Below are 41,683 nucleotides of genomic sequence, written 5' to 3'. Positions count from 1 at the left end.
TGGTTTGACTCTTATCGTCAGGCTGCGTAATCAAAATCTCCCAAGTTTAAGTCTACGGGATTGACGGCAGGGGTCAAGATGAGTTTAAAGGGTTTCAGACTTATTTTATAGAGAGAAATCGTAGTAAAAAAGAAGGGAAATATTTATTTGCACTTGAGGGGATGTTGACTCCATTAGATCGAGGTAATGTGGATCGAGTATTTAAAAAGGTCATTGGCCCCCACTACCAACACTTGGTATTACATAGCTTTCGCCATAATGCTATTTCTAATATGGCAGTAATACTGAGATGTCGTCAAGAAATTTTAAATATCTTTACTGATTATACCGAAGATGAGGCCAAGCGTATCGGAGAGGATTTGTTAGGAAAAATGCGTATTAAATCTGGTCATCATTGGGATGCTTTAATGGAGTTTGCGGGACATGCTGACCTAGATACTACTTTTAGCTCATACGTACATACTGTAGATATCATCTCAGCACATTTACTTAACCAGGCGCTTACGAAACTGCCTGTTGATGTCGTTATGAAACTTACAAATAAAGCACGTCGAAGTTTTAATCAACATAATCCAAAAGCCTTAAATTTTGAACAGAATAGTATTGATCTGACAAAAATCCGCGAGTTTATCAATCGTGAGTTAAACATCAGAAAGCTTGATAACAATAAGCAATATTTTTCTACATCAAATATAGAAGAAGAGAGTATCGATATTTCACCTATTTTTGGTAGGTATGAGCGTTGGCAGATTGAAGAGTTTTTAAGTGAGATTGAGGCAGGTAAAACGGTGTCTGAAGCTGCCCAATATCATTTTGTATATGAAGATGCAGTTAGGCTATATGATCGAGCGCTATTTCTAGCAGCTGATGAGCATGGCAAGGCTCATTATAAATTAATATCTAAGTACAAACAGCCAAAGTCAGGGCATCTATTGATAGCACCAACGCTGCCAACCATTGCTAAAGAGCAGCAACTCGTGCAGGAAAGCTTTATTAAGTTAGAAAATCTATATCTCAAACAGCCGACGAAAGAGCATGTTCAACGTATGCTTTCAATTTTCTATAAAAAGGCTAACTCATCACATAGCGACCTTCGTTTTGCATTTAAGGAAAAGAAGGTTTTCTACGACTATTTGGATATCGCCATAAAAATACTACCTGCTAGATACTGGCGTATAAATATCAGTTCTTACCAGATGAAGCAAATAACAAAACCTAAAAAAGAGGAGTTAAGGTATCAGAAAATAATGAATGAAGAAAAAAAGCTAGAAATAACGACAGAGTTCAAAGCTGACTATCGTCAATTATCAAAAAATTTCACTAATGACGATTATTATAGTGGTTATTCATTGTCAGTAATCAATCCTAAAGAAGAAGAGATAATTCACGCTACGAACAATGAAGCTACCCGTGCATCGTCATCACTAATGAAGTATGTGATGCATTTACTGCTGATTGTGGATGTAAATTTTGAGCTAGTTAGATAACAAGAAACCAACTAAACAAGATAATTTTGATGAAAAGTGTCCAGATTGGAGTAATGGACCGTCTGGACTATATCGAAGGTTCAACTTTCTGAGAGAATACGAAAATATCGGGGCGGTTCAGTTTAGTAAGCGCACTATTAGAGAATACCTTGAGTATTAGAACTGACTTTTATCTATTGGCATAGTCTGTAAATTGCCATCAACTACCTGATATAGCGTAACCGTATATCCTGATATTTGATTGCCTGTATCGGTAAAGTTAAAAGTTTCATCAGCTTGAAAAAAGCTTTCTCTACCAAAGTACACATCGTTCTGTTCACCATACCATGTATCACCTGATGTGTATTTAATTAGGTAACCTCCCAAAGGTACTTCTACAGAGATTGTATCTCCGCCATGAATGTACATAGTCATTGTATGATCACGATTAGCTATACTTTCTAACTTAACATAATAATCTGACCCTGGCTAAGTTTTTATTTCTAGTGGAGCTATTGAATCCTGACCTCCAAGTCTTTCTTCATAAACACCGCTTGATGGTCTTGATGCAGGCTGAGCTTCTACGATCTTAGATTCTTGTTGGATGCTGTTTGAGCTGTTGTTACCTTCGCAACCAACAAGTAGTGAAACAACTAATAATGCAATTAAAATTTTCATCTTTTACCTATAAGAAAGGATAGTAATAAAACATATTAGAGATGCCTAACCGTCTCTTACCATCTAATTTTAAAGAAATGATCTAATATAGTTAAGTTCTTATAGAATCGATACAGCGCATATTATAGAGTAGCTTGATTAAGTTATTCTCCATCCATCCTTGGGGTAGAGACTTAGCTTGTGCCCACTTCTTTTCCTCCTAGGCTTCTAACCAACTTAGGATCTATACCTTTTTTTTGACTTTAAGATACAAGGGGCTCCTATTTAATACAATTGGTTATGTGTCATCTTTAAGTTTGAAGAGCAGAGTTATGATAGTCTAATCCCGTCATGCCTTGCTGCCTTTACCTGACTCAAATGAACGGCCTCCGATATAGTCGAGGTGGCTCAATTATATTCCACCATATTTTCTGTTAAATTCTGCGTCACTCATTAGTAGTAATATAACAAACTCAATGAATGCAATGATTGCAGGGATAAAAGTCCAACAGAATAGTAAATAAATAATACCCATTCCAATTTGACCCAGATAAAACTTGTGTATTCCAAGGCCACCAAGGAAAAAAGCTAATACAGCTGCTATTACTTTACTTTTACCATTCTGTGCTGATACAAATCCGTTTGACACTGCCATCTGCCTAACGCCACACTTAGGACAAATCTCAGCTTTCACGTTGATATTAGCTGCACAATCGCTACAAAACTTTTCGTTTTCATTTTTAAATCTTTGAGCAGCTACATTGTTCATAAATACATTCCCTAAATAAAAAGATAGTTCTTTATTGTCATAGATTATAAAAAAATTCAAAAACTATTTTTACGTCAATACACTCTAAAAACGAATGCGAAAAATTAAGTCATTGACCATTTTATACTGGTGTTTTTGTTAGTTATTCTTAAAAAATTCTTTCAAAAATATAAATATCCAATTAATGACTATCTCTTAGCTCAGCAATTTTAGGGCGCTGAAAATTACTGAGTCGAGTTTAAGTATCAGTTAAAGGATAAGAAATATTCTATTTTTATATAATGTTGACTTGTCAATACTTAACTTTAAGTTCCTGGAAAATTACATTTTGTTAATATTATGCACTTTTGTTGAAAAATAGCAACTAGTACTACTGAACTTATTAATTCAAATAATTATAAAACAAATATCGGGGAACTATAGTAAAAAATACTTTAATCAAGTAGAATTGCACGATATCTATGTACGGATCGAGTAATTTAAGGTCGCAAAATTGTTTCAAAAGTTACAGCTGCACAGGTCAACCGAAATAATAGGGTTTTTTTGCCCTTGAGATTGTAGTTCGATAATAGTTGTTATTACTCAACTTTTAATATGAATTTTTCGCACCAGATTGCAACATATAACTATTAGCAACTTTATCTACCAGCTGCCACGTAATCTCTACTCGTTTATTGCATAACTTACTATTTGACGATATTTATCGTCTCGAGGATTTCATGAATAAGTCAGTAATAAAAACCATTTTGATCACTGGTGTTATTGTCGCTATTGTAAGCGGCTTGATGATTTTAGAGATGAATGAGTTAGCGCCTGCATTTAAGCAGACTGGCCAATTAGCTTTTTATGTCGCTATTACTTTTATATCTATTTTTATCAGCGTAGTTTTTGCAGCGATACTGTTTCATCGCAATCGGCGTAATCCTCGCATTACAGTCAAGCGCGCCAAGCTGGTTTATGCCGGTTATGCCGCTGGTATTGCTGCGCTACTCTTTATATTGCCAAACTTTTTGCTTAAAAAGTCAGCTGCTTCATGTATCAAGCCAAATATCTATGCCGTGATATCAGATCCTTTGAATATAAAAGTCTGTATGAATATTAAGTCAGTGTTATTTACTAAGTTTTTACCTTTCACCACGCCGCTATTTTTGGGTAACCTGATAGTGAGTGCCTTAGTCGTTATGATGATGAGCATACTTATTTATCTACTGGTCACTGCTAAATTCTTATACGGCAATAATAGATAGCTATGATTGATAGGCTAGGCACATTATAAGTGAGCCACTGCTATCAATACGGCTTTTGCGCCAAAAAGCATCCGTATCATTCTTTTATCTGATAAAAATATTATATTGTCTAAATTTAGCAGGAGTTTGCCGTGTCAAATGTACTTATTGGGGTTGGTGGTTCAGGTCAGCATATTATTCACGCCTATTTGCGCGTGTTAGCATTAGGCAACGCCGGAGCGGTAGAGGTTCCTCACGTTTATATTATCGATGCTGATGCACAATCGCAACAGATTGCTAATCGCCGTAGCCAGCTAGTACCCGATATCCAAAGTCTGCATGAGTATCTACGCCATAGAGGCATCGATAATAAAACTCGAGAGGCTAATTTTGATATTATTCGCCCTTATAGCCAGAGTCTATCTTCTAGTAGTGAATTGACTGTCAAAAACGTACTATTGGCACAAAAGAGTAAGACGACGGAGGAGATTCAAGCCTTTTTTTATGAGAAGGACTTAAACATCAAAGTCTCAGAGGGTATGCATGCCAATCCAAAAGTAGGCTCAACTATTTTTGGTGAAAAGCTTGGACGAGTACTTGATGGTAGTGGCAAAGTAAATACGGCTAATAAGGCGCTTCTCCAGCAAGAGTTCTTATCGTTATTTGATGATGATGTGACAGGTATTAATACGGCAGGTTGTAATATTGTCATCGTCGGCTCAGTATTTGGCGGTACAGGTAGTGGTATTATTCCGACTTTGGCGCGAACCTTTAATGAGATTATTAATAGTTCAGGATCAGGCAGTACTGTCAATTTGGCTACGGTTGCCACGCTTCCTTGGTTCCAGCTAAAACCGGGTGAAGATGGCTCGACGGGAAGCGCGTTTGATACAGGTAAATTAAAACGTAATACTGCTTTTGCGCTGCGAAACTTCCAACATGAGTTGCAGTCTAATAGTAATAATGCCGTTAGCTCTATTTTTATTCAGTCAGGAAGTATGTGGCAAGGTATTCAGCGGCCAAGTGCCGGCGATTTTGACCAACCTGAACATACGCACGTGGTCAACTTATTAGCCGCAAATGCAGTACAGCATAGCTTTGCGCGTCACTTTGCGCCAAATGAGCTATATATGCCGATGACTCAGCTGTCTCATGAGATACGCCAAGGTCAGTTTCATCCGCATACTTCGGCAGCTCTACAATTTAAGGATTTCTCAAAAGACCAAGACGTTGCCAGTCTTTGGATGTTGTTGATTAAAAACGCTTTAAGCATCCTAGTGATGCAAGCCTTTATAGAAGTGCTTAATGGCTACTCTGAGGGTAGCATTAATCATACGGTATTAGGGGATTCAGCCGCGCAGTATGATACGGTTCATAAGCTGCTCGAAGAGATTAGCCAGCGCTTTGGTGTGAGCCATGAGAGCAAAAAAGCATGGTTCGGCCTGAAATCTGTGACTTTTGTACCCAAGGTCGTCGCAACAAATCTAAAAGATGCCTTAGCTTTTGAGCAAAAAGAATATCAGAGTAGCTTAACTTGGTTGTCTAAGCATGATTATGATAATAATAATGCCTCAGGTATTATTCCTGCATTTAGGGCATATAATAATATTAGTAGCGCTGACAATGCCAATTCATTATGGTCAAAACTGGTTGGCGCAAACGATCAGACAGGCTTTGAAAAAGATGAGCTGTGGCAATCGTGCGCGATGAAAGTCTTAGAAAAAACCATTCTTAATGACCAAGGTGGCATTGATACCACACTGCAAGCTAAGATTAATACTATTGTTGATCAAGGCGGCACGGATGCGAGTAAGTACGCTCAATTGGCTAGCAATATTGGCAGCTTAGTATTCAAAAACCTTAATAAATACGTTAGACCTTCAGAAGAGTTTGGTGAGACCTTTGCAGATTATCGTAATAATGATAATACCGCTCAATCCATCAGCCAAGTCCAATTACAGATGCAACAACAAAAAGGTAATATTGCTCATTACGGTGCGATGGATTGGGACTTGCAGTTAGCAGGGGATGTAGCTGCCTTGGATATTATGGATATAGAACATCCTAAGACACTGCGTTGGTTGGATGCCTTGTCGCCTACATCAACGACTGCCAATCTTATCAATACGATTCAGTTAGATGAGAGTATTGCGCAAGGTGTCCCTAATATCTTGGCGGCATTTTTATTACAGAAGTGGCGACTACAGATTCAAAGTGATATTACTGTCTCGCAGTTATTAGAGCAAAATCAAACCGACTATTACAAGATAGTGGCTAATAAATTCCAAAGTACCGATCAGGGTTTGTATTTATATGCTCAGCGTGTGATTGAAGCGGCGTTTTGGTTACTTATTAGCGGCTCGACAGAGGTGATTTATACTAGTATTGCACTAGACGATAATAATGCCTATCACCGTTGGCTCAAGCGTGAGCTTTTGACCCAAAATTGGTCAGACAGTGAGCTTGGTATGATAGTGACTAATGACTCAGAGCGCACACCATTATTTTTATGGAACGGCTATTACTGGTGCTTGGCGGCAAACAACACCGCTCAAGAGTACTTTGCTGGCTTGCTACAAAGCATGCAACTACCAAGTCTGCGTTACCGATATGCTGATCTGTTTTCACGCAAAACAAGCGGCGATAAAAATAAAATCAGCTCGTTAGATAAGTTCTTTGCCGGGCAGTTAAGTGTGCTAAAGACAAGACTAAAAAATAGCCCAAGCGCTAATAAAAATGCCCATGAAAACTTATTGTTAACGGCTTTGACAGGTATCTTGACTGACTTGCCGCCACCAGCGCCACCGAGTGTCGTTGAGCCTATGAATCCTGCGCTCAACTTAGGCTGTCGTAATGTTGTGACACTTAGCGAGATAGGTACTTCTAAGTCTGTAGTCAAAACCAGTAGCTATTTAATTAAAAATCCGCAAGTGGTCATGTTAGATAAACTGCCAGACAATAACGGTAACGTGGTCAATATTGAGCAATTTTTACCCGTCAAAAAAGAATATTGGTTGGACTCTGAAGTAATCGCTCATTTATCTGACAATAGTGAGGCTGTCCATACCCGAGTCAAATTCAATGGTGAAAGCAATAATGAGTGCTCAGTACAATATACTAAACTATATGTGCCAGATCTAGGCTGGATGGAATTTCCCTATGGAAATGATAGTAATCAAACCACTATTGCGATCACTCCTTATGATTTAGCATTTGGTGTTGGCGTTTGGCCGAATTTTAAAGTTGAAGGTTGGCGATACTACTTTATCACTGTGGATATCGAAAAGCGTAACGTCTATGAAGATTTAGCCAACAAGCTTCACACTACTTTAGGCTCAGATAAAATGACCGTCACGGTCTATTCTCAAGACTTAACAGAATCTAAAGTGTTTGGCTTTGATGCTATTCCCTTAAAAGTTGACTTTGTCCCTGCCATCATAGAGCTGTCTTGTGGCGATACTGTCATTGCGACCCAGCCAGTTATATTGAATGATAATCTAAAGTCAGGCAGTAGCCATATTAGATGTATTGGTTTGGATTTTGGTACGTCTAATACCTGTATGGCAAAAGCACATAAAGACCAAGGACAAGTGAAGCGCGAAAACCTGAATCTTGCCAATACTGCTGAGGAACCTAGAATGGAATGGTTGGTCTATTCAGAAGCCGATGATATCAAAGGTCAAGAAGAATGGCTAAAAAACCGCAGCGCATATTACTTACAGCGCCAAGCGAATGTAAGCAAGGGTGCCAGTTATACCATCCCTAGCGAGGTTTTATTAGGCTTAAGTAATCGTACCAACCCTGATGGTAGTAATCAGACTGACGTGCAGCTAAAGGCTATGAAGGAAGGTGCTGATAAAGGCAAAGTGCTTATCAACGGTCTTAACCTGAATGCACCTATTTTTACCCCTTTATGTAGTGACTTTTTAGGGGTTTCAAACTCAGATGATGAGCGTATTAGGTTCTTTAATAGCTTGCTTGAGACCAATGACATTCAGCGTATTTATGGCAATATTAAGTGGCCACAAGAGACGAGCGGCAGTGATTACCCTTTATCTAGTAGACTGCGCTCGATATATATCGAGCAGATGTTGATTGGGGTATTTGCCCGCTTAAGGTTCTCTGGGGTTACGGATATGGACTATGTATATGTCACGCGCCCTGATGCCTTTATGTTTGAAAATACTACCTTTGCCAATACTTACGCACGTGATATGAAAACCATATTGGCCAAGTTAGCAGATAGTACGGGAGTTGCTATTAAAGAGCCTGAGGTTATAGAAGTATCCGAGACCGAAGCAGCGCTACAGATGTCGATGATTAATCCCAATGAGTCTTATGTCATTATTGATATGGGCGGTGGCACGACAGACATTGATATTGAGCTGTCATATGAGGACTATGATAAGGCGATACAGCGCTTAAAATACTCAAGCAGTATTAAATGGGCAGGGAATGATTTATTAAATGCCATGCTTACGCCAACAAATAGCCCGATTCGCAAGTTCTTAGAGCATAAAATAGACATGAAGTCAGAAGGTGACAATGCAGCATATTATGAGACTTTGTTAGCGTCAGTTATGAAGCTCCAAATTCGTAATGGTATTCGTATCGTTGATGAGCTGCCAAGTGATCCAGGTGAGGTCGCAAAAGTCGCAGAGATGTTCTTTGAGAGTATTTATGAATACATATTTGTAAAAATAAAGCTATTGCTACAGCAGGCAGGCTTTAAATCTATCGATCAGTTAAAGAATCAAAGACTAAATATAGTGCTGCAAGGTAATGGCTTTAAGCTGAGTGACTACTTTAGCCATGACACTCACCCACATCCTACTATTAGCCAAGGTCATTATGCACCAAGAGTCTGGGAGACAGTCTTTGCTGACTTTATGGGTTGGGATGAGATAGAGCTTAATGTTAGCTATAGTGAAAACAGCAAAGAAAGTATGATTCGTGATGGTGCGGGTGGTATTGCAGATCAAATGTATGATAATGAAGACAGTAGTCCTTTAGAACATCCTAAAATGCTCTATCCGCCTAATATGTTTGATAAGAATACTACAGATAGCCCAATATTGGTTGATTACGATAAAGACGTGAGCGTTCCGCGTCTTAATGACAATCTACTCGATAAAGAAAACTTACTGCCAGTGTTAGAAACACTCTTTCCTTATACCGAAAGGTATTGGAATACTGATGTCGAAAAAGTAGCGTACCTGTTTATCAATAATAAATACGGCAATAAGAATTTTTATGATGTCAATGCCATGTATTTGAATGGGTCAGGTAGCGGTACGGATCGCTGGACTTTCAATTTAGCAATGATGCAGAAGTTACAGGGTAACTAGGAATAGTGTTATGAAAAACAATATTGGTAACTCTGAGGGTGTTATGCTAAAAAATTTGGTAAAAACTAAGGTTGTTATCTCGCTTAGCTTGGGCGCATTATTATTGCCTTTATCAGCTATAGCAGAAACAAATGAGCTGCCAACAGAAACTTATGCAGAAAATATTACTGATAGCTCTAAAAGTAAGGTTAATGAACTTACTAATGAAAATCTGAGCTTAAAAAAGGGAGAGTTATCGAATAGCGCTACCTCAGACCCTGTAATGACTGATTTGAATTCTAATAGTAATGAAAGCACACAAAACAATGATACAGCCACTACGAGCGTTCCAACGCAGGAGCCGAGTGAGGATGCTAAGCCTAACGATGGTAATAACGCTGCCAGTACTACGAAAGCTTTGGATAGCGTCAATGAGCTTGACTCTGCTAACACCGAAGAAAAAGCTATAGAACAACAACCAGAAATTGCTAAAGAAATGCCATTTTGGCAGAACACTGATTATCTGTTAATTGGTGGATTAGCTTTACTGCTTTTGGGAGGAGGGTTATTACTTTTTAGAAAAATCAGTAGTCTTAATGCTGAGAATCGAAATTTAAACCAAAAGCAAAAAATGTTGAGCAGTAATTTAGCTGGTACTAAGAAAGAATTAGCACAAGCTAAAATTAAGAATGCAGAGCTCGAAGCTAATCTTAACCAACAGCTTGCTATGCATACTGAGGTTGATGATAGTACTAGCGTTGCTCTTGGTGCTGTGTTACCCGTTATTGATGAGCTCATGGTGGAACCCGACATTGAAGACCTTAATGCAGCAGATCTTCAGCAGCTGTCTGATAGTATCACTACCTGGTTTAAAACAAATCGTGGCAACACCGAAGTTCGCGAACTCGTTCCTAATGATATTCAGCATAAGCTTGATCATCTCAGCTATAAGATTGAATTATGGGTAGGGAGTGATGGTGTTGATTCTGTTGAGCTGGCGTCAAATACCATGCGGGCCGCTGTAATTAGCTTGACTAAGCCTGATAGACAGGGCTTTGCTTATTGTTATAAAAAGCCAAACTCGTTATCTGCAGTTTGGGTTAATAAAGCTTGGTATCAAGCCCAGCGCACGGAGCGTTCACTTGAGGTAATCGGAAAGCCCTTGGAGAGTAATTAATGCGATTATATCAATTAACGTCTACTCGTGGTGTTAGTGCAGCGCTATTCATTGCAATGCTGGCAAGCTCCTTGGTGGGCTGTGGTGATGAGCCTGACGTAATTGTGCCTGCAGAGCCTAAAGCAAAAGTCAGTGCTAAGCCTAACGTAATGCCACCGTTGAACTTGGATATATTGCCCAAAAATAATAGCCCATCACCGATTGATTATATTATCGATGGCTCAGCAAGCATGTGTGGATATTTTAATGCTGAACTGAATACTACTGAGAATACGCTACCTATTACTAAGCTAGTGCAGTCAATTCAATCAGTACTTAGAACGGATGATCGGCTATTAATATTTATGCAGGAAGAGTCATCAGATAAGGCGGTTTATATACCTTTTAAGACTTTTGAAAACCAATTGATGCAAGGTAAGTGCGATCTTAATGGTCAATATACTGAGCTGGGTTTGATTCTGCAAGACTATAGAGAGCAGCCAGAGCTTCAGGAGAGATCTGTTGCCATAGTATCTGATATGCACTTTTTGCCAGCAGAAAGAACGAGCTTTGAAAATCAATATGATGCTTTTTTGAGTGCTTATGTCAATACTGAAAATTCAGGTTCTGCACTATCTAATGGAATAGTTTCGCTACGTGCCCCCTTTGTAGGAACTTATTACACGGTAAATAATGCAACTAAAACGCTTGCGCAGACGCAAAAGCATTTACACTTTTTTTGGTTAGCCAAGCAACATTCTAGTGCGCAGCAGATCGAAAAAATCCAACAAACCTTGATTAATGCCCAAAACCAACATTCTAATAGCGTCATCGCGCAAGCTGAGTTCTTACCGCAATTACGGCTTCTGACAGACGATGCCAAAAGCTATGATGCTTTTAGCTCGCCTGCACCCATCATCAGCCCGAAAAATGTGATTGATTTATCTATGGACGAGCTAAAGCCCTTTATCAGCGCCTTTGACCCTAACAGCGCACTCAGTGATGAGCAAAAAGAATGCTACGATGTTAGCTGGGGCGATAAAGACAGCATTATATTTTATCCTTATATCAACCCCAAAACTAATCGTGACAAGGTTTGTGCGGATGGTGCACTTTTCCGCTCCAAAACAGGCAGTACTTTAAGGCTGAATTTACCGCTACAGACAGGCTACAGTATCGTGCCAAAAGCACCCGCAACGGTTGAGGTGATAGATAACTATTTATCTATTCCCATTATAGAAGCAAAAAAAGCATGTATCGGCGTCAGCTCTGGGATGGCGGAGGCACAAAAAAGCGCTCAAGGAATAGACTTGCAATACGCTGCAAGCAGCAGCTCTATCAACACCAGCTACTATACACAATATTCCATCGAGCGAGACGGCTGTAACTCGGATGATGACTGTAGCAACTTAGTTGATAAAACCTTTCAATATAACCAGCTGATATCTAGTCTTGCCAATAAGTCTAAACAACATATTGAAGATCTATATCCGCGCACGATTAATATCAATTTAATTTGTGACCCAAGTATATGACCAGTAATGATGTGTGCGTGTTATGGCAATTATCAGCCAAAAAAAAGCTAGACAGTAATGACTTTGAATGTCGTCTTATTTTAGAGTATAAAGATCGAACGTCAATTGGTGTCATAGATATTAATACTTTAGGTAATAATGAAGAAAGTTGGTTACGTTTAATACGTGAAGAAGCGCCATTTAGTGGTTTTAGTGAGTCTGATATTCCGATTAAATATAATCTATCGTTATTCATTTCCTGTTTCATGGACTTCAATAAGCTACGACAACTACAACCCAAACTAAAGTACGTTTATTTATGGATAGCTGCTAGGCATGTCGAAGTTGGTCTTGAAACGGTATATCCACTCAGCGATCTAAAGGATGTAGAGTCTCGAGCGTCTAATAGAATTTTTGTACAAATGTATCCTAAAATTCCTTCACAAAAATATGTAGATTTAGAAGATGATTTGGGAGGGGTTGAAAACTTTCAGGGGTTATTAGAAAAGATTCAAGGGCAATCTGAACAGACTGTAGGCACTGAAGTACCTGTTTCCATTAAAAAGCCTAAAGCTACTAAAAAACTTACATCTACCCAAGATATTAAGGTGGTAAAGAAATCAGTAGTTACTCAAGAAGTGAAAGCTGCCAAAGAACCTATCATAGAGGCTAAAAGTAGACAAGATATATCCAGTGTCGCTAATAGTTCGGATGGTATTGGCCTAGAGATATTAGGCACAGAAAATGCTGATGTGATATGGGGCATCTTTTCCAAACAAGACCTAGATGACTTGGTAGAGGGTTTTAAAGATTGGGAGAGAGTGCACGGTAAAAACACCTTGCTTGCCAGATTACCCAAAAGCTTAGCAGATAAGATAGGCGGCGAGTTCAACATTGTGTTTTGGACCAGTGGACAAGGTATCAGTAATATGGTGGTGGATGATAGACCACCTAGACATACTATGGTCATGGGTCTTGTAAAGAGCGTTGCTGATAATATCAGCCATGGTATTGGATATTGCATACAGCGACCGACTAGCTTAGATAAAATGTGGACACATCAGAAGTGGCATGCTCTTGAATGCCAAGATAATGACATTTTAAAAGTGACAACAGTAATTTTTTAAACAATCATCACACAATGTAATATGGCTTAATTCTAATGAATAAAAATCTTCAATATACATTAATGAGTTTTACAGGTATTTTTCTCATGATCATTGCCTCAGGAGCTTTTGATTCTGATCCATACTATGATGAGGCATACTATGATGATACTGAGTCAAATGAGCTATATGATATTGGTGAGCCAGGAGAGTCACAGGCAGGGGCCGACGCTGAAGTGGCTGTAGCTGACGCTGAAGCAGATATGCAAGCGGCAGACACTAGTGTAATAGATGAACAGAACATTGAATGGGTAAATGAATTAGCTTTGATAGATGAACAATATCCTAACGATATGGAGCGTTTAGAGCGTTATCAGAGTCTGATAGATAACAATAACAATCCTTATGCGCCAATCTTGCTAGCAAATACAATTGTCAACGTTAAAAATCAATCTAGAAACGTCAGTATATTTGAAGAATGGCTCGATAATTTCAACTTTGATATAGAGTCACTCAATAGCCTTGATAGCTTAGCAAATAGCCAAAATATTAACGCAATGTTTTTATTAGGCACATATTATTATCAAGTGCAGCGTTATGAGCTTTCTAGGAATTGGCTTGAACGAGCAGCAAATCAAGGTCATGCAGGAGCAATGAATCAGCTAGCGTGGATATATAGAGAAGGGCTTGGTGTTAACGAGGATCTTGATTACGCGGTAGTGTGGCATCGTTACTCTGCTGAGGCTAATTATCCCCGTGCTATGACTAACTTAGCTTACCTTTATAGTATCGGTAAAGGCGTTGAAAAAGATTTAGAAACTTCGGCAAGATGGTATAAAAGAGCGGCTGAGTTAAATAGTGCTTCAGGAATTTATGCAGTAGCGGTCTACTACCTAAATGGCACAGGCGGTATGCCAAAAAATGAACAAGAAGGGGTTAGGTTGCTAATGGAGTCTGCAAAGCTTGGACACAAACGAGCCATGTATGCTATAGGCTTGCGCTATGAATATGGTAATGGGTTAGAACAAAATATTGACCAAGCTATGGATTGGTATAGTGAATCTGCAAAGCTTGGTGAGCCTGATGCCGTTGCCGCTATGAACCGCTTGAACTATTAAAATATCTAGGCGCTTAATAATGACGATGAATTACAGTTTATATTTATCGTCGTAACGATTTAGTGCACCTCTTAAGTATCCAGTATTGTAGATAGCTTAATGGCATTAGCCTACTTTGTAGTGAATATAGTTGATTAGGAATTAACCATTAATGAAATTTAATTTATTATTATATGTACCCGCACTGGTCGATAATCTCGATATAGAATACGGTGTCTTTATTCAGCATCATTTGATGGATGATGCTGACATTGAATTGAACTATTTTGATTTTAGTAGGATTAATTCAGAAAACTATGCGCTAGATATAGTCGATAAAAATGAAGTGACTAAAAAGGTAAGAAAAGATTGTCTAGTAGAAGGCTTCACGCTTAACAGTCATTATTCGATAAATTTGGATAAGGGTTTTAATAGAGGTATTAGCAAAGACGAAGTAAGACAGATTTTTATTTGCTTTAAAAGTAACTCAAAACAGCCGATAGATGCTTTTGTTCGTATGACCCATGATGGAGAAACTCATAATTATCATATCAAAGACAATTTAATATTTTTTAAACTTTGGGTCGCGCCAGAGATGGAAGATAGTTCTAATATCGCTTTAAATATCGGTAAAGTTAACTATTCAAGCTTTGAGTATTTTCGTGAAAATATAAAAGAAGAAGTAAATAAGCAGTGGCACTCGATGTTACTTAGGAAAAGAGATATCAGTAAAGAGGAGCTACTAAGGGCTAATAAAGATATTGATGTACAACCAGAGCCTGCTCTGGATCAATCTAACCCAGTTAAGCTTGAAAATATATTCGTACAGCCAGAGGACGTTCCTGATCATGTCAATATTACGTCAATACCAATGCAATCAACGATAACTTCGCAATACAATACAATATCAGCTAATACCAAGAAAGGAACAGATAGTTTTAAGATAATTGCTTATATTCTACTCATTTTGGGCGTGTTATCTATGTTAGGAAAAATATTTGGTGGTAATTAATTGACTTGATTAAGCTAAACACTATGACCTAAATTTGAAACAATGGGTTACAGGACGGAACCCATTGTTTGGAGATGATTTTTACCTACTGAAGTTAGTTTATTGGCGCTTTCTGTTAATAAAGATAGCAACGCTTAGGGCAATTAACAGGCTAATAAGAATAGAAAGTAAGGTTTTATTCTCTAATAAGTTAGACAAGCCGTAACTGGACTTTGTGTCAGATGGCTTTTGGGTTGTGCTTTGTGAGTTCGAATTGACGGCAGTTTTAGTTTCAGCATTAATTTTGGCCTGTACTTTGGCAGCCTCTCTTAGTTTAGAAGTACTGGCCATGAGTCGCTGATATATTTTTTTGCCCGCTTTACCATCGGCCTTAATACCGATATCTACTTGATATTTTTGAATCGTTTGGCGTGTTTTATCTCCAATAATGCCATCGACTTCACCTATATTATAGCCAAGTAAATTTAATGATTCTTGAACCTCGCGAGACTCTTTACGGCTCAAGCCCAGATCGTCAGTTGGCCACGCATTGGCAAAATTCACATCGGTATTTTTTTGTTCAATACGCTGTGATAAATGGGCAATCGCTAGCGCGTAATTTTCTGAGGCATTATAAGCATAAAATGCATCAAAATTACGGCCCACTAAAAATGCGGGCCCTTGTTTACCAGCGGGTAAAAATAAACCTACCGAAGATAAGGTATCAGGTAATGCGCTACCATCTGGCAGAGTAATGCCGATGTTTTTCCAATGTGATACTGATTTTTTATTTTTACGATTGTTTGAAAAGTTCGTATCTGAAGGTAAGCGGACCTCATAGCCCCAAGGTTGGTTACTTTGATAGCCACTACTTTTTAGGAAGTTAGCGGTTGAGGCTAGGGCATCGGCTTGGCTATTAACTAAGTCTCTACGATTGTCGCCATCAAAATCTTGTGCGAGCTGTAAAAAAGTAGAGGGCATAAACTGAGTTTGCCCAAACGCTCCTGCCCATGAACCTTTAAAGTCAGACTTAGTAATATCGCCTTGCTTTAATATTTTTAGAGCACTGACATATTCCCCGCGAAAATAACTTTGACGACGGCCAAAGCAAGATAAGGTCGCTAATGAGTTAATCACATCTTTTTTGCCTAAGGTCGTTCCAAAATCCGATTCTACTCCCCAAACGCCGAGCACATCATAGCGACTGACCCCATAGTGAGCTTCGATTTTTGCTAAGACAGCGGCATAATGCTCACTTGCAGCGATACCGTCAACAACGCGCTCTTTGTCCACTAAGCTGGCTAGGTAATCCCATGGCTCTTTAGAGAATTCTGGCTGATAATTTAGGGCTTCTAATACGCTAGAGTCTACTTCAGTAGGGCGATTCCGAGCAAAAATGTCTTTGACGCTTGCGAATACACCTTTTTGAGCCAAATTGTCTAAACAGGCTGTAAGTTGTTGATTATCAACAGCAGGTCTAATCGGGGTTATGCTGTTCGTGTTAGCTGCATAAGTGCTGCTGGTCACGGCTAGTAGGGATAGTGCTAGTGATAAGCGTGAGATGGTGGGTAAGGTATACAATGGCATTATTAATTACTCAGTAATAATAAACTAAAAAGCCATATATTAGCAGAAACCCAATTACTTTATTCAAAGAGCTTTTGATTTAAACATTATTTAGCTTTTGCAATTTTATGAGACTCTCAAAATATTGAATTTTAAGGATAACGATTGTGCCCATGGCAGAATTCCAGCTCAACTTTTTAAGACGTATTCAGTGGCTGCTTGCATCTAGCTCATATACCTCGACCTATAAATTTGCCTTATTGATGGCAATGGTTAATCTGTCTATAGAGTCTGGAATTAATGATGACAGTGAGCACAGTATTTCTTATGAGCAGTTAGCAGAGCAATTTATACAGCTTTACTGGATACAAGCATTACCATACTCAGATCAAAGTAGTAATTCTGTACTCAGACAAAGCAGTACAACAGGGCAGGCTAGTGTTATTAATAGCATTCTAGATTTGCAGCATAAAACTAAGACAACCAGTCTAGCTATAGCTCACACACAAAATATCAAACTATGGCAATCCACTATCAAAGATATTTCCTCGACTATCAAAAAGTACCCTGCAAGGTATCTGCAAAGTGCGGAGGACAAAGTTAGTCGTGAGTTCTTATATGTTTATGACTCAAAATCCAAGGTAATAACTTTAAAATCTGGTGTTGCATACTGTTTTACACGCTTTGGTAAAATAGTTAACAAGCTGTGTCAGCAATACTGGACAGAGTTCGTACGCAAGAACAGTCGTAATCAAATACATTTTAGTGATGATATTGATTTGCAGCAGTTCTTGTTTAATCAATCGCGCCAAAGTCTAAAAGTATTAATACCTATACTGATTGATACTCAGCAGGGACAGTGCTTCTATTGTCATAAACCCTTGAGAAACAATATCGAAGTTGATCACTTTATTCCTTGGTCGAAATATCCAATTGACACGATGAGCTATGCTGAATAAACCGTACAACTAAACTTGGTAAACTAAGCGTATTAACCGGAGTTTATCATGACCAAGAAAGTAAGAACCTACAGTGACGAATTTAAAGCCGAAGCTGTTAAAAGATAGCAGACAACAACGGCAATATTTCAGCGACCGCAAAGCAGCTTGGCATCGCCATGCAGACCTTAACTAATTGGCACAGTAAAGCCAATCAAGGCAAACTTATCGGCACAGAACAATATGATCCTGAGCTTATGGCAGCTATTCAGGAAATAAAGCAGCTCAAGCGGCAACTTAAAGTGGCTGAAGAGGAGCGCGAGATATTAAAAAAGGCGACGGCGTACTTCGCGAAAAACAGCTAGTCAAGTACGCCTTTATCAAAGACAACCAGCAAGTCTTTAGCATTAGTAGCATGTGCCGCGTACTACAGGTTAAACCCTCAAGCTACTATGACTGGCTAGGTCGTCATATCAGCTGTCAGCAGGTACATCGTAATCAGTGCGAGTTATTGGTTAAAGCCGCGCACAGTGAAACCCTCGAACGCTACGGTTTTGAGCGTCTGCATGCGTATCTAAGCGGACAAGGACATAATATTAGTCTATACATGGTCAGAAGCATCAAAGAAGAATTTGGCATCAAATGCCGTCGTCATAAGCGCTTTAAAGTCACCACTGACTCTAATCATCACAAACTGGTCTATCCAAACGTGCTCGATCAGAAGTTTGACACCAGTCGCCCTAATGAGTCTTGGGTTAGCGATATTACTTATATCTGGACACATGAGGGCTGGCTGTACTTAGCAGGAGTGAAAGATTTATATACCAAAGAGTTGGTCGGTTACGCTATCAACAAACGCATGACTGCTGACTTAGTTTGCAAAGCACTAAATATGGCAATCAAAAACAAACGACCTAATAAAGGGTTAATTGTGCACTCAGACAGAGGTAGTCAATACTGTAGCCATGCGTATCATAAAATCATTAAACAGCACCAGTTTATAGGCTCAATGAGTGGCAAAGGTAATTGCTTTGATAACGCACCCATAGAAAGCTTCTGGGGTACATTAAAGAATGAGCTTGTATACCATCAGGACTATAAAACAAGGTTTACAGCGATCAGCGATAACACACAATATATCGAGCTCTACTACAATCAGACGAGAATTCAAAAGGGTTTAGGCTATAGATCGCCAAGGCAGATGTGGTTTGACTTTTATCATCAGGCTGCGTAATTAAAATCTCCCAAGTTTAACTGTACGGATTTGACGTCAGGGGCCATCAGCGCTGTTAGACAATAAGTTTAACCCGACTAAAACAACAGCTAAATCATCGCAACTACAGCAGTGTCAAGTCAAAACCAATTACCTGCATAGTAAACGTAATCGATTTATGTTTCCCAGTAATACCAGATTATTAACGGTATCTGATTATCAGTCGGTTTTTGGAAAAATATGGGAACTGATATTTGATCAAGAGCAGCGTACTAATCGGGTCGCTGCTATCTTGTTACTATCAATGATAACCGGTAGGTCAATTCAGACTGTGATCAAGGAGGTAGCCACTAACAAAAGTCAAAGACAGTTTTTGGTGGAAGAAGAGGGTGGTGTTACTGTGATTCGAAATAGTATTAATGTCACCGTCAATCGGCGCGATAAAGTAAAGCCGCTTACCAAAAGTCATAGTCATCATTTTAGTTTACCGCTGCCAGCACCCTTAGACGTTGTATTACAGTATAAATTTGAAGTGGAAACAACCGAGGTCAATCAACTCTTAAAAACGATTAAAGAATCTCTATCTTTATTATCAAATCAGCACATCGAATCAGCGCTAACATTCATTATTACTCATCATATCAGCGAACCATTGCACTCAGACATCGTTACAGGGGTCGAGGTGGAGCATTCATCACCGCTGTACTATACCAGTATAGAAACATCTTATTTGATTAGTACCTATCAAGCTGCAATTAAAATACTAAGCAATCAATTTTTTGAAAGCTTTAGGACTATTAACTACTGTAGAACCAATAAAACTAAAAAAGTCTCACATTTGCTAAACCCAGAAAACTATAAATTATGGCAAGCTAACAAATATCCTTATCTTGTGGACATGCCAATTGTCGCTAGCAATGTTAATAAAACCTTCATTGGTAGTGAAATGGCACTGACTGACAAGGTTTGTGGTCAGTTTTTCGCACTGCTTGCAGAACGTGTGCAAGGAGATAGGCAACAATTAGATCATGGTACAAACGACCTTAGAAGCGAATATATCAAGCAATTTAATGCTTATGGTTTATGGCTCTGGCACATCATTCAGATTCAAACAGGCATAAGACCTGTCAATGACGCACCTGGATTTTTAAATCAATTTAATTTTAGTCATGATATTTATTGGGTTTCAGATAAGTCCATACGGCAAGGCAAAGACCACGGCCGCCTTATTCCTATCAGTACTTTTTTGAAAACGGCGCTAAAAAACTACATCAGTTATATCAAACACTTTGCTAGTGTGCATAATCCTTTATATCCGGAATACAAGCTTGAAATCAACAAGATTTTGCAATCAAAAGTACCTTTTTTACAGATACTTAGCCTAAATCCAAAAAAGTTTATGCCTATCACGCCAAAACGCATCAGAAGAGCAGTGGATAAAGCTCTTCCTCATCAAGATAATTGGCTGCGACATCAGTTACGTTCGATGCTTACCAATGAAGTAGATGAAGTGTACGTTTGTGCCCTATTGGGTCATGAACATGCTGACCAAGAGATATTTCATCCGATGTCCTCATTATCAATCAATCAGTACAGAACAGAGCTCTTGCCTCAGTTAGATCGTGTGGCACAAAAACTCGATCTTAAGCAAGTGGAGATCAAGCGCTATGGCTAAATCATCAGAGTTATCGTCGCACGAGCAAAGAGCTGCTAATTTACAGCAGCAAAAAAAGGTATTAATCAGTAAAGCTGAAGAAATTGTCATTGAATATTTATATAAACATCACCCCTTTAATGAATCTGATATGGAAGAGCATTATTGTACTATCGATAATGAGCTATCAAACACTTTCAAGACATTCAATCAATACCGCTGTGCAAGAGTAGGGTTCTTACAAGCCGTCAGAACTTATAACAAAGGTAACAATTGCGCGCTAGATGAACCTGTTGTTCCTATTGTGGCCGAACGAGATAAACTCACCATTAGCTATGAGTGGTTTGTTGAAGGCTCAAAAATTTCAGAGACGTGGAAAGCCATGCAACTAACTTGGCAACGTAAGCTTAAGTTCAGTGCTAATGATTATGTCTCTTATTTTTTGTATAGTAGTATCATGTTCGGTGGTTTAAATGATATCGATGCATTAAGAGCGCTATATCAATGGCTGTTTAGCGAGCGAAAACTATATCTTGTGAATCTAAAAAAACAGTCTGAACCTCATCAGAAGTTAAATGCTAATAAAATCTTGCTCGTGATCCCTTTAGAGATCAGAGATGACAAATATGGTTGCAGAGTTGATGGCAACGATGATGCATTAACTCGCTATATATCTTATGTTCCTGATGACCTAAGTCTTATGTTTCTATACGCTTTAGGTGATACTGATATAAATAAGCGTAAAATACAGCAGTTTGAGACGATTATCAAAGGATTGAACAATACGTTTGAACTTACTTGCCGAGATCCAAAAAAAATCCATTTATCACATCTTATCAAATACGCTAATTTTCATTGGCGGCAGTGGCCTGGTAGTGCTATCGATGGCGCTGGCAGTCTAGTCATGCAAGGACAACTTAAAAGTACGTCACTACCTACTGAGCAATTACTTAATTATAACCAAGAAGTTATTCAAAGTACCCAACCAGCTATTACTTGGCAAAAGCTGTTTGTTCAAAGCACATCATCGAACGATACCTCTAGGCCCAGTAAAAGCTATCCCGCTTTTAGCAAGAATATAATTCAGCTCATTCAAGAGGGACTGAAAGGGACTCGAGCATCTGCTAAAGATACTATTAACAACGTGAAAAATGACTTTCCTCAGCCCAATGCCATACGTCTACTTGGTTGGGTGCTGTCTTTATTAGAAGGCAATCAAACCAATCTAAACTCCGTCAGTAAATATGTGGGTTGTATTGGGCGTGAATGGCTTATGTTGACCATGGATGAAGATTTAGAAGGATGGGGGACCAATGATTATGAAGAAATATATGAGCAAATCATTCTAAGTAAAGTTAAAGATGCACGTAAAAAAGATATTTTGCAGAAAGGCCCGATCGATGATCGAGATGATATTGAGCTTGATGATGACGATATAAAGAATGGTAAAGATAATGATTTAGTTGATCCAGTACCTAATCTAGTGCAGGTGCTAGACGAAAGTAACGACTCAAAAAATGAGGGTCAACAATCCACCAGCTTAGATGAGCTCAAAAACACCCAATCTTATACCTATGGGCGATTACGCACTTTTCATCAATATCAGATGGAGTATTTCGATGCTCCTGACGTGGTTTTTGCATGGGGAGAAAACAAGCAGGTCGTCAAAGCGAGTATGGTATCACCTCGAGTATATAATGCCATGCACAGCGCACTACAAGTATCTGAATTGAACAGTAGTCAAAAGCTGTTATGCCAGACGATATTGATTCTAGCGTATCGTACTGGCATGCGTATTAATGAGATTGCAGGTATAAAACTCAAGAACGTAAAAGGTATCTCGGATATTAGCGTTGTACTGACGCCAAACCCTTATCTACGTCTTAAAAGTAGTAGTGCTAAAAGAAGAGTATTATTAGCGGCGCTTTTAAAGAAAGATGAGTTAGAGGTAGTGACGTCGTTTATTGCTCAGCAACAAAGAATGGGGGTGTCCTATTTGTTTTCACAAGGCGTGAGTAAGCAGCCATTACCAACGTATTTTTTTAGCAATTTGATGAGAGTGCTATGGGATGGTGTGCTTGGGCAAGACAATCACAATTATACTTTTCATAGCTTCAGGCATACGGCAATCAGTCAGTTAGCGCTAGCTATCAATGATTCGGCATTAGCAGAGGTGATGACGGACTATACCCAACAGGAATGCCAGAACATCGCTGATAGTCTTGCAGGTTATCATCAAAATCAAGGTGCTTGGTTTGGGTTAGCGAGCTTCGTAGGTCATCTGACTTGTGACACAACTTTTGAACATTACATCCATACTGCACATCTATTAGCAGGGTCGCAGCTGAGCAACGCTAAAATTGAAATACCTTTTACCGTACTACATAATACAACTGGTATAGATTACCAGACAGTCAATTATCACGATAAAACTACCTATGATAAATCTACTAAGACAGTAGCGTTAAAAAAATTAAGGCCTTATTTTGCAAAAAAGCTAAAAGCACATCACAATCCTTTATTTACAGCACCCGATGTGAGCACCAAACTTATTCAGCGGAGTGCTGAAGGTGAGGGGATGCAGCACTCTGTTTTTATTGATGCAAGGTACGATGCTGTTATTAGTTTTCTAAGAGAGATAGATAGACTCAGACCTGAGCTGCGTGAAAAAGAGTTGGAAAATATAGCAATAAAACACGGTATTCATTTACTCAATGCACGAGAGTTATACAAAAACGCAAGTGGCTTAAATAATAACGACAAGCTCATCACTCAAGTTAAAGGTCAAACTGCTCAAGCCATTATTACCACGGCATTGGATAACGCTTATAACCTGTCCGTACAGAAACCTGATCAATTACGAGAGTTTGTCAGTATTTATAAGCAAAAGCACATTACCTCTAGATCTTACTTAAAATTTGGCATTAAAAAATCTCAACATGAGTTATTGGGTGACTTCTTGAAGATAGGGTGTCAAATTATTGCTCCTCACCATTGGCAACTGACTTCTAGTAGCGCAAAAGAGGTTAGAGATTTCAAGAAAAAGTATAAACTAGATAGCGCCATTAGGGTGGAAGCCAACCAAAATTGTGTAGGCTTTGAAGTTAGAATTGTCAGAAAAATGAAATCCAAATCTGAAAAACAAGCTACTTATGAGTCGTCCGGCGTCTTGAAATTTTTGGGTGAGATGTTAGTAATACTGCTTGAACAGGATAGTGAAGAATAAGTCTGATACAGCCAGCATTGTAAATTTAGATTGCCTAACTAAAATCTCCCAAGTTAATGTCTACGGATTTGACGGCATAGCTCATTGTTCTAACTGAACCGCCCCGACTATATCGGAGAGCGTTTTATTTGAGTCAGGCAACTTTGCCTGACTCATTAAGACTATCATAATATTGCTTTTCAAACTCAAAAGGTGATACATAACCAATCGTACTATGCATTATCATATGAATTACCCGCGTTCCAACAAAGGTAATAACGCCAGAATCAGCCATCTGATCAGTATAACGAATAGATAAATACTGAACGCCTCTATCACTACGATGAATAACGTCTTTTGGGTTGTTTCTGTCTGCAATGGCTTGATTTAACGCTGCCATCATCATATCGATGTTCATACGATTAGACACCTTCCAGCCAACAATACTACGGACAAACACATCTATAATAAACGCAGTATACTAATAAGGTGTTAAAAGGAGCTAAAAATGAAACTCGCAGAAGCCCTACTTATTCGTAGCGATATGCAAAAAAAACTTGCTCAAATTAAAGGACGTATTCGTAGTAATGCTAAAGTTCAAGAAGGCGATACGCCAAATGAAGATCCAAGTCATCTAATGATTGAGGCTAGTCAAGTCATTACTGAGCTATCTACTTTGATTGAACGTATTCACCGTACCAATGCAGTTGCTAAGACGGATAAAGATCAATCAATGCTGACGCTATTGGTTGAACGCGAGGCGTTGGAGATGCGCCACAAACTATTAATTGAAGCAATTGAAGCGACCGACACTGAGGCAGATCGTTATAGTCATCGTGAAATTAAATGGAATATTATGGTCTCAGTAGCTGGGTTACAAAAGCAAGCCGATGACCTGGCGATGAAACTACGCAAAATTAATATTGTCATTCAAGCCAATAACTGGCAAATTAACCTTGTTGAATAAGATTTGTAGACTACTAAATTTATAATTTTCTATTCTTATAGTCATAAATGAATAGAACCACCTATTGGAACCGATTGGGCGAGTGTCAGACCCCTTACCTACACAACAGGGGGTTGAAAACATACTGTAGTGTTTGTCATGCGTTGCGGGTAGACGCTTTTTTTACTACTTATGCCCCGAACACGTCACAGCTCACAAGGTACTACTTAGACCTTACTACCAGATACTGACAGTCGGTTTCAACTTTACGTTTAATGCCTCTTGATACGCCGATTATCAAGAGCGTCATCTACGAGTACTACGCATTTACCAAACTCAACACCCCGTGTTAAACCTCTCTAATCCACGACTCCATTCAAGTCCTCACTAGGGTACCGAACCAGTGAAATCGGTTTATCATAGGCATACTTACAATAGATTATAGGCGTAATAATAGTACGCTTGAAGTGGTTTTACTGCATTAGTCTATTTTAAACGGTCTATCAATGGGCTTAAAGGGTGATATAGCTGTTTCCACTCGGGTATACCCGAAATGAATCAGTAACTTAATGCCAGATTGAGAAGCTTTTCCTAAAAACTGTGTAACTACTTATAATCCAATAGCAGGAGAATAAGCAATGACTACTCAATCTGACATTAAAAAACTGGCTGAGCAAATGGCCAGCAGCATGAGCAGCTTAAAAGTTTGAGAAAAAGGTGTGTTATTTAAAGTCTTATCTACTACAGCTCCATAGCTATACTGGAAGTTATTTAACCTGCGCTGTTTCTAATAAACTGCCATCTTTATCGAATAAGCAGTCGACGATAATGAGCGGAGCCGCATACAAGAGCTTGAGCGAGAAGTCAGACAGCTTAAGATAGAGAAAGATATCCTAAATGAGGAGGGATTAAGCGAAGCACTGCTTCGCCCCGACGCAAGGGGAGAGCTATGTTCGAGTGGGCTTCAGCTCTGCTGGCATCGGACAACCTCAACGTCTATCGTTGATTAAAAAGCTGGCAGAGCAGGACAAAAGATTAAGTAAGAAGAAGCTGTGTGACTTGTTTGATGTGGTTAGAAGTAGTTACTACTATGGTATTAAGACTAAGCCTATTGATGTTGAGCGAGTCAAACTCCAGTCTTTAATACGCCAAATATTCAACGACTCAAAGCAATCAGCAGGGGCTCGGACTATAGTTGCCATTTTAGCTAACGAGTATGGCATTAAGCTAACGCGTTACTTAGCGACTAAGCTTATGGAGCGAATGGGTTTAGTCAGCTGCCAGCTCAAGACCCACAAATACAAACACGCTGACGAGGCGCATATAACCTATGACAACCTTTTAGACCGAAACTTTAACCCAGATGCGCCTAATCAAGTCTGGACAGGCGATGTGACCTACATCCGTATCAAAAGTGGCTGGTGCTACTTAGCGGTTGTTTTAGACTTGTTTGCTCGCCGTGTGGTTGGCTTTAGCGTATTCGATTCACCTAATAGCACCTTGACCGCATCAGCGCTAAAGATGGCGTATCAGACTCGCCTTAAACCAAGCGGTGTGCTGTTCCACTCTGACCAAGGCACGCATTACACCAGTAAAGAGTTCGTTGACGCGATAGCTGATTGCGACGGTATGGCACAAAGTATGAGCCGTCGTGGAAATTGTTGGGATAACGCGCCAACTGAACGCTTCTTTAGGAGCTTTAAAACCGAGTGGATGCCAAAGGGCGGTTACGAGGATATCGCTGAAGCATCGAGCGCCATTAGTGATTATATCTGGGGCTACTATCAAACCGTGAGACCGCATAGCTTCAACAATTATTTAACACCAGTAGAAACAGAAAAACGTTACTTTAATAAAAACCTCTTAGAAGGTGTCCTAAATTAGTTGACCACTATAGTTCAGGTTTTGCGAATGCAAGGTTTGAAACGGATATAGAGGAAGGGCTAGATGTGTTAGAGGAATATTATCCTGAACAAGAGCGAAGCTTTTTGGTAGAGCAACAAGCTTCGCATGAAGGGGTTGTGCAGGATATTCAGCAGGGATTGCAGCAGAGTATCAGAGCTGTGAATTGAGCACAGTTGAATTATCTAGTCAGCTTGGTAAGTCAATTAATGGATTCTGAACAAGTTGGCTAGTCACTAATTGAGGGGAGCTTGGGCTTCCTTATTTTAGAAGTTTTCTAGTACAATTTTGCCTTTCGACTTGCCTGATTCAAGTAACTTATGCGCCTTTTCCAAGTTTGCAGCGTTAATTTTGCCTAGATTTTGGTTGAGGGTACTTCTAATTTTTTGCTGGTCAACTAATTGGGCAACCTGTTGCAACAGATCACCTTGCTTTTCAATATCATCGGTTTCATACATTGAACGGGTGAACATCAACTCCCAATGGATAGAAATAGATTTAGTCTTAAACGGCATAATATCAAAGGTTTGTGGATCATCGATCAATCCAAGCTTGCCTTGTGGTGCAATCAGAGAAACTATTTGCTCGATATAGGTGTCTGTATGATTTGTAGAGAATACGTATTTTGGTTTTGCAATGCCTAGTGTCTCGATTTGTGCATTTAAATCTTTGCTATGATCAATGACATGGTCGGCACCAAGTGATTCCACCCAAGATTTCGTTTCTTCACGTGAAGCTGTTGCTATAACGGTCAGATTTGTTTTTGCTTTTAGGAGTTGGATAGCGATTGATCCTACACCACCTGCACCACCAATAATTAAAATACTGCCAACTTCTGTTTCTGAAATTTGAAACCGATCAAACAGCATTTCCCATGCCGTTATTGCAGTTAATGGCAATGCTGCTGCTTCTGCATTAGATACTGTAATTGGTTTAAGACTGATAATTCGTTCATCGACTGCTTGATACTCAGCATTACTACCATCTCGGGTTAAATCGCCAGCATACCAAACAGAATCTCCTACTTTAAACGAGGTAACTTTTGAGCCAACTTCAATAATTTCCCCAACGGCATCCCAACCTAAAATACGATTATTTGCTTCAGACGAATTTTTTCTCACTTTGGTATCAACTGGATTCACAGAGATTGCCTGAACTTTTACCAGTACATCACGCTCCTTAAGCGTAGGCTTCGCTTTTTCAATATCTACCAATGAATTTTTAAAATCATCATGGTTATTGATAACATACGATACGGCTTTCATAGATTTGTCCTTAACTTTAAAAAATATAGGGCGTGTTGAACATTCAAATATTAGGACTGCTGATAGATAAAATCGCACCAAACTAGGCGTAAACCGACGATAATGTCGAGGCCTTAGCTAGGTTTACAACACCGTTTGGGGTGATTTTAGCATCAGCCCTTCGGGGCGGGGCTCTTTTTTGCCAATACATGGCGAAATTGTCTATCCTAGAATAACTAGGCTTCGAAAATTTCACTGCGTATTGCCTGAAAAATAGCCGCCGCCAGTGCCACATTTGAATGTTCAACACGCCCTAGTAAAAATGGGAGCGAAGTGCTCCCATTTTATGTTATTCAATAATTAAAACTCTTGGCTCGTTGGGCGCAAAACAATTTCATTAATATCTACATCCGCAGGCTGTTCAATTGCATAAGCAATTGCTCGAGCGACTGAGTCAGCTGGTATGGCTTGTTTGTAGAAATCAGTAACAAACTCTGAACTTTCTTTATGAGAAGAACCGAATTTTAGTTCTGACTCAATTGCACCAGGCTCAATAGTAGTCGTTCTAATTGTTCCCCCAACTTCATGACGAAGGCCTTCAGAGATGGCTCTTACAGCAAACTTAGTACCGCTATAAACAGTACCTCCTGGACTAAATACTTTTAACCCTGCAACAGATGCGAGATTAATAAAGTGTCCAAAGTTTTGTTTTTGGAAAACAGGTAGGGTAGCTGCTATACCATAAAGAACACCTTTAATATTAATGTCGATCATACGATCCCATTCATCAACTTTTAGCTCACTTAATGGTGCAATAGACATTAATCCAGCATTGTTTACCAATACATCGATTTGACCAAATGCGCTTAATGCCTTTTCAATAAGTGCTTGTACTTCATGTGGTTTGGTTATATCCATACCAATAAATTCAGCTTGACCACCTTCAGCACGAATGTCGTGAACAATAGCCTCTAATTTTTCAGTACGTCTAGCACCAAGTACAACCTTTGCACCTTTTTTAGCAAGTAAGCGAGCAGTAGCTTCACCTAAACCACTACTTGCACCAGTGATAACAATAACTTTATTTTCTATATTATTCATACAAGTAACCTTCAACCTATCTGTCAATCATATTTGATGGGTTAAGTATTACAGCCTTGTTAGGTATAATAAATGAATAATATTATCTTTCAGAATTCCTATTTGCGGAATAATTAGCATAACACAGGATTGGACATGCAGAACAAATTGGAAATGATGCGTATCTTTTGTGTCGCAGCAGAGTCTCGAAATTTTAAAGAGGCAGCAACTCAGCTGGGTATTTCCCCACAGGTAGTGACACGGGCAATAAAAGAGCTAGAAGAGCAGCGCGGGGAGATTTTGTTTTACAGGAGTACTCGACAAATTAAAATTACCGCTGATGGTGAGCGTCTGGCAAAGCAAGCACGTCTTGCGGTGGAATCGATCGATGCTTTGCTTGTAAAAGACACCAAGGAAAAACGAGATGAGATGCGTGGGACTGTCCGTCTTACTGTGTCGTCTGTGTTAGGGCGTAAAGTGGTAGTACCTGCACTAGCAGAATTTGCCACACGTTATCCAGATATTGTCGTGGATTGTGTGCTAACAGATTCACACTCGGATGTGATCGATGAGCGGATAGATATCGGGATCAGATTTGGATTTTTGCCGGACAATCGATATGTGGCAAGGGAATTGGCTAAAGTGAAATTTTATTCTGTGGGTACGCCAGAGTTAATTGATAAGGTTGGAATGCCCAAAAAAATTATTGACCTTGATAAATACCCTCTAACAGCACTATTCGATCATAAAACAGGGCGTTACTGGCCATGGACATTCACCGAAAGTCGAAGCTTTACGCCATCAAAGCCTCGTTTTATTACAGATGATTTAGAAGCTGAATTTCAAGCTATTCTCGCTGGAGTTGGATTCGGACACATGCCTGGATTTCTAGTTTTGCCGTGGCTTAGGAGTGGTAAGCTCATTCATATACTTCATGAGGAAGCCTCTCCCGTTTGGCGCCTGTATTTATATCGTCCACAGCGGGGCCCGACACCTTTGCGAATCCGAGCATTGTTTGATTACTTAGTGGAAGTGCTGGGCCGTATAGAAACCTGAATCAGATGGAACTAGGGCGTGTCCCCATTTAGTCATAAACGCTTGAATTAGGGACACGCCTAACCTTTTTTCTAGAAAGTAGAAATCAGATAAGACCATCATGTATTCAGAGTAACTACGATTTTTCCTATTTGCTGATTTGATTCAAGATAGCGCTGAGCGTCATGCATGTCCTCAAAGTTAAAGCAACGGTCGATCACTGGACGAAGATATCCTGCACCTATACTGCTCAGAATAAATCGTCTGGCTTGCTCCCTTAGAACAGGGTCATGGAGAACCTCAAGGAACAAAAAACCTCGCATGGTTAAGCTCTTGCGTAATGCAACTTTAAGGGGGAATGGTGTGATCTCCGGGCTAAGTGCACCATGCATAACCATCGTTCCTCCTACCGACATCGCTTTTGCAATTTGTTCAATATGTGGCCCTCCTACAGCATCGAAGGCGACATCAAGATGTTCTCCACCCAAACGTGAAACAAGCGCCTCATACAAATCGGGTTCATCTTCACTGGCTATAACATTTTTAACACCGAGATCCAGTAAACGTTGCTTTTTCTCTATCGTCTGTGTACTTGCAATGACCTTAGCACCCGCTGCTTCAGCGATCTGTATCGCAGCTAGTCCTACGCTACTTGAAGCTGCTGTGATCAAGATCGTTTTTCCTTTCGATAATCCACCAGCATGGATTACACCACCCCAAGCCGTCAAATACTGCATCCAGATTGAAGAAGCTTCTTCCCAGCTTAAACTATCGGGTTTGTGAACTAAAAAAGTTTCTGGAATCAGAAGCTTGTCCGCATATGTCCCATATTTGGCTAGATTGTCAGTCGGAAGAATCGATACTGCATCTCCTGGAGAAAATTGGCGTACACCTTCACCTATCGCAAGAACTATGCCTGCTCCCTCATATCCCAGACGAGAAGGGAATACTGCCTTTTGAATATAAGTACCACGCCGAAACATTACATCGGCCCGGTTGAGTCCGATCGTTTTCATCTGTATTAGAACTTCTCCTGCGGCTGGTAAAGCAACAGGAAGTGTTTCTAATGTCAGAACATCTGTATCTCCAATACAATTGAAGCGCCAAGTCTTGGCCTGAAGTGCGTTAAATGACATCGATAACTACCTTAATATTAGCAGAGCGATCTTGAACAGCATCATGAGCCTCAATCGCTTGGTCTAGAGTAAAATGACGAGGATCAACAATAGCACGCAGTTTACCTTCCTCAACGAGACGAGTCGCGGTCTTAAGGACATCACCATGATGAGAACGGCGATTGCCTGTTAACGTCGGCATTAGGACGAATACGCCAGACACTGTGGCACACCGTAGAGATGAATTCGCTAAATTATGATTGCCAAATGCAGCACAGCTGGTGATGTGGCCATAGTGAGTCGTCATGGAAAGTGAAGCTTCGAGTACTGGACCACCCACAGTATCATAAACAATGTTAAAACCTTGACCCTCAGGGCTTGCAGCAATAATGTCATCGGAAGATGCTGTTGTGTAATCGAGAGGTGTTGCACCGAGTTCTGAAATCAGTGATTGATCAGCTGTACGACCAGTCGCCCAAACATTTGCATCAAGTGCTTTTGCAAGCTGAACCACCATATAACCAACGCCACCAGCACCACCTTGAACCAGTACAGTTTGCCCTGGTTGGACCTTCGCATTATCCACTAAACCTTCCCAAGCGGTGAGGAACGTCAATGGTAGTACTGCTGCCTCGCGCATAGAGATATTCCGTGGCTTTAATGCGATCAGATCAGCATCTGCTACAACATATTCTGCTAAAGATCCTTGAAGACCACGAACGCCACCAATCAGACCGTAAACTTCATCTCCGACGTTGAAGTGGGTGACACCTTCACCCACAGCAGTTACAACTCCAGCCATATCCGTTCCCAACACGGCAGGAAGCTCTGGCATAGCATATGTTGCTTCACCAAGACGAATTTTATAATCAATAGGGTTTACACCACTGGCATGAATACGTACTAGAACTTGCCCAGCCTCTGGTTGAGGTATAGGGAGTTCTACACGTTTAAATTCATGATCACCAAAATTTTCTAGGATAAGCGCATTCATCATCTTATTCATAGTTGTTCCTTATTTTTAACTGGGGGATGACATGCACAATACCAAAGTAAATTAATCCAATAAATGATATTTATAGGATTTAATAATTCCTAAATAATGAATAATAAATATCATCCGCTCACTAAAAATAGGCTTTGTTGCACAAAACTATTTCTAAGGCTTATGCCACAATATAATTTTCAAATGAATAATCCTGCACCTAAAATTTATCGTACAACCAATTGGTCTTTATATAACCGAGCTTTCATCAATCGGGGGGAATATTGCCGGTGGAGTAGTCAAGGTTGAGTGCCATCTTCATTTAGAATTTGCCCTGTGTGCTTTGGTGTAATTAAAGGTGCAGTCGGACGCGGTCCTGTATATTGCAAGCCGATACCAGCATAGACATCATCTGCTGCAGTTTCAGTTCCAAAACGTTCTTTGTCTAGTTCTCGGATTTCTTGGCTAATTTCTTCAACATCACTCTGGTCAACACCCATTTCTTCTAAAATTGCACCGCCAAATAGCATTGCCGACTCGAAAGTTTCGCGTATCATGTAATCCACATTTTGTTTTGCTAAATGCAGCGCATGCTCACGGTCATAAGAGCGAACCAGTAACTTGGCCATAGGAAATTCATGTTGCACCAACTCTACGATCTTATTCGTCGTTTCTTTGTGGTCTACGCAAACAACAATGGCTTCAGCCGTATCTGCTCCAGAGGCATGTAAAATATCTAAACGAGAACCATCGCCATAATAAATTTTAAATCCAAATCTTTCAGCGTTTTGAATCATATCGATATCATTATCAATGATGGACACATCAATGCCTCGAGCAAGCAGCAATTGACTGGAGACTTGTCCAAAACGACCGAAACCAATCATCAGTACTTTTCCAGAAAGTCCTTCAGCAATACGGATATTTTCTAAAGAAGTTTGTTCTGTAGTTTGGATAAAACGTTTAAACAGAATGCCTATGATGGGGGTCAAAATCATCGACAAGATTACAATTGCAGTCAGGTTTGAGCTTTCCTCAGCACTAATGATTTGAGCACTCATGGCGGCAGTAAAGAGTACAAAAGCAAACTCCCCCCCTTGAGCCATTAGTAATGCGCGATCGAGTGCTTCAGAGTGTGAACTTTTGGCCAGGCGTGCAGTCAGATAAATGATGGATGCTTTGACAAACATCAGCAGAATTACAGCACTTAAAATTAACGCCCAGTTATTTTTTATGACGTTAAGGTCTAATGACATGCCTACGCCTAGAAAAAATAATCCGAGCAATATGCCACGAAACGGTTCAATATCTGCTTCAATCTCATGGCGAAAAGTGGATTCGGAGAGTAATACCCCTGCAAGGAATGCCCCCATTGCCATCGATAAGCCACTAACTTGCATCAGTAATGCTGCGCCGAGCACCACCAAGAGTGCTGCTGCAGTCATGACTTCACGGGCTTTGGCTGCGGCTAATAAGCGAAATAAAGGGTTAAGCAACCAATAGCCTGCAGCGATTAAACCTGCAATTGATATTAAACCAATTCCGATGCTCTGCAAACGCGCAGAAGTACTTTCAACAACATGATTCGGTGCGATAAAAGCGACAATTGCCAATAAAGGGACAATCAATAAATCTTCAAACAGCAGGATCGAGACAATTTTTTGTCCTCGTGGTTGAGCAATGTCTCCACGATCTCCCAAAAGTTGCATCACAATTGCAGTCGAGGTGAGTACAAAGCCTGCAGCACATACAAAACTCACTTGCCAAGAATAGCCATAGGCCAAGCCTACCGCCATTAACCCCAATGAACAGGCACTAATCTGTAATGTGCCTAATCCAAAAATTTCTTTTCTTAAACTCCATAAATACGATGGACGCATTTCTAGTCCAATCACAAACAGATACATCACAATACCAAGCTCAGCAACATGCAGAATAGACTCAGAATCGTAGAAAAACGCTAGTCCAAATGGACCAATAATTAATCCTGCAATTAAATATCCCAATACCGAGCTTAATCCTAGGCGCTTGATTAAAGGGACTGAGATCACTGCCGCTGTGAGCAGTATGACAGGGGATAGAAGGCTGATAGATGTGGCTTCTGCACTCATATATTTCTCAGATTTTGTATAGAGTCTGTTGACACTTCAAGTATAGAAAGTAGATTCAAAACACAAGTGCAACAGGTTTGTAGTTAGTTGAAACAGTTATTCACTATATCCGAATTTCAAGTAATCAATGGGATAATTTTATCACTGCATTTAAAGACTGTTAGCAAAGTATTGGTAAGTTTTTCACTATAGGTGTTGAGGGAAATAATTGCAAAATAAGGCATCGAATTAGATGTGTTAGTTCAGTATTGAGTGTGGCTTTAGCAAGAATAAGGATATTAGGGCGTGTTGAACATTCGCAAATAGGCACTGCTGATCGCTAAAATTGTTCCAGACAAGGCACAAAGCGACGATAATGCAGATGCCTTAGCGAGATTTGTAACGCAGTATGGGGCAATTTTAGCATCAGACCCAACGATAAAAGCAGGGGACAGAACTCTTTTTTGCCGCTTCACCGTTAAAAATAAGCGCTTAGAATGACTAAACTTATTATTTTTAACATCGAATCGCCTAAAAAATAGTCGCTGTCAGTGCCATGGTCGAATGTTCAACACGCCCTAATGCTTCTCGCAATATTCTAGCGGTAGGACATACCACTTTGTCTGTGGAGGAAAGATGCGGTAAAGGTCGCCTTGTGAAGCAGAAAGCATGCCTAAATCTGTGAGAAAGTCGCCTAAGAGCTTTTGCTTTTAAAATCTCTGAGAAACCTGTTTCGTAAAGAGTTAGTCGAAAGTGGGGGGGAGTATGTCAGAAGTTTAATTTTATGGGTATACGGATTTAATGGTTGATGAGGTAAATTTTTCCCACTAACCGGTTACCGCCCTCAGATGGTTGATAGATCGACCCCGTAGTTGAGTTCCTCGGCTAAGTCCGGCAGACCGTAACCGATGGTTTTCTTATAGAACGGAGAGACCTTCGCAGTTGGGGCCTTCTTCTTGTGCTTCGTGGTGTAGAGCATTCGTGCCCGCATCACCTCGAAGGAGTAGCCACGTCCCTCCCGGTTCTTGTCCTTGGCCAGTCGGTTGATGGACTCCGTGTAAGCGTTGGTGACGGGCATGCCCGTCTCAAAGTAGGTCATGATCTCTTCGCGCCACTTTCCCACCGCCCTGACCAAATCGCTCCAGACTTCCTTCTGTCCCTTCGGGATGCTGGCTATCCAATCGTCCAGAGCGACTTCTGCCTGGGGCCGTGTGATGGCGTCCCAGATGCCGTAGAAGCGTTCCTTGTGCGCGTAGGCGGCCAGCAGTTAAGGGAATGCGCCTGTCCAGGTCTCCATGATGAGCCGTTCCCGGTCTGAGACTTCGTGGGCGCGTTTCAGTAGAATTTTCCGGTCTCCCTTGAGGGTTCGGCTCTGGGAGGGTTTCAGCTCCTTTTTGATGCCCTTGCGCTCTTTCTCCAAGGCATAGTTGGCCATGCGCACCACATGGAACGTATCAACCACGATGCGGGCCTGTGGCAGCACCGTCTTGACCGCTGTCCGGTAGGGATTCCACATGTCCATGCTGACGATCTCGACCTTCTGGCGGTCTTTCATTTTCATCAGGTAATTGCTCACCACGTCCTGACGGCGGGCAGTCAACAGGTCGAGCAGAGTTTTCTCCTCGATGTTGGTCAGAATGCAGCGGTAGCACTTGTTCAGGTACAGCTCGTCGATGCCCAGAATGCGGGGCGTCTCGAAGCGGTGCCAGCGCCCCAGAAACGCGGCGCGGGTATTGAAGATGTCGCGTACCGCTTCTCGTCCAGACCGGTCTGGGCAGCCACGAAGGTGTAGGGGTGATTGAAGGATTCTTTCTCCACGTACTCATGCAGCCGAAGCGTCATGCGGAAACTGTCCACCATTTCCGGAAGCTTGGGCTTGAAGGTGGTCTTGCAGGCTCGGCAGGCGTACCGGCGGCGGACCACCCAGAGCGTGACTCGCTTGCCGTGGATGGGCAAATCACGATAGGGAACATCACGCTTGCCGAACCGCACGAACTCACCCTGTACGCCGCATTCCTCACAGGCGATGGGATCAGGCGCGTTCACCTGGAAATGCATATCGTCGTCGTTGGATTTGTAGCCCAGCACCAGATATTCAGGCAAGTGCAGGATGTTGTCGGGCATTTCGGTCATGCGGTAGGCACCGTATAGTATTTGCTTTATACCCCTCTTAGCTTCAACTGCATATCTTATTCACATGCTCTGTAGTTGGTCGCTTTTATGTTTGGTCAACTAGCTGCATTTGAGCTTCATTCATTCGGCCACCGTGCACTGTCAGCCTTGCAAACCCGGCATCCAGTTCACGAATATCGGTAGGTGTGAGCTCTACATTGAGAGCACCCAAGTTTTCATGCAGGTGATTAACATTCCGTGTCCCGGGAATGGGAACAATCCAGGGCTTCTGTGCCAACAGCCAAGCAAGTGCGATCTGCGAAGGACTAACGCGCTTCTGTTCTGCTAGCTTCCAAAGCACATCAATGACGGGTTGATTGGCAGCTAGGCTCTCTTCGGAGAATCGATCAAAGCCAGCGCGAAGATCCGTTTGGGGATCAAAGCTCGTATTGGCCCACATCTTGCCAGGCAGGAAGCCCATGCCTACTGGCCCCCAGGGGACGAAGCCGATGCCTAATTCTTCACAAATGGCAAGAACGTCGTTTGTTTCTGGACTGCGCTCCATAAACGAATATTCGGTCTGCACGGCAGCTAACGGATGAACGGCATGCGCTCGGCGGATAGTCGTTGCACTTGCCTCTGATAGCCCGAAGTGAAGCACCTTTCCCTGATTAATCAGGTCTTTAACAGCCCCTGCCACTTCTTCAATTGGGACCGATGGGTCAACGCGATGCTGGTAAAGCAAATCAATGCGATCCGTTCTCAGGCGCCCGAGTGACTCCTCCACCATTCGTTTGATGTTTTCGGGACGACTGTTAAGCCCTCCGTTCTTGATGTCAAAACCAAATTTAGTCGCAATGGCGACCTTGTTGCGGAACGGTGCTACAGCCTCACCAACTAGCTTTTCATTGGTATACGGCCCGTACACTTCAGCTGTATCAAAAAACGTAACCCCTTTTTCGTAAGCCGTACGGAGAGTTTCTATACCTTGGTTTTTATCTGCCGGTGGACCGTAGTTGGCACTAATACTCATACAACCCGCGCCCAGCGCAGACACGGCTAAATCTCCAAGATGCCGGGTAGGCATACCGGACTCTCCTGAGTGAGATGGAGCCCTCACTGCATCACCTGTTTTTCGGTTGTCCGATGCCGCCCATGATGTTGTCGCTACCGCGAGACCGGCCCCGAGCGAGGCGGCCTTGATTATTAAGTTACGGCGGTCAGGATTTGCGATGTTTGATTCAGTTTGCTTAGTAACGCTTTCACTGTTGTTCATAAATTTAACCTCACTAGAAGTGGTTTTACATATACTGGACCGTGGGACGTACGAGAATTTCGTTTAACGTCACGCGTTGCGGACGGCTGATAGCGAACGAAATGACTTCGGCAATATCTTGGGCAGGAATGGCCCAATCCAGAGAGTCTTTAGCTGCTTTTTTGCTGTCATCATGAGTAATATGATCCGCCAGCTCAGTAGCAATAGCGCCTGGTTCAATAACCATTACTCGAATGTCAGGCTGAAGCTCGACGCGCAGTGACTCTGACCAGCCGTTGATGCCCCATTTTGTAGCCGAATAGGCAGCAAAACCGGCAGGAGCTATACGACCAGCGACCGATGAAATATTGACCAAATCTCCGCCACCGTTAGCGCGTAGCTGTTCAAGGAACACGTCGGTGACGGTCATTGCACCAAGAAGATTCACCTCTACCATTTGGCGGTGCTCTGCATGCTGTTCCTTACTAAACGGCGCAGTGAGCATGACGCCCGCATTGTTAATAAGGATGTCAGCCCCACCCAGCTCACGCTGGACACGTTCGGCCGCCGCAACGATCGAGTCACGATCAGTGACATCTGCCTGAATCGCGATGGCGGCGTCGCCGAGCGAATCGACTAAGGCTTGAAGGCGGTCAACACGCCGAGCCAGTAACGCTACTTGATGGCCATCTGCCACTAGGGCACGGGCCGTTGCTTCACCGATTCCTGACGATGCGCCAGTGATCACCGCCACTCGAGCAGTCTTTGGTTGGGTATTCATCATCACCTCTTTATTTCCTAGTTAGTGTTAAAATTCTCTCGGGTCACCAAGCCAATCAGTACTGAATCTGCGTCGTTTAACATGTCCAGTTTTGTAGCCAAAAAGCGTAGGGCGTAGGTAAAACTACCTCAGACTGTTCAATTCCCATATCTCGGGCCGCTTGGAACGGCCAGTGCGGATTGGCCAACAGCGTACGGGCGAAGAACACCACATCCACCTGTTCGTCTCGGATAAACGCGTCGGCATCTTTGGCACGGGTGATCATCCAGCTTGTGCCTACCGCCAGCCCGGTTTCGGCGCGAACCCGTTCTGCATAGGGCACCATGAAGTTGGGCCCCCACGGCACCTGCTCGTCTGGTGTCGATAGCGCAAGTCCGACATCAACCAAATCCACACCCAGGCTTTTGAACCAGCGCAGCACTTGAAGGGCTTCGCTAAACGAGTGTTCTGTACCGTTATCGAATTCCGTAACTCCAAGTCGTATGGTCAAGGGCAAGTCATTCGGCCAGACATTGCGAACCGCTGTGACGGTCTCCACCAAAAAGCGGGCACGGTTTTCCAGCGACCCACCGTAGTGGTCGGTTCTGCGGTTAGAGTGCTGGGAAAGAAAGCTCTGCCCCAGGAAGCCGTGAGCAAAATGCAGCTCTAGCCATTCAAAACCCGCTTCGTAGGCCCGTCGGGCGGCGTCCGCAAAATTCTGCTGGGTTCGTTGAATGTCAGTGAGCGTCATCGCTATGGGTAGGTGTGGTGACTCAGGCATATAGGACAGTGCACTCGGGGCCACGGGTTGCCATGCTTGCGGGTCGGTTTTCGCTAACGGAGCGCCCCCCTCCCAAGGCGGCGTGCAACCGGCCTTACGACCGGCATGGCCGAGCTGAATACCAGGTACGGCACCGTTGGATTTGATCGATTGCGCAACAGACGCGAAGCCTTCAACCTGAGCGTCGCTCCACAGACCCGCATCGCCTGGGGTAATGCGGCCTTCCGGGGAGACGGCTGTGGCTTCGACGACCAATAAACCCACGCCACCACGGGCGAGCATGGTGTAGTGAGTCTTGTGCCATTCGTTCAAGAACCCGTCTTGGGCCTGGTATTGGCACATAGGCGAGGCTGCGATACGGTTTCTCAGCGTAATTCGCTTGAGATTGAATGGTGAGAAGAGAGAAGGCATTGGCTACCCCGAGACTGATTACTGATAGTGCCTCATCATAACCAGGTAACTGTCTCTGGAGTTGCCAAATTCAAGCGCATCATTGCCTAAAACGACGAATGCTAATCATAAACAAGAAAATGAGGTGTTGGTCAGTGTTATACTGTTGATACTTAGATGATATGGACGCTAGGCATGCAGCAACACTATGTGGCTTATAACAACGGATCCTCTCCGATTGGTACGTTGGCCAACACTATTGAAACTATTGCCCAAAGTGATGGTGACTACGCCACGGCTATACCAGGGCTTTCACTCCATCGGAGGCGTACCCCAACGGAGCCTGTGCACTGTATCTATACGCTGGGCTTGGGGGTAGTGGCACAAGGTGGCAAGCAAGTCATGCTGGGAGACGCACTGCTCGAATACGGTAGAGGAGATTGTATGCTCACGACGATCGACCTACCTGTGATCTCTCACATTACCCAGGCTCGAATCAAAGACCCTTTCCTGGGCCTTATGTTAACTATGGACGTACGAACTATCGTTCAGGCGGCTTCGGAAATGGATTTACCTCCTCTTCAGCGAAACTCCACCTCTCAGCCTATTACGGTGGCAGCGCTAGATGATCTCATGATAGATGCACTTACACGCTTGGTTAGGCTGACTAGCGAACCGCTGTTAGCTCCCAAGCTAGCACCTCTCATTAAAGAGGAAATTATAGTGCGATTGCTGGCAGGCCCACTCGGATCGCAGCTCAGAAATTTCCTGATCACGGAATCGCCAAGCCATCAGATCACAAAAGCCATTGCCTGGCTAAAGCAACACTTCGCACAAACACTACAAGTGGAGGAGTTGGCAGCCTACGTACACATGAGCCAATCCACTTTTCGCCAGCATTTTCGAGCCATTACCGGCACTAGCCCGCTTCAGTTTCAAAAACAACTGCGGCTGCAAGAGGCTCGGCAATTGATGCTCAACCAAAATGTCGATGCAGGAACCGCCAGCTCGTTTGTGGGTTATGAAAGCCCTTCTCAATTCAATCGGGAGTACCGCCGCTTATTCGGCGCACCGCCCCGAAAAGATGTAAAACAACTGAGGCAGGCGGGTGTCATGCGGTAGGTTGTAACGATAAAGTTTCGACCGAATTTCAACCAGATATTCCGTTGAGATAATAGCCTTTAATGCCGAGTGCAAATTAATAAATCAACCAGATATTCCGGTTACCCAATTTTATAAGTTATTGTAAAGATTCGGAAAGTTAATTATGGCATCCAGTTGCAGAGCCAATAGTGACTTCATTTAATCTCAGCATACTTTTTGAAACACTACCTAAATTTTTAAGGTTTATAAAAAATATTCCTTTTTTATACTATGGGGTACATTAGTATTAATGCTAGAAATAAGGAGGTCTGATGCCTAATCAGGTTGAAGACAAAAAAAAGATTCTTCTACGTGTCAGAAAGATCAAAGGTCAGACGCAAGCGATTGAAAAAGCATTAGAAGACAATGTGGAATGTGGTGCAATTCTGCAACAATAGCATTATGTCGAAATAAAAACCCAGATTTTGGCTCAGCTATGGGGAAATTTTTTTTAACTTTTATACAACAAAACTTTCTGACATGTATACATTAGCAATGTCAGAATCAGTTTTCATTCTAATCAATTGTGGAGTTTTAGTCATGCTTAAAACAGCTTTATATGTCCGTCTTGAAGCTAAACCGGGTAAAGAAGACGAAGTGGAAGCTTTCCTTAAAGCCGGTTTACCTATTGTAATGGAAGAACCTGCGACAGTTGCGTGGTTTGGCCTACGTCTTGGACCTACAACATTTGGTATTTTTGATGCATTTCCTGATGAGGCGGGTCGCCAAGCACATTTATCTGGCAAAGTTGCAGCTGCTTTGATGGCTCAGGCCGATGAGCTATTTTCAGAGCCACCGTCTATTGAAAAAGTAGATGTTTTGGCTAGTAAACTACCAGCTCATACCGACGCTTAAATGTATGAGGGTGCTGCCTGAAATTTTGTGAACCGCCCCGACTATATCGGAGAGTGGATTGCTTGAGTCAGGCAGCTTTGTCTGACTCAGTAAGACTATCATAGT

Annotated in this window: 28 protein-coding genes and 6 pseudogenes; 20 read left to right on the top strand and 14 right to left on the bottom strand. The window is 41.5% G+C overall.

Translation table 11 applies throughout. The features are described from left to right. Positions 1-188: 188 nt before the first annotated feature. Positions 189-1,487, top strand: coding sequence for a hypothetical protein (locus QO187_RS11650; RefSeq protein WP_371548427.1), 1,299 nt, complete (start codon positions 189-191; stop codon positions 1,485-1,487). Positions 1,488-1,643: 156 nt separating this feature from the next. On the opposite strand, the gene QO187_RS11645 is transcribed toward QO187_RS11650, so the two are convergent. The 3 genes from QO187_RS11645 to QO187_RS11635 all read right to left on the bottom strand — a co-directional run bounded on the left by QO187_RS11645 (position 1,644) and on the right by QO187_RS11635 (position 2,892). After that, positions 1,644-1,901, bottom strand: coding sequence for a hypothetical protein (locus QO187_RS11645; RefSeq protein ID WP_145990552.1), 258 nt, complete (start codon positions 1,899-1,901; stop codon positions 1,644-1,646). Positions 1,902-1,955: 54 nt separating this feature from the next. Beyond that, entirely contained in the window at positions 1,956-2,144 is a 189-nt protein-coding gene (locus tag QO187_RS11640; protein ID WP_102094214.1) for a hypothetical protein, read from the bottom strand. Between the two features lie 391 nt (positions 2,145-2,535). Further along, positions 2,536-2,892, bottom strand: coding sequence for a TM2 domain-containing protein (locus QO187_RS11635; protein ID WP_102094215.1), 357 nt, complete (start codon positions 2,890-2,892; stop codon positions 2,536-2,538). A 719-nt stretch (positions 2,893-3,611) separates the two neighbouring features. Here QO187_RS11635 and QO187_RS11630 point away from each other — a divergent pair. From QO187_RS11630 to QO187_RS11600, 7 genes are all read left to right on the top strand, one after another. Next, on the top strand, positions 3,612-4,139 hold the full coding sequence (locus QO187_RS11630; RefSeq protein WP_102094217.1) for a hypothetical protein: 528 nt from the start codon (positions 3,612-3,614) through the stop codon (positions 4,137-4,139). A 131-nt stretch (positions 4,140-4,270) separates the two neighbouring features. Continuing rightward, positions 4,271-9,466: a tubulin-like doman-containing protein gene (locus QO187_RS11625; protein WP_102094218.1), complete on the top strand. Its 5,196-nt coding sequence runs from the start codon at positions 4,271-4,273 to the stop codon at positions 9,464-9,466. 10 nt (positions 9,467-9,476) lie between these two features. Continuing rightward, positions 9,477-10,622, top strand: coding sequence for a hypothetical protein (locus QO187_RS11620; RefSeq protein ID WP_102094220.1), 1,146 nt, complete (start codon positions 9,477-9,479; stop codon positions 10,620-10,622). After that, on the top strand, positions 10,622-12,136 hold the full coding sequence (locus QO187_RS11615; RefSeq protein WP_102094222.1) for a hypothetical protein: 1,515 nt from the start codon (positions 10,622-10,624) through the stop codon (positions 12,134-12,136). Before QO187_RS11620 ends, QO187_RS11615 begins: the two co-directional genes overlap by 1 nt. Continuing rightward, positions 12,133-13,242 carry a hypothetical protein gene (locus tag QO187_RS11610; protein ID WP_102094223.1) on the top strand — a complete coding sequence of 370 codons (1,110 nt, stop codon included), beginning with the start codon at positions 12,133-12,135 and terminating at the stop codon, positions 13,240-13,242. Before QO187_RS11615 ends, QO187_RS11610 begins: the two co-directional genes overlap by 4 nt. 86 nt (positions 13,243-13,328) lie before the next feature. Next, positions 13,329-14,339, top strand: coding sequence for a tetratricopeptide repeat protein (locus QO187_RS11605; protein ID WP_185156641.1), 1,011 nt, complete (start codon positions 13,329-13,331; stop codon positions 14,337-14,339). 151 nt (positions 14,340-14,490) lie between these two features. Beyond that, positions 14,491-15,330 carry a hypothetical protein gene (locus QO187_RS11600; protein WP_102094226.1) on the top strand — a complete coding sequence of 280 codons (840 nt, stop codon included), beginning with the start codon at positions 14,491-14,493 and terminating at the stop codon, positions 15,328-15,330. A gap of 99 nt (positions 15,331-15,429) precedes the next feature. Here QO187_RS11600 and QO187_RS11595 read toward each other — a convergent pair whose 3' ends face one another. Continuing rightward, positions 15,430-16,896, bottom strand: coding sequence for a lytic murein transglycosylase (locus tag QO187_RS11595; RefSeq protein WP_102094228.1), 1,467 nt, complete (start codon positions 16,894-16,896; stop codon positions 15,430-15,432). Between the two features lie 152 nt (positions 16,897-17,048). Between QO187_RS11595 and QO187_RS11590 the strand changes: the two genes are divergently transcribed. From QO187_RS11590 to QO187_RS11575, 4 genes and pseudogenes are all read left to right on the top strand, one after another. Then, entirely contained in the window at positions 17,049-17,834 is a 786-nt protein-coding gene (locus QO187_RS11590) for an HNH endonuclease (protein ID WP_185156642.1), read from the top strand. Between the two features lie 48 nt (positions 17,835-17,882). After that, positions 17,883-19,047: pseudogene (locus tag QO187_RS11585) on the top strand (IS3 family transposase). 157 nt (positions 19,048-19,204) lie between these two features. Beyond that, the gene (locus QO187_RS11580) at positions 19,205-20,701 is read left to right on the top strand and encodes a hypothetical protein (protein WP_102094231.1); all 1,497 of its coding nucleotides are present in this window, start codon (positions 19,205-19,207) and stop codon (positions 20,699-20,701) included. Continuing rightward, entirely contained in the window at positions 20,694-23,906 is a 3,213-nt protein-coding gene (locus tag QO187_RS11575; protein WP_102094232.1) for a tyrosine-type recombinase/integrase, read from the top strand. The genes QO187_RS11580 and QO187_RS11575 overlap by 8 nt, the downstream gene beginning before the upstream one ends. A 276-nt stretch (positions 23,907-24,182) precedes the next feature. Here QO187_RS11575 and QO187_RS11570 read toward each other — a convergent pair. Continuing rightward, positions 24,183-24,366, bottom strand: a pseudogene (locus QO187_RS11570) (DDE-type integrase/transposase/recombinase); the annotation flags it as partial. Between the two features lie 27 nt (positions 24,367-24,393). Between QO187_RS11570 and QO187_RS11565 the strand changes: the two are divergent. The 3 genes and pseudogenes from QO187_RS11565 to QO187_RS11555 form a co-directional block, all read left to right on the top strand. Next, positions 24,394-24,852, top strand: a complete 459-nt coding sequence (locus tag QO187_RS11565) for a DIP1984 family protein (RefSeq protein ID WP_025651570.1) — start codon at positions 24,394-24,396, stop codon at positions 24,850-24,852. A 936-nt stretch (positions 24,853-25,788) separates the two neighbouring features. Then, a complete protein-coding gene (locus QO187_RS11560) occupies positions 25,789-26,715 on the top strand; it encodes an IS3 family transposase (protein WP_102094235.1) in 927 nt (308 codons plus the stop codon). Beyond that, positions 26,715-26,903 (top strand): annotated as a pseudogene (locus QO187_RS11555) (hydrolase or metal-binding protein); the annotation flags it as partial. The gene QO187_RS11560 and the pseudogene QO187_RS11555, both read left to right, overlap by 1 nt. Positions 26,904-26,999: 96 nt before the next feature. On the opposite strand, the gene QO187_RS11550 reads toward QO187_RS11555, so the two are convergent. Both QO187_RS11550 and QO187_RS11545 read right to left on the bottom strand, forming a co-directional pair. After that, positions 27,000-27,998, bottom strand: coding sequence for a zinc-binding alcohol dehydrogenase family protein (locus tag QO187_RS11550; RefSeq protein ID WP_102094237.1), 999 nt, complete (start codon positions 27,996-27,998; stop codon positions 27,000-27,002). Positions 27,999-28,337: 339 nt separating this feature from the next. Then, a complete protein-coding gene (locus QO187_RS11545; RefSeq protein ID WP_034617111.1) occupies positions 28,338-29,078 on the bottom strand; it encodes an SDR family oxidoreductase in 741 nt (246 codons plus the stop codon). Positions 29,079-29,213: 135 nt separating this feature from the next. Between QO187_RS11545 and QO187_RS11540 the strand changes: the two genes are divergently transcribed. After that, a complete protein-coding gene (locus tag QO187_RS11540) occupies positions 29,214-30,113 on the top strand; it encodes a LysR family transcriptional regulator (protein ID WP_102094240.1) in 900 nt (299 codons plus the stop codon). 98 nt (positions 30,114-30,211) lie between these two features. On the opposite strand, the gene QO187_RS11535 is transcribed toward QO187_RS11540, so the two are convergent. The 3 genes from QO187_RS11535 to QO187_RS11525 all read right to left on the bottom strand — a co-directional run bounded on the left by QO187_RS11535 (position 30,212) and on the right by QO187_RS11525 (position 34,303). Continuing rightward, entirely contained in the window at positions 30,212-31,228 is a 1,017-nt protein-coding gene (locus tag QO187_RS11535; RefSeq protein ID WP_102094242.1) for a zinc-dependent alcohol dehydrogenase family protein, read from the bottom strand. Beyond that, positions 31,218-32,213, bottom strand: a complete 996-nt coding sequence (locus QO187_RS11530) for a zinc-dependent alcohol dehydrogenase family protein (RefSeq protein ID WP_102094243.1) — start codon at positions 32,211-32,213, stop codon at positions 31,218-31,220. Before QO187_RS11530 ends, QO187_RS11535 begins: the two co-directional genes overlap by 11 nt. A gap of 278 nt (positions 32,214-32,491) precedes the next feature. After that, positions 32,492-34,303, bottom strand: a complete 1,812-nt coding sequence (locus QO187_RS11525) for a monovalent cation:proton antiporter-2 (CPA2) family protein (protein ID WP_102094246.1) — start codon at positions 34,301-34,303, stop codon at positions 32,492-32,494. 98 nt (positions 34,304-34,401) lie between these two features. Here QO187_RS11525 and QO187_RS11520 point away from each other — a divergent pair. After that, positions 34,402-34,536, top strand: a pseudogene (locus QO187_RS11520) (IS1 family transposase); the annotation flags it as partial. Positions 34,537-35,126: 590 nt separating this feature from the next. Here the strand turns inward: QO187_RS11520 and QO187_RS11515 are convergent. The 4 genes and pseudogenes from QO187_RS11515 to QO187_RS11500 all read right to left on the bottom strand — a co-directional run bounded on the left by QO187_RS11515 (position 35,127) and on the right by QO187_RS11500 (position 39,601). Further along, positions 35,127-36,415: pseudogene (locus QO187_RS11515) on the bottom strand (ISL3 family transposase). 85 nt (positions 36,416-36,500) lie between these two features. Beyond that, positions 36,501-37,670 (bottom strand): aldo/keto reductase, encoded by a 1,170-nt coding sequence (locus tag QO187_RS11510; RefSeq protein ID WP_228153214.1) that lies wholly within the window; start codon positions 37,668-37,670, stop codon positions 36,501-36,503. 25 nt (positions 37,671-37,695) lie between these two features. Continuing rightward, on the bottom strand, positions 37,696-38,430 hold the full coding sequence (locus QO187_RS11505; protein WP_102094247.1) for an SDR family oxidoreductase: 735 nt from the start codon (positions 38,428-38,430) through the stop codon (positions 37,696-37,698). 76 nt (positions 38,431-38,506) lie between these two features. Then, positions 38,507-39,601 (bottom strand): NADH:flavin oxidoreductase/NADH oxidase, encoded by a 1,095-nt coding sequence (locus QO187_RS11500; RefSeq protein ID WP_102094249.1) that lies wholly within the window; start codon positions 39,599-39,601, stop codon positions 38,507-38,509. Positions 39,602-39,775: 174 nt separating this feature from the next. Here QO187_RS11500 and QO187_RS11495 point away from each other — a divergent pair, with 174 nt between their 5' ends. The 3 genes and pseudogenes from QO187_RS11495 (at position 39,776) to QO187_RS11485 (ending at position 41,578) form a co-directional block, all read left to right on the top strand. Further along, positions 39,776-40,702 (top strand): AraC family transcriptional regulator, encoded by a 927-nt coding sequence (locus tag QO187_RS11495; RefSeq protein ID WP_102094250.1) that lies wholly within the window; start codon positions 39,776-39,778, stop codon positions 40,700-40,702. A gap of 293 nt (positions 40,703-40,995) precedes the next feature. After that, positions 40,996-41,118 (top strand): annotated as a pseudogene (locus tag QO187_RS11490) (metal-sensing transcriptional repressor); the annotation flags it as partial. 145 nt (positions 41,119-41,263) lie between these two features. Next, positions 41,264-41,578: a putative quinol monooxygenase gene (locus tag QO187_RS11485; protein WP_004812141.1), complete on the top strand. Its 315-nt coding sequence runs from the start codon at positions 41,264-41,266 to the stop codon at positions 41,576-41,578. Positions 41,579-41,683 lie beyond the last annotated feature (105 nt).

It is taken from the genome of Psychrobacter sp. Arc9 (assembly GCF_041431295.1).
Classification (GTDB): Bacteria; Pseudomonadota; Gammaproteobacteria; order Pseudomonadales; family Moraxellaceae; genus Psychrobacter.
The sequence above is the reverse complement of the archived record's forward strand: the minus strand, read 5'-3'. Positions and strand labels throughout refer to the sequence as shown.

Excerpts from the sequence above, each read along its gene's own strand:
- QO187_RS11645 (WP_145990552.1), bottom strand. The coding sequence starts at position 1,901 with ATGACTATGTACATTCATGGCGGAGATACAATCTCTGTAGAAGTACCT.
- QO187_RS11640 (WP_102094214.1), bottom strand. The coding sequence starts at position 2,144 with ATGAAAATTTTAATTGCATTATTAGTTGTTTCACTACTTGTTGGTTGC.
- QO187_RS11635 (WP_102094215.1), bottom strand. The coding sequence starts at position 2,892 with ATGAACAATGTAGCTGCTCAAAGATTTAAAAATGAAAACGAAAAGTTT.
- QO187_RS11630 (WP_102094217.1), top strand. The coding sequence starts at position 3,612 with ATGAATAAGTCAGTAATAAAAACCATTTTGATCACTGGTGTTATTGTC.
- QO187_RS11620 (WP_102094220.1), top strand. The coding sequence starts at position 9,477 with ATGAAAAACAATATTGGTAACTCTGAGGGTGTTATGCTAAAAAATTTG.
- QO187_RS11615 (WP_102094222.1), top strand. The coding sequence starts at position 10,622 with ATGCGATTATATCAATTAACGTCTACTCGTGGTGTTAGTGCAGCGCTA.
- QO187_RS11610 (WP_102094223.1), top strand. The coding sequence starts at position 12,133 with ATGACCAGTAATGATGTGTGCGTGTTATGGCAATTATCAGCCAAAAAA.
- QO187_RS11605 (WP_185156641.1), top strand. The coding sequence starts at position 13,329 with ATGATCATTGCCTCAGGAGCTTTTGATTCTGATCCATACTATGATGAG.
- QO187_RS11600 (WP_102094226.1), top strand. The coding sequence starts at position 14,491 with ATGAAATTTAATTTATTATTATATGTACCCGCACTGGTCGATAATCTC.
- QO187_RS11595 (WP_102094228.1), bottom strand. The coding sequence starts at position 16,896 with ATGCCATTGTATACCTTACCCACCATCTCACGCTTATCACTAGCACTA.
- QO187_RS11590 (WP_185156642.1), top strand. The coding sequence starts at position 17,049 with ATGGCAGAATTCCAGCTCAACTTTTTAAGACGTATTCAGTGGCTGCTT.
- QO187_RS11580 (WP_102094231.1), top strand. The coding sequence starts at position 19,205 with ATGTTTCCCAGTAATACCAGATTATTAACGGTATCTGATTATCAGTCG.
- QO187_RS11575 (WP_102094232.1), top strand. The coding sequence starts at position 20,694 with ATGGCTAAATCATCAGAGTTATCGTCGCACGAGCAAAGAGCTGCTAAT.
- QO187_RS11565 (WP_025651570.1), top strand. The coding sequence starts at position 24,394 with ATGAAACTCGCAGAAGCCCTACTTATTCGTAGCGATATGCAAAAAAAA.
- QO187_RS11550 (WP_102094237.1), bottom strand. The coding sequence starts at position 27,998 with ATGAAAGCCGTATCGTATGTTATCAATAACCATGATGATTTTAAAAAT.
- QO187_RS11545 (WP_034617111.1), bottom strand. The coding sequence starts at position 29,078 with ATGAATAATATAGAAAATAAAGTTATTGTTATCACTGGTGCAAGTAGT.
- QO187_RS11540 (WP_102094240.1), top strand. The coding sequence starts at position 29,214 with ATGCAGAACAAATTGGAAATGATGCGTATCTTTTGTGTCGCAGCAGAG.
- QO187_RS11535 (WP_102094242.1), bottom strand. The coding sequence starts at position 31,228 with ATGTCATTTAACGCACTTCAGGCCAAGACTTGGCGCTTCAATTGTATT.
- QO187_RS11530 (WP_102094243.1), bottom strand. The coding sequence starts at position 32,213 with ATGAATAAGATGATGAATGCGCTTATCCTAGAAAATTTTGGTGATCAT.
- QO187_RS11525 (WP_102094246.1), bottom strand. The coding sequence starts at position 34,303 with ATGAGTGCAGAAGCCACATCTATCAGCCTTCTATCCCCTGTCATACTG.
- QO187_RS11510 (WP_228153214.1), bottom strand. The coding sequence starts at position 37,670 with ATGAACAACAGTGAAAGCGTTACTAAGCAAACTGAATCAAACATCGCA.
- QO187_RS11505 (WP_102094247.1), bottom strand. The coding sequence starts at position 38,430 with ATGAATACCCAACCAAAGACTGCTCGAGTGGCGGTGATCACTGGCGCA.
- QO187_RS11500 (WP_102094249.1), bottom strand. The coding sequence starts at position 39,601 with ATGCCTTCTCTCTTCTCACCATTCAATCTCAAGCGAATTACGCTGAGA.
- QO187_RS11495 (WP_102094250.1), top strand. The coding sequence starts at position 39,776 with ATGCAGCAACACTATGTGGCTTATAACAACGGATCCTCTCCGATTGGT.
- QO187_RS11485 (WP_004812141.1), top strand. The coding sequence starts at position 41,264 with ATGCTTAAAACAGCTTTATATGTCCGTCTTGAAGCTAAACCGGGTAAA.